This window comes from Pedobacter sp. PLR, from assembly GCF_026239675.1.
In the GTDB taxonomy this organism is placed as follows: Bacteria; Bacteroidota; Bacteroidia; order Sphingobacteriales; family Sphingobacteriaceae; genus Pedobacter.
Genome location: NZ_JAPIVQ010000002.1, coordinates 634,385 through 692,055, shown reverse-complemented (window position 1 = coordinate 692,055; position 57,671 = coordinate 634,385). Strand labels below are relative to the sequence as shown.

The following is a 57,671-nucleotide window of genomic DNA, read 5'->3' as shown; positions in this document are numbered from 1 at the left end:
TAGGTTAATTGTTTAGAAGTAATTTATAAGTTTGGATAATACAAACTAAACTAACCACCATTCAATGTTTGAAAAACTCTTCAGAAAGAAGTCTATATCCCGGATATTAGAAGATGCAGAAAAAGGCCATGGGGAGCATGGCGACTCCTTACAAAAAACATTAGGAGTAAGAGACCTTACTGCCTTTGGGATTGCCGCAATCATTGGCGCCGGTATCTTCAGTACCATTGGAAAAGCGAGTGCGGATGGAGGTCCGGCAGTAATATTTCTATTCATCTTTACTGCTATTGCCTGTAGTTTTGCCGCTTTCGCTTATGCGGAATTCGCTTCTATGGTGCCGGTTTCGGGTAGTGCTTATACGTATTCTTATGTCGCCTTTGGCGAATTAGTGGCCTGGATCATTGGCTGGTCGCTGATTATGGAGTACTCTATCGGGAACATTACCGTGGCCATTTCCTGGTCCGACTATTTTACTGGACTCCTCTCCTCCATAAACATTCCCGCCATAGGCCTCAAAGGGATTCATGTGCCTGATTGGGCCACCATGGACTACCTTTCTGCTTATAACGGTCATAAACACGCGGAAGCCCTGGTTAATGCCGGGAAAAGTTTCGCCAACCTTGATGAGGCTACTAAACTGGCCAATAATGCCTGGATTACCGCGCCGAAAATTGGCAATTTCCATATTGTAGCAGACATTCCGGCATTGGGGATTATTGTCCTCATTACCTGGCTGATCTACAGAGGGATGAAGGAATCCAGAAATGCAAGTAATGCGATGGTTGTGGTTAAACTGGCCGTAATTTTACTGGTACTGGCAGTAGGTGTTTTCTACGTAGATACAGCCAACTGGGACCCTTTTGCTCCTAATGGAGTATCGGGAGTACTTAAAGGAGTCTCCGCAGTATTCTTTGCCTATATCGGCTTTGATGCCATTTCTACAACAGCAGAAGAATGTAAAAACCCGCAACGTGACCTTCCAAGAGGTATGATGTGGGCGATTATCATCTGTACGATTTTATACGTTGCCATTGCCCTGGTGCTTACCGGTATTGTCAACTACAGCCTTTTAGCGGTTGGTGATCCACTTGCTTTTGTATTTGACCATATCAACCTCAAACTGATGAGCGGAATCATTGCCGTGAGTGCAGTATTTGCTATGGCCAGTGTGTTATTGGTTTTCCAAATGGGACAACCTAGAATCTGGATGAGCATGAGCCGTGATGGTTTATTGCCGAAAGCCTTTTCGAAGATACACCCTGTTTATAAAACACCTTCCTTTGCAACGATTGTAGTGGGCTTTGTTGTCGCCATTCCTTCTTTGTTCATGAACCTTACGATCGTAACAGATCTTTGCTCTATAGGTACGTTATTTGCGTTTGTGCTGGTTTGTGCAGGCGTATTGGTGCTCCAGAACAAGCCAAACATACAGCGTGGTAAATTTAAAACGCCTTATGTAAACTCTAAATACATTATCCCTGTTGTACTCATTGCTTCCTTAATTTATGGCTTTACAGCTTATAAGGATCAAACGAACGCGTTTATTTTCAATTCACCAAGGATTTATGAACCGGTTCATTTTATCACTTCTCTAAGCGGAACGGAACTGGAATCGGTAAAAGAAGAGATTAAAAATGGTCCTGTAAAAGTTGCTCCGGGAGAGACCCTGGATGCCGCAGCTTACCTGAGCGAATTATCTGAAGTACAATACCAACAGTTCATGGATCAATCGGCGGTGAGTGCAGAGAAGAAATATGAAGAAGGATGGTCGTTGTTTAAGCACAAGATCCCGATGTGGATTTTCTTTATCATTTGCCTGGTGATCACCTATTTCTGTATCACCAAAAACTTATCATTGATTCCTGTTTTAGGATTGATGAGCTGTTTATATATGATGTGTGAGCTTGGGATTTCCAACTGGATTGGTTTCGGAATCTGGCTGGCCATCGGTCTGGTCGTTTATTTCCTTTATGGTTACAGACATAGTAAACTGGGCAAAGAAAGCAAAGCGATTTCTTAATTCAGCTGATCAGTTTATTGAACAGGCTGCCTTTCCGGGCAGCCTGTTTTTTTTTGTGTTTTTTTTGCGTAACCGGCAGCATCATTAATTAATAGTTAACCGACAGTTAACCCCTGTTGTTCTCTTTTTTATCCCTGCTGCTCTTTTACTATCCTTTTGCTTTTGTTTTGCTTTCGCAATACCAGAGCAAAAGGATAGCAAAACAATAGCAAAACAATAGCAAAACAGATAGCGGATTTATCCCCCCTTTAAACAGTCGGAATCCGCGAGAAACCAGCCTGGATTTCTGGCCTCCAAAAAGAAAATCAGCAGAATTTCAACTGCGCTATTGTTGATTTCAACAAAACCTGCAAAGAAATAAATATTTCCTTTTATATTCTTTTATTTTTCTGTCAGGAGACTATGGACCAGACGTTTCAGCACCATACTATTTGGTTTACTCAATAATTGCGTGGTATTAGAAAATAATTCCCTACCTTAGTTATGGTATTAGTACCCAATAAATTGCCCTCCTATAATTATCCCTATAGTTGTTCGGTCGGAAGACCAACGCTAAAGGCTCCTCCCCGGAGCCTTTTTTTATTTCCCCTCTAGTCAACCGAAGATGAGCTATGCAAAGCATTTTAAATAAAAAAAGCTGCCCATAAATGAATATGAACAGCCTTTTCAGTATAAAAAAATCAGCTTATACCGGTAATCTCGTTAGTTCAATATCATCCGGCGTTACAAAGATCAAAGGAACTTTCTCCACATCTACATAACTGGAATCCAGTCCGAAACTTCGTTCTTCAGAAAGACTGAAGCGTTTCAGAATGAAGTAATAATCCATGACACTGCGCTCATAGAAGCTCAGTTTAGAGAATTTCGACAGGTGTTTTTCTAAAAGCACGAATCTAAAATCTCCTGCAATTTTATGTTTATTTAAAGAAGTGTACTGACTGGTAATGTCTACTTCGCCATTTTTCACCAGGTCTTCAATTACTTTTCTATAGAGTAGATTTACGCTTTGCTCTACCCTGAAACCGAGTTTAAAGTCGATACGGATCAGCTTCCCTGGAATCAGGAATTCTACTTTATATTCTCTTGTATACGGCTCATCCACCACATCTACGTGCACCAACCAATAGATATCGGCACGTTTTGGCTCTTTCTGAATGATCGAGTAAATGATTTTGGATTCAATTTCTGTTTTAAAGTTGGCACTGGTTAAATACACCAGCTGAGAAGAATATTTAGGAACAGATATATCTTCGCTCAGCTCAGAAATGATCTGGAAGTAATCTTCGATCTCGACATATTTAACGAATCTGTTTTTGATTTTTCTGGCTACATACCAGCTCCACATCACGGTAAACAAGGCAGAACCGATCAATACGGTCATCCAGCCACCATGGAAGAATTTGGCAAGGTTACCCACCAGGAAGGTAGATTCTAATACGCCATAAATCACTAAGAAGATCACAATCACGTAAACAGGCACTTTTTTACGCTTCATATAAGCGGCCACAAGAATGGTCGTGGATAAGAAGGTTAAGTTGATGGCAAGACCGTAAGCCCCCTCCATTGCTCCGGATTTCTTAAATATCAATACGATGGCCACACAACCCAGCCAAAGCAGCCAGTTGATGGAAGGCACATAGATTTGTCCTTTTTGATTACTTGGGTAATTGATCCTTACTTTAGGCCATAGGTTTAACCTTACAGCTTCAGAGATCAGTGTAAAGGAGCCGGTAATCATCGCCTGACTGGCAATCACCGCAGCTAAGGTAGCCAGGGCTACCATAAATAACAGGTATGCAGGAGGTACAATTTCAAAGAAAGGGTTTAGTTCCACCTCGTAATGAGGACGGTGTAATACCCATACCCCTTGTCCGAGGTAATTTAAGATCAACATTATTTTTACGAATACCCAACTGACCCTGATGTTGTTTTTTCCGCAATGCCCCATATCAGAATACAAAGCTTCTGCTCCGGTCGTACATAGGAAAACACCACCTAAAATGAGTAATGCTGCGGGGTTATCGATTAGCAAGACCACCGCATAATAAGGGTTCATAGCTTTTAGGATCGTAAAATCCTGAACTACAAAAAGCAGCCCCAATACACCTAATGCGCTGAACCACAAAAACATGACCGGTCCAAATAGTTTTCCAACGAGGTTTGTTCCAAATTGCTGGATGATAAAGAGTCCGGTAATAATCGCAATAACGATTGGGATGACAGGTACATTCGGGAATTTTAGTTGTAAACCCTCAATAGCGGTAGTTACCGTGATACTGGGGGTAATAATTCCATCGGCAAGCATCGCACAACCTCCGATTACGGCGGGTATGACGAGCCATTTGGCATTCTTCCGCACCAGGGAGTATAGCGAGAAAATTCCTCCCTCCCCTTTGTTATCTGCCTTAAGCGTGATCACAACATACTTAATCGTCGTTTGTAAGGTCAGTGTCCAAATGATACAGGATATCGCACCAAGCACCAACTCTGGAGTTACTGTCTGCCCTGCCCCTTTAACCGCTGTAAAAATCGCTTTTAAAGTATAGAGTGGCGAGGTTCCAATGTCTCCATATACAATACCTAAACTAATGAGTAACCCTCCGGCACTGAGCGCATTTAAATTTTTCTGATTCGACACCTTGTTATAATTATGCGGTAAAATTACAGTAAATAAACAAATTTACAATCCCATAATATTTAAGAAGCAGATTATGGTTAAAAAAGAGAAACACAAGAGAACGCCATTAGTTGTTAAATATTGTTAAATATTAAAATTTGAACAAAATCATTGATATTATTGTTTAATTATTTATATTTTTGGAACTATCCGAACATGAATATAAAACTACAAACTAAACTGCTCTTGAAGATTTCTTGCATTTTATGCCTGAGTGTTTTCTGCGGCTTAAATGTTTTAGCTCAGCGACCGGACAGTGCCATCTCCAATGTAAGGGCAAAAAAAATCTACAAGACCCCTCAAATTAAAGCCAGTGTCCCTACCTATAAGCCTAAATCTGCTTTCGGGTACATTCCGTATAATGATGTATTGGCGAATACGAAAGGTCCGACAGGTATCAAAGCCGATAAAATTCTTACTGTAGTTAAGGTTTATCCGAATCCGGTAACTGACCAGATCAACCTGATTTTGAAATTAGACCGCGAGTCTAACCTTTCTGTTAAAATCATGGACTTGTTAGGAAACGAAGTCGTTACCCTTGCTAATGAACGTGTTGCTGCCGGAGAACAAGTAAAAAGCTATACCATTCCCAACCGACTGAACAGTGGAATTTACTTCCTAAAGGTCGTTTCCGGATCTGAAACCATAGTAAAACGTATTTCCGTTTTATAATTCCCCCTATTCTTTAGTATTTTTGGGGAGGAAGAAACTTTCAGAGCCGAATCTTGTTAGTTCCATAATTATTAATCCCAAATCTGAAGATGAAGATCATTTGCATTGGCCGCAACTACGCTGCGCATGCCAAAGAATTAAACAACCCTATCCCGGGGATTCCGGTTATATTTCTAAAACCGGATACTGCTGCCTTAAGAGAAAATAAACCTTTTTACATTCCTGAGTTTTCTTCCGACATTCATTATGAACTGGAAGTGGTGTTGAAAATCTGTAGGGAAGGAAAGCATATCGCTGAAAAATTTGCAGGTAACTATTTCGAAGAAGTTAGTTTGGGAATTGATTTTACAGCAAGGGACATCCAGACGCTACATAAAGAAAAAGGCTTGCCATGGGAATTGGCCAAAGCATTTGACCATAGTGCTGCCGTAGGGACCTTTGTTCCAAAAGCGCAACTCAGCGACCTGCACAAACTTCCTTTTGAACTTCAGATCAATGGAAAGCCGCGTCAGCAAGGGAATACTCAGGATATGATCTTTTCATTTGAATACCTGATCTCTTTTATATCTCAATATTTTACCCTGAAAAAAGGAGACCTGATTTTCACAGGTACACCGGAAGGTGTGGGACAAGTACACGAGGGTGATAAACTGGAAGCCTGGATGGATGGTCAGCAATTGTTAAATTTTGAAATAAAATAGTTTAGATGATTAAAGCAAACTTCTTACTGCTGACTCTGGTACTTTGCAGTTTTATAGCCGATGCACAGCAGGTTTTTAGTAATCAGAAATATCCACTGGTAGATTTCAGGTCTCCCCTGGACATTGTACCTCCGGCATTGGCCGGTTCTTTTGGAGAACTCAGAGCTAATCATTTTCACTCAGGAATGGATTTTCGCACCAATCAGCGGGAAGGATATCCGGTATATGCTATTGCCGATGGCTACGTTTCCCGTTTAAGGGTACAAAACAGTGGCTTCGGACTGGCGGTTTACCTGACTCATCCTAACGGTTACACTTCAGTATACGGACACTTATCACGCTTTAATCCTAAAATCGGACAACAGGTAAAAACATTACAGTATCTAAGGAAATCTTATGAGATCGACGATTTCCCTGCGACCACGTTAATTCCTGTTCGCAAAGGGGATGTTATCGCTTATACGGGCAATACAGGCAGCTCTGGTGGCCCTCATTTACATTTTGAGATCAGGGATTCCAAAACAGAAGCCACCATTAACCCGCAATTATTTGGTTTTGAGATTCCGGACAATATTCCGCCAGTCATCTATTCAATGTATGTATACCGCTTAAATCAGAAACCTTTTAATGAACTGACGCCAAAGCAATACTTTCAGGTAATTGGTGGCGCAGGAAACTATAAGCTGAATCAGGTAAATACGATTAACTTAGGCGGAGAAGTTGGATTTGGCGTCATTAGTACAGATAAACACAATGGTGCTTCGGGTACAAACGGCGTTTATTCTATTGAACTGGAACTGGACGGCAAAGTAGTTTTCACTTCTTCCCTGGAGCGGTTCAAATTTGAAAACAGCAAAGCGATCAATTCTCATATCGATTACCCCTCTTTCATCAATACCAGAAAAAGTATTCAAAAGAGTTTTGTAGATCCCGGCAATCCATTGGGCATTTACAGTAATCTTGTCAATAACGGCCGGATAAATTTTAATGATGGCAAACTGCATCAGTTAAAGTACACCATCACCGATGGAAAAGGAAACAAAAGTGTATTGCCATTTAAAGTACAGGCAGACGAGAAAGCGGTGCTGAAAACACCTGAGCAAACGCCGGGGATCGCTTATGCATATGGCAATGTGAATGAATTTAACAATGCGGAAGTAAAGGTGATTTTACCTAAAGGGACTTTATATAACGACCTGAACTTTCAATATAAAACTTTCCCTAAACCTGCCGGCAATGCTTTTTCTGCCATTCATCAGATTCACAATACCCTGACGCCCCTACATCTGGGCTTTGAACTTTGGATTAAGGCTGACAGCAGTCTTGAAAAGTACAAAGAGAAGGCTTTGATCGTTAATAAAGGTGGCGGTAGTCAGGGTGGTGCTTTTGACAATGGCTATGTAAAGGCTAACCCAAGGAATTTTGGCAGCTTCTACATTGCCATAGATACCATTCCTCCTACCCTTACTCCACTAAACATCAGCGATGGCAAGAACATGGCAGGGATCAGTAAGATGTCCTTTAAATTAAGGGATAACCTTTCCGGCTTAAAAAGCTTTAACGGTTATGTGGATGGCAAATGGATTTTGATGGAATTCGACAGCAAAACCGCCAGTCTGTGGCATACTTTTGATGGTAGCATTGCACCCGGGAAACATATCCTGGAAGTGATTGTTACTGATATGAAAGGCAACAACAGAAATTATTCAATCACGTTTTATAAATAGCATTATGAGTGAATTAACAGCAGGTCAGAACGCACCTGATTTTACCGCAAACGATCAGGATGGAAATACAGTTTCCCTAAACCAGTTTAAAGGAAAAAAGGTAGTGCTTTATTTCTATCCAAAAGACAATACTCCGGGTTGTACTACGGAGGCCTGCGATTTCAGAGACAATTACCAGGGTTTGGTGGCTAAAGGGATTGTAGTATTGGGCGTAAGTGTTGATGATGAGCAATCTCACCAGAAATTTGCCAGTAAATACGATTTGCCTTTTACCCTGATTGCTGATACGGACAAAAAGATCGTGGAAGCTTATGGTGTTTGGGGAGAGAAAAATATGTACGGTAAAAAGTATATGGGTACCAACAGAAAAACATTCCTGATTGATGAGCATGGCGTAATTACGCATATCATTGCTAAGGTAGACACCAAAAATGCTACTTCCCAGGTATTGGAATTACTAAACGCATCAGCCTAAAATACGAAAAGCCAGATTTAGTGTTTGTTCAGGGTAACGATGCCGGATCTGGCTTTTTCAATGATAATCTCTATCTTTTGATACAATTCTGAAGCGTTGAAAGGTTTAGAAATGTAATCGTTCATTCCGATACTGACACATTTTTCCAGCTCTCCTTTTATGGTATGGGCAGTCATCGCTACAATTGGAATCTCCCCTCTTTCGCCTCCCATCTTTCTGATGATCCGCGTGGTTTCATAACCATCCAGCTCCGGCATTTGTAAGTCCATCAGAATAATATCAAATGACTGCTTTTCATAGGCTTCCAATGCAATACGGCCGTTGCCCGCTACTGTAATCTCATAGCCCTGATTTTCCAGTACTTTAATCACCAGTAACTGGTTGATCGGATTGTCTTCAACAATCAATACTTTAATCCCTTTACCATTTTGTATCACTGGCTGTTGAAGCCTGCACCTCGTTTTCAGCATTTCTGCTTTAACCTCATCCGTTACTTTCCCGAAATCCATGGTAAAATAAAAATCAGAACCTTCGCCCACAACACTCTCCAGGGCGACTTCTCCCCCCTGTAATTCTACCAGTCGCTTTGCAATACTCAGTCCCAGCCCTGTTCCGGCATACCTTCTGGAGGTATCACTAGTGACCTGTTCAAAGAAATCAAATACGGATTGCTGTTTGTTCATTGGTATCCCTATCCCGGTATCATGCACTTTAAAGGCGATAGAAATCTGGTCTTCCTGCTCAGTGATCAGTTTTAAGGAGATTTTCACTTTACCTTTCTCGGTAAATTTAATGGCATTGGAAGTCAGGTTTAACAAGATCTGGCCTAGGCGAAGGGCATCACCGCTCAATACTTCCGGCAAGGTATCCGGAATCTCATAGCTAAAATCAAGGTCTTTACATTTTGCCCCATGCTCCATCATCCTATATATGGAGTGTACAGTATCTTTTAAGGCGAAAGGAAGGTTCTGGAAATTGATATCTCCGGCTTCCAGTCTTGAAAAGTCAAGGATATCATTGAGGATGGCCATTAACTGATCGGCTGATTTAATGATCATCTGAAGGGATTCATGGTGGTCTTCATCAATCAGAGACTCTTCCAGCAACTTGGCGAACCCCATAATGCCATTCATCGGGGTACGAATTTCATGGCTGATATTGACCAGGAATATTTGCTTTGCTTTTTCGGAAGATTCCCGGATTTCCTGCTCTTTAATCAGCTCCTGCGCTAAACGGCTTAATTCTTTGTTTTTAAATTCCAGCATCTGATGGAGCTTATCAAGGCCCGGTGATTGTTCCTCAGTTTTACGAACTTTATTAGGTTTCAAGGCATTTTTTACCTGGCGGATCAGGACATAGCATAAGAGCAGGATGGTGATACCCGAAGCAATCGAAAACCAGGCACGGAATTGTTGGTTATCCGTGGAAAGGATCACCCAATAACTGATGGCCAGGCAAAACAAAATCAGGGACAATAAAAGATACAATGTCCTCAAAACAGGAAGACCATTCACCCTCTCTTTAAAGGTAGAAATATCCATACACAAAAATTAAGTTTAAGCCCCCCCGCCAAACTATAAGAACAAAAATACTGATTTACGCAGTATTACCTTTTCACATCAAGTATTCATTTTGTTCAGTATTAACAAGATACTAACCGAATTTGGAAAATCAAAGCAAAAAAAACAAGAAAGGAATTAATCGGGCTTCGTTTCAGGAAAACAGGTCCTTAAACAAAAAAGGAGAAACTTTCGCTTCTCCTTTTTTTGTTGCTGCTGTTTGCACAGCTATATTTTTGCTACTATCCTTTAGTACGAACTTTGTGACCCAACACGGCGAAATACCAGATGTATAGGTAACAAGGTAATACACTAATAAAGAATGCCAACTGGAAATCCATGTGCAAATAATCTTTCAGGTAACCGTAGATCAATGGCCAGATTGCACCACCCGCGATACCCATAACCATAATGGCTGATCCGGTTTTAGTGAATTTACCAAGGCCTTTAATACCCAGCGGGAAGATTGCCGGCCACATTAGTGAATTCGCCAATCCTAATAACCCTACGAAAATAACGGAAGTATAACCATGTGTTAAATAAGAAGCACATACAAAAATCACCCCTAATATCGCGCAGATTTTTAAAGCAAACTGTTGAGTGATATATTTAGGAATCACAATAATACCGATCACATAACCTACCAGCATACTTCCTAAAGTAAGGGTGGTAAAGTATTTCGTAATGTCAGCACTGATACCTAATGATTTTCCATATACGCCAATGATATCACCGGCCATTACCTCTGCAGCCACATAAACGAAGATACAGAAAGCACCAAGGAACAAGTGTGGGAATTGGAAAATTGAGGTTTTAGCCACTTTTACTTCTCCGGCATTTAACTCACCTGCTAATACTTCATCTTCCTTATCTACATCAACTTCCGGCAGGTTTGTAAATTTAATGAATACTGCAAAAAGCGTGAATAGGATCGCCAATACAATATAAGGTGTATGTACACGTCCCAATACTTCTTCTAATAACACTTCACGTTCTGCAAACGTGGTGGCTACATCATTGATTTTAGTCTCAATGGCACTTGCATTTTTAAGGAAGATCGTACCCATGATTATTGGTACAATCACTCCGGCAAATTTATTACATAATCCCATGATACTCATGCGTTTTGCCGCACTTTCTATTGGACCAATAATGCTGATATAAGGGTTAGAAGCCGTTTGCAATAGCGAAAGGGCTGCTCCCTGAATAAAAATACCGGTTAAAAACAGACCAAAACTTCTGGAATCTGCTGCAGGAATAAAAATTAGAGATCCGAATGCTAAAATAAGCAAGCCGATGATGATTCCGTTTTTAAATCCTAATTTCTTTAAGATCCATGAAGAAGGCAGTGCCAGGAAGAAATAAGCAATGTAAGATGCGAAGGTTACCAAAAAGGCTTCAAAGTCTGTTTTAAGTCCGCAGGCTATTTTTAGAAAGGGGATTAAAGTACTATTGGCCCAGGTTACAAAGCCAAAAATGAAGAATAAAGCCCCGATGGTTACAATGGGAGAAATTACTGATTTTTGTGTTTGGTTTGTCATGATTTAATTTGAGTATTTTTTGTTGTCAACTTTTTGAAGTTTGGTTAGTATTTTTATCAAAATCGAATATAAAAGTTCCTAAAAATATAGAATTCTACGGAATATCAAGCTTATATTGAAAAATCGACAGAAAAATAAAGCAAAAATGAGGTAATAGTTGATTTTTCTACCTTTCTACTGAACTTTAGCTTAAGATGTTACGTCCAAAGTATTTTTAATTACATTTGTCATATTAATCAACAACCCCAATTAATGAAACATACAATCAATGAATTAGAAGATATCGCTTCTCAAGTAAGAAGAGATATTGTTAGAATGGTGCACGGTTGCCAATCAGGCCACCCCGGAGGATCATTAGGATGTGCAGACTTTATGACTGCATTGTATTTTGAGGTCATGAACCACACTACTGATTTTAAAATGGATGGAATAGGAGAAGATATATTCTTCCTTTCTAACGGACATATTTCACCGGTTTTCTATAGTGCCCTTGCAAGATCAGGATACTTTGAAGTGAGTGAACTGGCTACTTTCAGAAAATTAAATTCAAGATTACAAGGACACCCAACTACGCATGAGCACCTTCCAGGTATCAGAATTGCTTCCGGATCTTTGGGTCAGGGCATGTCTGTTGCAATTGGGGCTGCACAAGCAAAGAAATTAAACAAAGATAACTCCACTGTTTACGTGTTACTTGGGGATGGAGAATTACAGGAAGGCCAGAATTGGGAAGCCATCATGTATGCACCTCACAATAAGGTTGACAATTTGATCGCTTCCATTGATTATAATGGACAACAAATTGACGGTCCTACAGAAAAAGTACTTTCATTAGAGAGTTTACAGGCTAAATTCGAAGCTTTCGGATGGCATGTCATTACTTCTAACGGTAATGATATGACTGATATCGTTAAAGCTTTACATTACGCTAAAACGTTAACTGGTAAAGGCAAACCGATTTTAAACTTAATGAGTACCATCATGGGTAATGGTGTAGATTTCATGATGGGATCACACAAATGGCATGGTATTGCTCCGAATGATGAGCAACTTGCCGCAGCATTAGCACAATTACCTTCTACCCTAAAAGACTATTAAGCATGAAAAAGTATACATATACTGAAAAGAAAGATACCCGTTCTGGTTTCGGAGCAGGATTACTTGAAGCAGGACAGAAAAACCCGGAAGTAGTTGCACTTTGTGCGGATTTGGTAGGTTCTTTGAAAATGGATGCCTTTATTAAGGAATTTCCAGAGCGCTTTTTCCAGATTGGTATTGCCGAAGCAAATATGATCGGTATTGCTGCTGGTTTAACCATCGGTGGAAAGGTTCCTTTCACAGGAACTTTCGCTAACTTCTCTACAGGAAGGGTTTATGACCAGATCAGACAGTCTGTTGCTTATTCTAATAAAAACGTAAAAATCTGTGCTTCTCATGCTGGTTTAACACTAGGTGAAGATGGGGCTACCCACCAGATTTTAGAAGATATAGGTTTGATGAAAATGCTTCCGGGCATGACCGTTATCAATACTTGTGATTATAACCAGACTAAAGCAGCAACCATCGCCATTGCAGAATTTGAAGGCCCTGTTTACCTACGTTTCGGCAGACCGGTAATCCCTGTATTTACTGATCCTGATCAGAAATTTGAAATTGGTAAAGCATGGATGGTAAACGAAGGTACTGATGTGACTATCGTTGCTACCGGACACATGGTTTGGAAAGCGATTGAAGCTGGTGAGCAATTGGCAGAAATGGGAATTGATGCAGAAATCATCAATATTCACACCATTAAACCTTTAGATGAAGCAGCAATTCTAAAATCGTTGAAGAAAACAGGTTGTGTTGTTACTTGTGAAGAACACAATAAATTTGGTGGTCTGGGAGAAAGTGTAGCGAGATTATTGTCTACAGAACTTCCTTTACCTCAGGAATTTGTAGCTGTAAACGATAGCTTCGGTGAAAGCGGTACTCCTGATCAGTTGATGACGAAGTACGGTCTGGATACGATCAATATCGTTGAAGCTGTTCAAAAAGTTATGAAAAGAGCCAATAAATAAGCCGCTAACGGCGTTTTAATATATCTGTCCATATTTAACAGATTAAATATAATAAATGAAGCAGGTTGAAGATTCAGAAATTTTAGAGAAATTCTCCAGCAAGGAGACTCGCCATGAAGCCTTTAACCTGCTTCTTCAAAAATACCAGCAAAAGATCTACTGGCATATCCGCCGGCTGGTGATCGACCATGATGACACGGACGACCTCGTTCAGGAAGTTTTCGTGAAAGTCTGGAAAAATCTGGAGAAGTTCCGCAGCGATTCCAAATTGTACACCTGGATTTATCGCATCGCCACTAATGAGTCTATTACTTTCCTGAATAAAAAGAAACAGCGTAACAATACGCCATTGGATGAAGTTTCTGAAGAGCTTGCCGAAAGTCTGGTCGCCTCCTCTTATTTCAACGGGGATAAAATCCAGATGAAGCTGCAACAGGCTTTGCTGACTTTACCGGAGAAACAACGCCTGATTTTTAACATGAAGTATTTTGACGACCTTAAATATGAGGAGATTTCGGAGATTACAGGAACCAGTGTAGGTGCCTTAAAAGCCTCTTTTCATATCGCCGTAAAAAAAGTTGAAACTTTTATGCTAAATGAGGACATTACCTTTTAAACCTTTTGCCCTGAAATGTATCAATATAAGTACAATGGAAAATGATTTAGAAAATAGCGAATGGATGAACGAAGCCCCCCACCTGGCAGGGCTGAGCGTGAAACATCCTTTTTCTATTCCAGAAGGGTATTTTGAAGGATTACCAGGCGATATTAAGGAAGCGATATTTTTGGATGACTTGAAAACAAGCAGTCCGGAATCGGGTTTTAATATGCCGGAAGGTTACTTCGAATCACTTTCTGCAAAGATCCGGGCGGAAGTGGTCGGTTATACCGTACCACAAGATTATTTCCAGCAATTACAGGATAAGATTACAGCAAAGACCAGTAATGAAAAAGCTGCAAAAATCTTCCGTTTATGGCATTCCAAAGCATTAAAATATGCTTCCGCAGCATGTTTTGTTTTGGTGAGTGCATTGGGTGTGTATTTTTATCAAAATACGGCGTCGCCACAAGCACTTTCTGCTGATGCAGCAACCGAGCAAATGCTTTTTGATATTGATGAAAACACCATTATAGAACATATTCAAGCCAATAGTCTAACCCAGGAAAATCCTTTGGTGGCAGAAGCTGATTTAGAAAACTATATCCTCAGCAACTACAGCCAAAATGAAATTGCCTCAGATTTATAATTCTTGTCTTTGTTGATTGCTTGTTAAAAAATAAAAAAACACCCCGATGAAAAATATAGTTGTTGCCGCATTTCTTTTTATGTTACCATTCCTTGCTTCCGCACAAAAAACGGCAGAAAGGTCTGCTGAAATTGAGTCATTAAGGATTAGCTATTTAACACAGAAGCTTGATCTTTCCGAAGATGAGGCGAAGATTTTCTGGCCGATATACAATGAGTTCCAGAAAGAACAGGCTGCGCTGCGTAAGGAAAGATCACAAAATATGATCAGCTTTAAAAAGATTCCGGAAATCGATAACCTATCTGATACGGAGATTCAAGCCCTGATTGTGAACGAACTGAACTTCAAACAAAGGGACTTGTCAATTGAGAAAAAGTATTACTACAAATTGAAATCCAGTCTGCCAATCAAAACTGTTGGAAAATATTACCGCGCTCAGGAGAGTTTTAAAAGAGAACTCCTGTCGAGATACAGAAATGGAAGGCCTGAGCGGAATTAATTTGTATTTTTGTGTATGCTTACACAACGTCAATTATTCCTTCAACATAACGCCCAAACTACACAAGAGCCACTTCTTTTAGAATTCACTAAAGCCAGCGGTATGTATCTTTATGATACTACAGGCAAGAAATTCCTGGATTTAATTGCCGGGATTGGTGTGAGTAATGTTGGCCATTGTCACCCTGCCGTAGTTAATGCGGTAAAGGAACAAGTGGAAAACTACATGCACATTATGGTGTATGGTGAATTTGTTCAGAGTCCGCAGGTAAACTTTGCTAAAGCCTTAGCAGATGTGCTTCCAGCTCATTTGAACTGTACTTATTTCGTTAACTCCGGTGCGGAAGCAGTAGAAGGTGCCATGAAACTGGCCAAAAGATTTACCGGTCGCTCTGAAATTATTGCCTGCTATAATTCTTACCATGGCAGTACTCAGGGCGCCTTAAGCCTGATGGGCAATGAAGAATTTAAACAAGCCTACAGACCACTTCTTCCCGATATCAACTTTATCAATTATAATGTTTTACCAGATCTGGACCTGATTACGGAGCGCACTGCGGCTGTATTTATGGAAACCGTACAAGGTGAAGCGGGTATCAGAATTGCGGATAAAGCCTATTTTGAGGCCTTAAGAGCTAAATGTACCGCTACAGGTACCTTATTGGTACTGGATGAGATCCAATGCGGCTTCGGACGTACCGGAAAGATGTTTGGTTTTGAACATTTTGGGATTACTCCTGATATTCTTTTATTAGCTAAAGGTATAGGTGGCGGTATGCCAATCGGTGCGTTTATCAGTTCTACAGAGATCATGAGGTCTTTGACAACAAATCCTATCTTAGGACACATCACTACCTTCGGCGGTCACCCGGTGAGCTGTGCAGCAGGTTTAGCTACGCTACAAACCATCCAAAAGGAGAACATCGTGGATGGTGTTGAAGAAAAAGGTGAGTTGTTTAAAAAACTATTGGTTCACCCTGCCATTAAAGAGGTGCGTGGAAAAGGTTTGATGATGGCTATTGAATTTGAAAGTTTTGAGATCAATAAGAAAATCATTGACGCCTGTATCGTGGATGGTGTGATCAGCGATTGGTTCCTGCATTGCAGCAATTCTATGCGCGTTGCCCCACCGTTAATTATTACGGAGGCGGAAATTGAATACGCCTGCGAAGTAATTCTAAAAAATGTAACTGCGGTACTTGCTTCAGCTTAACTCATTTTTTGTCTTTTAATCAGCCAGGCCTCCAATACAGGTTGAAATCCAGCAGCAATATCGACATCGATCATGTCGATTTTGTATTGGCTGCATTTTAACTGGATGGCCTGCCTGTATTCACTCATTCTGGCTAAATAATCTGTTTTCAGGTTCGCCGTATGCGCCTTAATGCTAACTCCCGTTTCCATATCGACAAACTCATAAGGACGGTTTTCAAACTCAAAATCTACTTCCCTTGATTTGTCCGTTACATTGAAAATCACGACCTCATGTTTATTGAATTTCAGGTGTTGAAGTGCAGAGAACAAAGTTTCCAGGTGGTCTCCCCCTTGATCGTTGTTCAGCATATCACTAAAAATCACTACCAATGAGCGCTTATGAATAAGTTCTGCTATCTGATGTAAGGCTTGCGCCACATTGGTCTGCACATTCATCGCTGCTGTATTTAAGGCCTGGTCCAAATGACTAAACAGGTATTTTTGATGTGCAGTGGTCGATTTGGCAGGTGTATTTAAGATCAGATGGTCGGAAAACAAGCTGAGTCCAAAAGCATCTCTTTGTCTTTTCAATAAATAGATCAGAGCCGCAGTGGCTTGTATAGAAAAGTTAAGTTTATTATACTCCCCGGAAGGGAAATACATGGAGGAAGAAACATCTACAATAAATTGACACCTCAGGTTGGTTTCTTCTTCGAAGCGTTTGCTGAATAGCTTATCTGTTTTTGCAAAGAGCTTCCAGTCGATATTTTTTACGCTATCCCCTACATTATACAAGCGGTGTTCTGCAAATTCCACAGAAAAACCGTGAAAAGGGCTTTTGTGGAGACCAGTTATAAAGCCTTCTACGACTTGTTTGGCTAATAATTCAAGATTGCCATGGAAAGAGATTGCTTGCTCATCGATTGGATACTGCATAGGGTAAATATAAAAAAAGCGTTCATAAATTTATGAACGCTTTTCTAACTAGTATATGTTGAGTTAATTACAACTGTGCATCTAATTTTTGTGCCAATACTGATTTTGGAACAGCACCAACTTGTTTATCTACTACTTCACCGTTTTTGAAAAACAATAACGCAGGAATGTTACGGATACCGAACTGAGTAGAGATTTGAGGGTTGTTGTCCACATTAACTTTACCTACGATCGCTTTTCCTTCGTATTCTTTCGAGATTTCGTCTACCACTGGTCCTACCATGCGACATGGACCACACCATTCTGCCCAAAAATCAACCAAAACGGGTTTATCTGATTTTAATACAACTTCCTCGAAGTTTGCATCTGTAATTTCCAAAGCCATAATTCTTATTTTTAATTAGTTTTTTATTGTATCGTCTATTTGTTTGAATCGGCAAATTTAACCTTTAAATCCAAACTCCATGCAAAGATATAATCAATTGTAGTGCCATCACCTTACCAGTGCCAAAATGACATTAGTTCAACTTAGGATTTACGTTTAACGCAGTTAATTGTTCTAAAAAATCATTATTAGGATTAATCTTCAATGATTTGGAAGGCAGTTTTACATTCACATTCTGCTCTCTATCGTAAACATCGAATAATAACTGACAGTTCTGGTGGTCCGTACTTGCTTTATTCTCTTCAAGAATGGCATTGATCTTTAACATAAAATCATCTGTAATCTTTTCAATAGGCACTTGAATGGTCACGCTCTTCGCCAGTTTATCCCGTAATTCGGAAAGTAAATGGATGGAAGTAATCTTGAACTCCCAGTCTCCTTCTTTCCGGAAACGCTCTCCTACCCTTCCTCGTATTTGTAAGAAGTATCCATCGGTAAGGAACTGTTTAAATTTGATGAAGTCATCACCAAACAGGGCAAGTTCACAGGTATCTTCATAATCTTCGAATACGATGGTACCGAAAGGCTTCCCGGTTTTGGTCATCCTTTGCGCAGAGATCACCACTAATCCACCCACTACGAGCTCTTTATTTTTGATGCCTTCAAACTCCGCCAGTACTTCTTCCGTGGAATCACCTGTTCTGATTTTATTCACTACAGAAAGATGTCTGACCTTATGCTGACAAAATTCTTTGAGTTCTAGTTTGTAGTTATCGAGCGGGTGACCACTTAAAAAGATTCCGATGGCGTCTTTTTCGAATTTTAACCTGTCGATCAGCGTCCATTCCGGAGATACCGGTAAACTAGGTTCGTAGACCATTTCGGAGGCCGATCCACCAAATAAAGAAGATTGTGCAGAAGATTCGTTGTTCTGAAAATCATTGGCAAACTTGATCATCTTCTCTATACCGTTCATCTTGTCGTTAATACCGACAAAGAAATACTGCGCTCTATGGTAGCCGAAACCATCAAAAGCACCACTATAGACAAAACTTTCGTAGGCTTTTTTGTTTACGGTACGGGTATTGGAACGCTTGGCAAAGTCGTACACGCTTTTGTACTGACCACTTTCATTGCGTTCTATAATAATACTTTCTACCGCTTTCTCTCCTACTCCTTTAATCCCTGAAAGGCCGAAACGTACCTGTCCGCTGGTATTTACCGAAAATTTAGTACCCGACTCGTTCACATCCGGTCCCAGTACAGAAACACCCATCTGCTTACATTCTTCCATAAAGAAGGCCACTTGCTTGATGTCACTCATGTTGTTGGAAAGTACCGCAGCCATATATTCTGCCGGGTAATGTGCTTTTAAATAAGCAGTCTGATAAGCAATCCAGGCATAACAGGTAGAGTGAGATTTGTTGAAGGCGTAAGAAGCAAATGCTTCCCAATCTTTCCATATCTTCTCTAATACTGTAGGATCATGTCCTTTTTCTGCGGCCTGAGCCACAAACTTAGGCTTCATTTTATCCAGTACATCTTTTTGTTTCTTACCCATCGCCTTACGTAAAACGTCGGCCTCACCTTTGGTAAATCCGGCAAGTTTCTGGGAAAGTAGCATCACCTGCTCCTGGTACACGGTAATTCCGTAAGTTTCTTTTAAATATTCTTCACAGGCATCAAGGTCGTATTTGATTTCTTCCTCTCCGTTTTTCCTGCGTACAAAGCTTGGAATATATTCCAGAGGTCCCGGACGATAAAGCGCGTTCATGGCAATTAAATCTCCGAAAACGGTTGGCTTTAACTCTTTCATGTACTTCTGCATCCCGTTAGACTCGTACTGGAAAATTCCGATGGTTTCCCCGCGTTGGAACAGCTCATAAGTTTTCGCATCATCAATCGGGAAACTATCCGGATCAAGGTCTATCTTATGTCTGAATTTAACCAATTTCACGGTATCCTTAATCAGGGTCAATGTTTTTAACCCTAAGAAGTCCATTTTCAACAAACCAGCACTTTCTACTACGGAGTTGTCGAATTGGGTCACATACAGATCCGAATCTTTGGCGGTGGCTACCGGTACAAAGTTGGTAATGTCGCTTGGTGTGATGATGACCCCGCAGGCATGGATACCTGTATTTCTTAAGGAACCTTCAAGAATTTGCGCCTGTTCCAGCGTTTTTGCACCTAAATCATTGGCTCCTGCCAAAGACTTCAGCTCTAAAACTTTTTCATATTCATCTGCGCGAAGTGCCCCTTTAAGGGCCTTCTCATCCAGCGTAAATATTTTAGCCAGCTTCATATTAGGAATCAGCTTCGCGATTTTCTCTGCCTCATAAAGTGGCAAATCCAATACCCTTGCCGTATCCTTAACGGAAGATTTAGCCGCCATGGTACCATAGGTGATGATCTGTGCCACCTGGTTGGAACCATATTTATTGATTACATAATCCATTACCCTTCCACGGCCCTCGTCATCAAAATCGATGTCGATATCGGGCATGGAAACACGATCCGGATTCAGGAAACGCTCAAATAGTAAGTCGTATTTAATGGGGTCAATATTGGTAATCCACAAACAGTAGGCTACTGCTGATCCTGCCGCAGACCCCCTTCCAGGGCCTACAGATACATCTAGTTCTCTGGCCCTGGCAATAAAATCCTGAACAATCAGGAAGTATCCCGGATAACCGGTTTTTTCAATCGTCTGTAATTCAAAGTCCAGACGTTCGGCAATGTCGTCCGTAATTATTCCGTAACGTTTTTTCGCCCCTTCATAGGTCAGGTGGCGTAAATATTTGTTTTCCCCTCTTTTACCACCATCTTCTTCATCCTCTTTGACCAGGAATTCTTCCGAAATATCGAACTTAGGTAAAAGGACTTCACGGGCAAGTTTGTAGATTTCAATTTTATCTACAATTTCCTGTATGTTGATAATCGCCTCTGGCAAATCGGCGAAAAGGTTTTTCATTTCTTCAGGAGTTTTGAAATAATACTCCTGATTTGGTAAGCCAAAACGGTATCCCCTACCACGCCCGATAGGTGTAGCCTGTTTCTCCCCGTCTTTTACACATAATAAAATATCGTGGGCATTGGCATCTCTTTTATTAATATAATAGGTATTGTTGGTGGCAATCAGCTTTACTTCGTGTTTTTTAGCCAGGGCAATTAAAGAGACATTGACAATGTCTTCATCTTCCTGGTTATGACGCATCACTTCAATATAGAAATCTTCACCAAATTGCGATTTCCACCATAACAATGCTTCTTCTGCTTGTTTTTCACCTAGATTCAGCAACTTGCTGGAAATCTCTCCATATAAGTTACCCGACAAGACGATGATGTCTTCTTTATATTGTTCTATAACCGCCTTATCGATACGAGGGATATAGTAAAATCCTTTAGTATAAGCGATGGAAGACATTTTTGCCAGGTTATGGTAACCCTTTTTGTTCTTCGCCAACAAGACTACCTGGTATCCGTCGTCTTTTCTTTTCTTATCTAAATGGTCATCGCAGACAAAGAATTCGCAACCTACAATTGGCTTTATGATCACCTCATCAGGTGTTTCTCCTTTTTCTATAGCTTCATTGTTCCTGGCTTCCACACCTTTATTGTGGTTCAGGATCTGCGCCACAAAATGGAAAGCACCCATCATATTCGCATGATCGGTCATCGCTACTGCCGGCATTTTATGTGCTGCTGTAGCTTTAATCAAGGAAGGAATATTGATCGTGGACTGAAGTACCGAAAACTGCGTATGGTTATGTAAATGCGCAAAGGAAATACTGGCCAGCTCCTGTTTGTTCTCTTCCAGTGTCTTTTTAGATACTTTTGGAGCTTCAGTTTTTTGCAGACGTTTCCTGATTTCCTCAGAAGCTGATTTTAGGTTGACATGGTTTAAACCTATTCTTTCTACTGTCCCTGGATTTTTCTCTTTAAAAGCTGGTATATAGTTGGCATCCGCATGCAATTGCTCCAGCGAAAACACCTCCATCTTGATCAGCTGCAAAAAGCAACGCGTGGTTGCTTCCACATCTGCCGTGGCATTGTGGGCTTCTGAGAAAGGAGTACCGAAAAGGTACTGGTGTAATTCTGTAAGTGTTGGCAGTTTAAATTTACCTCCACGACCACCAGGAATGCGCAATAACTCTGCGGTTACCTCGGTACAGGTATCCAGCACCGGCATGGTACTCATTGGACTTTCTACGCCTGAACGGTGAAACTCACAGCCCATGATGTTGACATCAAAGCCTACATTTTGTCCGACAACAAATTTGGATTTTGACAGGGCTATATTAAATTTCTCTAATACTTCTGCCAGAGGAATGCCTTGTTCGGCCGCCAGTTCTGTCGAAATACCGTGGATTCGCTCTGCATCATAAGGGATATTGAAACCTTCCGGTTTTACCAGGTAATCCTGATGCTCGATCAGATTTCCAAGCGCATCATGTAACTGCCATGCTATCTGGATACATCTAGGCCAATTATCCGTATCGGTAATCGGCGCATTCCAATTGCGTGGCAATCCCGTTGTTTCGGTATCAAAAATCAAATACATAGCTGGGTAATTAGAAAATCGTCTTTTTAGAAATCAATATGATTGATCAAAAATACGGAAATTTCCATTCTTCCAGTAATTGAAGGACTGAATTTTTACACAGAAGGGCGGTAATCTTTACACAGATTGGACTGCGGGAATCGGGCCGGAAGATTTGTGTTCCTGAGAAACCAGCTTACTGGTATCGTAACCCTTTTTCTGACAGCGGTCTATAATTTCTGCGAGCAACGTGTCGGGAATATTAGGCTTTCTCGCCATAATAAAGAGGTATTTGAATTTCGGATGGCCAACCACCACATAGGAGTAATCCTCAGCCAGTTCGATCACCCAGTAATCTACTTTTACCGGCCAGATAAATTCTGCTTTAAACCGGGCATTTCTACTGCCACGAACTACAAAAAGTTTAGATCTGAAATACTTTTGTTTATCCTCGCCCTGTACTTTATAACCGGTAAAAACAGCATAATAACCATCCGGATGGATCACGTACGTCTCCACAATCTGGCGCCAGTGCTTGTCAATGAAAGTGGGTATCGAATATAATGAGTACCACTTCCCTGCATACGACATGATATCAACTTTTTCTACGGGCACATTATCCATAATAGGGTTCATTAGTTTAGGACTATTAAGCAAATGTAAATTCTTTATCATAAAACCAGCAAGGTTGAAGAAAGTTTTAAAAAGCGTTTTTAAAACTGCCCAAAATTTATAACTTCGGCAGGAAGGCTAGCCTTATCTGGTTTGCTTTAATAAATAATTATATTGTAAATTACTTTATCAATGCGCTTTTAAAAACAATAGATTTAACCCCTGTAAACAGGCTGCAAGCTTGTTACTCTTAAAATAAAATTAGATTCATTATGAAAATAACGGTTGTAGGTGCCGGCGCTGTAGGCGCCACTTGTGCAGATAATATTGCCAGAAAAGAATTAGCAGAAGAGCTTGTTTTATTAGACATCAAAGAAGGTTTTGCCGAAGGTAAGGCAATTGATATGATGCAAACGGCCACTCTATTGGGCTTTGATACAAAAATAAAAGGGGTTACCAATGATTATAGTCAGACCGCAGGTTCTGCTGTAGCAGTGATTACTTCCGGATTGCCACGTAAACCAGGGATGACCCGGGAGGAACTTATCGGAATCAATGCCGGCATCGTTAAAGGGGTTGCAGAAAATATTCTTAAGTATTCTCCGGACGCGATCATTATCGTGATCAGCAATCCAATGGATACCATGACTTATCTGGCCTTAAAATCTCTGGGATTACCTAAAAACAGAATTATCGGTATGGGGGGAACTTTAGATAGCGCCCGCTTCAAATATTATTTAAGTGTAGCCCTAAACTGCAATTCCAATGACCTTCAAGGCTTTGTAATTGGAGGCCATGGAGATACCACCATGATTCCATTAACGCGTTATGCTACTTACCAGAGTTTACCGGTAACTGAGTTGCTGGATAAAGCTACATTAGATAAGGTTGCCGCAGATACGATGGTTGGTGGTGCTACTTTAACTGGTCTGCTGGGTACTTCTGCCTGGTATGCTCCGGGAGCAGCAGGTGCTGCTTTGGTAGAAAGCATTGTGCGTGATGAAAAGAAATTATTTACCTGCTGTGTAGCACTTGATGGCGAATACGGACAAAAGGACATCTGTTTAGGTGTTCCGGTAATTGTTGGCCGCAATGGCTGGGAAAAGGTAATCGATTATAAATTGAATGAAGAGGAACAAGCTTCCTTTAATAAAAGTGCTGATGCCGTTCGCGCCATGAACAGCGTTTTACACGATATGCAACTAGTATAAAATTAATGAGAACGATTACTGTTCCTTTAACCTTAATAAATCTACAAGACGACGGTTTCCACCTTTTGGTGGAAATTGTTGTTTTTGGGAAGAAATCTTTTGTAGTTTTAGATACCGGAGCCTCCCGGTCCGTGTTTGACATGACCCTGATCAAAAACAATATTTCAGAATTGGAATATGGTGAGGAAACTCATGCTACTACCTTGTTTGCAACTTCAAGCACCATTCAGGCCACCATACCTAAAATTAAGATGGGCAGATTAGTCATTCATGATTATGAAACCGTAGCATTGGATCTGGAAAGTGTAAACCAGGCTTACGATCAAATGGGACATCCTATGATTGCCGGTATTATTGGCAGCGATATCCTCTTAAAATATGAGGCCGTCATCAATTACAAAAAACTTAAGCTATTCTTATATAGCAACTAAGCATTGAAATATACTCCTAAATAACGGTTATGTATTGAAATACTACCCTAAACAGTGGGAATGTATTCAGTTTAGTAAACAGCAAAGGAGGTACCTTGTGGGCACCTCCTTTGCTGTTTAATTGTTATTTTGATCCGCTAATTAAGCGTCAATCTTAGCATATTTTGCATTTCTTTCAATGAAATCTCTTCTTGGACCAACTTCATCACCCATTAACATGGAGAAGGTATGGTCACATTCAGCAGCATTTTCAATAGTTGCCTGTAGCAAAGTACGTGTAGCAGGATTTAAGGTTGTATCCCATAATTGCTCTGCGTTCATCTCTCCAAGACCTTTATAGCGTTGGATATGTACACTTTCTTCTTTACCTGCACCTTTTAAGCGCTGTACTGCCTGATCACGTTGTTGGTCATTCCAGCAATATTCATGCTCTTTCCCTTTTTTAACCTGGTACAATGGTGGCGCTGCGATGTACACATAACCGGCTTCAATCAATGCTTTCATGTATCTGAAGAAGAAAGTAAGGATCAGGGTCGTAATGTGTGATCCATCGATGTCCGCATCCGTCATAATCACGACCTTATGGTAACGAAGCTTAGTCAGGTTAAGCGCTTTATCATCTTCCGGAGTTCCAATGCTTACACCTAATGCTGTAAACATATTCTTGATCTCGTCGTTTTCGTAGATTTTGTGCTCCATTGCTTTCTCTACGTTCAGGATTTTACCTTTCAATGGAAGAATAGCCTGGAAATTACGGTCCCTACCTTGTTTGGCAGTTCCACCCGCGGAATCTCCCTCGACAAGGTAGATCTCACATTTTTCCGGATCACTATCTGAACAATCGGCTAGCTTACCAGGTAAACCTGAACCGCCCATTACGCTCTTACGTTGTACCATCTCACGCGCTTTACGTGCTGCTGCACGTGCCGTAGCGGCAAGAATTACTTTATTTACGATCAGTCTTGCTTCTCTTGGATATTCTTCCAGATAATTGTTCAGTGCTTCACCAACGGCGATATCAACCGCACCCATTACCTCAGAGTTACCTAGTTTTGTTTTTGTCTGACCTTCAAACTGCGGCTCCTGTACTTTCACAGAAATAACAGCCGTTAATCCTTCTCTAAAGTCATCACCAGTGATCTCAAACTTAACATTTTTAAGCAATCCAGATTTATCTGCATACGCTTTTAATGTTCTGGTTAAACCTCTTCTGAAACCTGCAATGTGTGTACCTCCTTCGTGAGTGTTGATATTGTTCACATAAGAATGTACGTTTTCTGCATAGCTATCATTGTATTGTAAAGCAAGCTCTACCGGAATACCATTTTTGATACCTTCTACATAAATCGGCTCTGCAATTAGTGAAGGGCGACCTCCGTCTAAGAACTGAACGAATTCTTTTAAGCCTCCCTGAGAGTGGAAAAGTTCCGATATCGGGTTTCCTTCCTCATCCAGTTCACGCTCATCAGTAAGTGTTAGTTTAATTCCTTTATTCAGGAAAGAAAGCTCTCTTAACCTGCTGGCTAAAGTGTCATAACGATACTCTAAAGTCTGGGTAAAGATTTCAGGATCCGGAGTAAACGTGATTACCGTTCCTCTTTTATCTGTTTCGCCAACCACTTTAACATCGTATTGTGGCTTTCCTTTTTGGTATTCCTGCTCCCAAACTTTTCCTTCGCGGTGAACTTCTGCTTTTAAATGCGTTGATAATGCGTTCACGCAACTTACCCCCACACCATGCAGACCACCGGAAACTTTATAGGTATCCTTATCAAATTTACCCCCGGCATGTAATACCGTCATTACGATTTCCAGAGCTGATTTCTGCTCTTTCTGCATAATTCCGGTAGGAATACCACGACCGTTATCTTCAACCCTGATCGAGTTGTCTTTAAGAATATTTACATATATCGTGTCAGCATGACCTGCCAACGCCTCATCAATAGAGTTATCTACTACCTCGTAAACTAAATGGTGTAATCCTTTTACTCCGGTGTCTCCTATATACATCGAAGGGCGCTTACGCACCGCTTCTAAACCTTCTAAAACCTGTATATTATCTGCCGAATAATTTGACTTTGGATCCTTTTCTTCGCTCATAATTTTTAAAAAAACAATTAGATTCAAAAATAACCATTTTAGCCCAATTAACCGCAAATGTGGATAACTATTTGACCAAAAAAGCACTAAAAATGAGCTAAAAACCGTAGTTTTTTAGGATACTAAATTTGAAATTTTATATTTGTTGAAATTTATCATTCCAGAGGGATGGAAATGTCCGGAAAAACCAGTTTTAAATTAGCTGGAAGGGCGATAGGTTCAAAAAATTAAAACAAAAAATCAATTATAATCATTAGATGAAAAGATCAACATTAAAACTTGGCAGCATTGCTACTGCAGTTGCATTAGTTTCCGTTATGGCTTCTTGCCAGAACAAAGAAAACGCAGGTACCACTGCTCCAAAATCTGAGTCGGCTACAGTAACAAGCGCAGAGAAAATCGTCTATGTAAATTCTGATTCCCTGTTAACAAAATATCAGTATTTCAAAGACTTAAAAACTAAGCTTGATGCAAAGTCGAAAACTGCACAAACGGATCTTGCTTCTAAACAACAAGCTTTCCAACGTGAAGTAGCTCAATACCAACAACAACAAAACACGTTGCCTGCTGATCAAAGAGCTTCTACAGAAGAAAGATTAGCACGTAAACAACAAGAATTACAGGCTTATTCTCAAAATGCAGGTGCTGCACTTCAAAATGAGCAAGCCACTGAGAATGAAAAATTATATGATAAAGTTGCTGAATACCTGAAAGTTTATGCAAAAGGTAAAGGCTTCAAAATGGTGTTAACTTATTCAAAAGGTAACAGCGCAATCTTATTCGCTGATGAATCTTTAGACGTAACCAGTGAAGTGATCGTAGGATTGAACGCAGCTTACAAAAAGTAATCATCTATTGATGAAATTAAATGCTCCGTATAATCGGGGCATTTTTTTTGTGCTGATTTTTTGGCGGCAGCCCTGAAATCAGGACGCAATCCTTCTCAAATTAAATACAAAAAATCAATACAATGGAAAATACAACGCAGCAACAACACGAGAAATTTATGCGTATAGCCATCGGCCTTTCCGAGAAAAATGTAACCGATGAACTTGGTGGTCCATTTGGTGCAGTAGTCGTTAAAGACGGTAAAGTGATCGCAAAAAGTGGCAACAAAGTAACCAGCACAAATGATCCAACGGCGCATGCAGAGGTATCAGCCATTCGAATCGCCTGTAAAAAATTGAAAACATTTGACCTGACCGGCTGTGTGATTTACACCAGTTGTGAGCCTTGTCCGATGTGTCTGAGCGCTATTTACTGGTCCAGAATAAACACGATCTATTATGCCAATACGAAGGTGGATGCAGCAAATATCGGCTTCGATGACCAATTCATTTATGAAGAACTGGAAAAGCCGATGTCGGAGCGCAGTTTGCCTATACAGCAATTGCTAAGAGACGAAGCTATCCAGGCTTTTAAACTCTGGGAGCATTCTCCAATGAGGGTAACCTATTAGTTTCAAAAAAATCCTGAAGGGAATGTTTCATTTAGCACATGACTACGCAGTTAACATTCCTTTCAGGATGGCTTTATATATTTTTATATTTCTTCTTAATTTGATTTGGCCAGGCTGATCATTTGATCCAGCTCCTCTACTACGGCATCAGCTGTTCCTGAAAATCCCACGGCTTTAAACTTGATATTTCCATCAGGGCCAATAATAAATTTAGTAGGGATGCCGGGAACATTGTAAGCAGTAATCACATCAAAAACTTCCGGATCCACCTTATTTTTCGTATCAAAAAGCACATTAAAATCATACTTTTTCTCTCTTAAAAAGTCTCTCACGAGCTTGTCTCTGTTCTCTTCCCGCTGCAAGCTATTCACAAACAAAAACACCACATCTTTATCAGCAGCATATTTGGCCTGAGCTTTCTGCATTCCCGGAAAAGAAGCTATACATGGCCCACACCAGGTGGCCCAGTAATCCACAATTACAACTTTTCCTTTGAGACTCGCTAAACTCACATATTCTCCTTTTAAGTTCCTCAGATTAAATGCAGGCGCTGGAACATTCATCATCTTTTTAACCCAGGCTGTGCGTGTAGTTGAAGCTGCAGCTTTATCAACATCCAGCATATAAGTGTTGAAAGGCATAGTTAGATTCTGCTTTTCATAAAGCTTTTGAAACCTTGTTCTCATCTCTTCGTTTCCTTTTCCTACTTTCAAAAAAGCATCAGCAACTTTGAAAGCCTTTTCCTGATCACCAGCCAATTCCAGATACATGACATACCGGGCATTTCCGTCAGAATTTGTGTCAGAACCTACTTTAGCCTGATAAATTGCGGCCTCTTTATCATTTCCTTTATGGTGCAAAATCAGCGCATAGGTATCCGAATTTCCCCGGTATGCACTTTCAATACTCTGAATATATTCTTCCTTTGAAGCATAATCATCCGGCACTTCCCCTTGCTTTGCCTCCTCCAGTATGCTCAGTGATTTCTTTGATAACAATTCTGCAAAGTCTATGTTCTGATTTTTCTCTGCAAGACCCCAGGCCACATTATTAGCTGTGGAAGCTGCCGCTATTCTATTGATAATCTTTGCTGAATACAAATTGAACATCTCCATATTCCCTTTACTGGCAAACATATGAGCGAGCGGGCCATATAGACTATTGATACTCAAAGCATCCTTTTCTTTTTTCGGATCCAAACCAAAGTCCTTCACTAGCGCATCAAATTTCTTCCCTCTCTCCTCAAGATCTTTTATGTCATATAGTGGCTTTCTCGCCGCATTATAAGCCAGGTTTCCTTTAGGAAATTTGGCTATAATGACTGGTCTTAAAGCGTCTGCAGCAGCTTTATCTTTGAGTAGCAGGTGTAATGACATTAAAGTCATCAAATCAACTTCTGAAGGGTTCTTTTGCAACTGATAACTTTTAATTTTACTATCGATCGATGCTTTTCCTTTCACTTTGTCCAGGCCATACATTGTAGTTAGGTAATTGCCTGTAAACGCAGTTTTTAAGTCCGGTTTTGCTGCAAATGCCTTTTCATAAGATTTCACTGCTTTAGCCGGATCGGCCTTTAAGCTCCCCAGTCTGCTCAAGACTGTGAGTAACTGCGCTTCTGCCAGATAAGCATTTGGCTTTACTACCCCTTTATTATAGAACAGCGTATAATACCCCTCCGGACTAAGTTCTGTAGGTGCTTTCGCAGAAAAAATGAGACTAACGAGGTCTGTACTATCCGCAGGATGGAATGTTCCTTTGAAAACATTTCCTTCTTTTTTGAGGGTAACCATAGCAATTGACCGCTTAAGGTTCACAAAAGATCGTGCCCTACAGGTAAGTTCCTTTTCATTAGCGAAAATACCACCAGCTGGATCGTAAGTAAAACTAAGTGGCTCGCCCCCCTTGGGGGCTTTACTGCTGAACACCACCTGCTGAGCTCCGGCAGAAGCTGAGCTAAACAGCAGGAGCGAAAAAATAATTTTTTTTGAGATGAACATAATCAAGAATTTAGGTTTATTTAGGAATAACTAAATGTATAGTTTTCAGAGCTGATAAGCAAATACTTAAACTTTAATCTTTCAGGAATAATTATTGTAATATGCGATCGTGAATTACGAAGAAAAAATAACCATAGAGCTGGAATTCTGGAAGCGGAAAATGAGACTTAAACCCTCATTTTTCAATAAAATGACCAATAATATTCAGAAGAAAATCAATAGTTATATCCCTGAAAAAGTTCATGCTGCGATAACGGCTACCATCAAAAACATGATCAAAGGAGTACTTTATGGTTCTACCTATACCACTTCTAATGCGCCTGCATTGGAAATGAGCCTGGTCCACAGAGAAGCTTTGGTGAAGTCGAAAATTGACAATTATTGTAAAACCGGAGCCGCAGAAGGGGGAATTACCGGTGCCGGCGGTTTTCTAATGAGCATGGCTGATTTTCCAATCCTCATTGGCATAAAAATGAAACTGTTATTTGAAATTGCCGCCCTATATGGCTTTGACGTAAAAGATTACAGAGAGCGCCTGTATTTGCTGTATATTTTTCAGCTTGCTTTTTCCAGTCAGCAGGGACGCACCAAAGTTTTCATGCACATGGAAAACTGGGAAGATAAGTTACATATACTCCCTGAAAACGTGGACAGCTTTGACTGGAAAACCTTTCAACAGGAATACCGGGATTACATCGATCTGGCCAAACTGGCCCAGCTTCTACCAATAGTTGGTGCTGCTGTAGGCGCAGTTGCCAATTATCAATTGATTAAATCATTGGGTACCACAGCAATGCAAGCCTATAGAATGAGGCTATTAAAATAGCAAACCTACTCTTTCTTTCCTTCTTCTTCTTCAAAAAGACCACCGGTCAGGTCATCAATCTCTCTACGGTCTTTCTTTGTCGGCCTACCTGCGCCACGGTCCCTTGTCAATACCGGTGCATGATACATCGTTTTGTAACCGTAAGTCTCCTCCACAGGGGTGATGTCTTTATATTTAGTCACCGCAATTTTCGCCTCTACCCTATTGTATAAAAGATCCACCACTTCAATCACCTTCTTCTCTATTCCTTTGGATACCTGATACACATCTCCAGGTTTTACTATTGCAGAAGCTTTAAGATTATTACCATTAAATTTAACCCGACCAGCCTTACAAGCCTCTGTCGCCAAACTCCTGGTCTTAAATAATCTTATTGCCCATAAGTACTTATCTATCCGTAATTTTTCTTGCTCTGCCATAAAAAATCAAAAATACATTATAGAAAACAATGGTCTATACATAAAATTGATTTATTTTGTCAAAAAATAACTTAAAACATGATAGCACAATTAAAAAAGTTAGTAGAAGCCGCTTGGGAAGACAGAACTTTATTAGGATATAGTGAATATTGCGAGGCAATAGAAACGGTAATTATGCAACTTGATAAAGGTGAATTGCGCGTTGCTGAACCAGTACTGAACTCGTGGGCTGTGAATGAGTGGATCAAAAAGGCAGTAATCCTTTATTTTCCAATCAGAGAAATGAAAGAAATTGAAGTTGGTCCTTTTGTATTTCATGATAAAATGAAATTGAAAACCAATTATAAAGAATTAGGAGTAAGAGTTGTACCTCATGGTATCGCACGTTATGGCGCTTATTTAGCCAAAGGTGTGATCTTGATGCCTTCTTATGTAAACATCGGTGCTTACGTTGACGAAGGCACAATGGTGGATACATGGGCTACTGTAGGTTCATGTGCACAGATTGGTAAACATGTTCACTTAAGTGGCGGTGTTGGTATTGGTGGTGTTTTAGAGCCAATTCAAGCTGCTCCGGTAATCATTGAAGACAACTGTTTCCTTGGTTCAAGAGCAATCGTTGTTGAAGGTGTACGTGTAGAAAGAGAAGCCGTTTTAGGTGCAAACGTGGTTTTAACAGCCTCTACAAAAATCATCGACGTAACAGGAAAAACGCCAATTGAATATAAAGGTATTGTTCCTGCACGTTCAGTAGTTATTCCAGGTAGCTATGCGAAGAAATTCCCTGCTGGTGAATTCCAGGTTCCTTGTGCATTGATCATCGGTCAGCGTAAAGAATCTACAGATAAAAAGACTTCTCTAAATGATGCATTGAGAGAAAATAATGTAGCAGTATAATATAATGAAGATTGGTTTTGACGGAAAGAGGGCAGCGAATAACTTAACAGGACTGGGAAATTACAGCAGGTCTTTGATCACCCACCTGGCAGAATTTTTCCCTCAAAACCAATACTTTGTCTACACGCCCAAAGTAAAGGAACATGCGCAGATCTCCCGTTTTTTGCAGATTAAAGGGATTCAGATCGAGCTTCCAGACCGTCCCGGATGGTTCTGGAGAACTTCGGGAATAAAAAAACAATTGCGAAAAGATCAGATAGATCTGTTTCATGGCCTTAGTCATGAAATCCCCCTGGGAATTCAACACTCCGGAATTCGAAGTATAGTCACGATACATGACCTTATTTTCCTCAGGTTTCCTCAATATTACGGAAGGATAGATCGCTTTATTTACGAGGTGAAATTCCGCTATGCCTGCAAATATACAGACAAAATAGTGGCCATCAGTGAATGTACAAAAAGAGACCTTATTCATTTTTTCAATACAGACCCTGATAAAATTGAGGTCGTTTATCAGAGCTGCGATGATAGTTTCAAATCTGCTGCCGATGAAAAGAAAAAGCAGGAGGTCAGGGCTAAACACCAGCTTCCCGAAAAATACATTCTTAATGTAGGAACGATTGAAACCCGGAAAAATCTGATGACGCTGATTAAAGCATTACCGGAAATCCATCCGGACTATCAGCTCGTTGTGGTCGGAAAAAAAACTGCCTATACCGACCTCGTCAACAAAGAAATTGACTTACTTGGTTTGAGATCCAGAGTGACCTTTTTGCAAAATGTGCCCTTTGATGAACTGCCTTCCGTATATCAGCTGGCCAGCGCCTTCGTTTACCCTTCTTTATATGAAGGATTTGGCATTCCAATTATAGAGGCCATGTACTCCGGTGTTCCGGTAATTGCAGCAACAGGCTCTTGTCTGGAAGAAGCCGGAGGCGAACATAGCCTATATGTTTCCCCATTTGATCATCAGGCGCTCTCCCTTTCTATAAATAAAGTATTGAACACACCTGCCCTTGCCACAGAAATGAAAGTGAAAGGGCTGGAATATGTTGAAAAATTTGACACACGGGTCCTCACTGAAAAAATGATTGAAATTTATACCCGGGTACTCTCCAATCACCAGAAATAACAGGTTATGCTTAGAACAGAAATTGAAAAGACCCTTCAGGTATTAAAAGACGGTGGGGTGATTCTTTATCCCACAGATACGGTTTGGGGATTAGGATGCGATGCTACAAATGAAGCAGCGGTAGCAAAAATAAATGAAATCAAAATGCGTAGTTCGGATAAGAGTTTTATCGTCCTGCTGGACAATGATTCAAAACTCCAAAGTTATGTAACAGAGATCCCTGACGTGGCTTACGATTTAATCGAGTACGCAGAAAACCCACTGACCATTATCTTCTCAGGCGCAAAAAACCTGGCTAAGAATGTGATCAATGAAGATGGTAGTGTAGGCATTAGAATTGTGAAGCATGACTTTTGTCAGCAGCTCATTCAACGCTTCCGTAAACCAATTACTTCTACTTCTGCCAATAAATCCGGTGAACCTTCCCCCCTCATCTTTGATGAGATTTCAGAAGAAATTAAAGCCGCAGTAGATTACGTAGTCGATTGGGAACAAGAACTACAGGCCCCGAAGAAACCATCTACCATCATGAAATTAGCTCCCGGAGGTCAATTTTCCTTTATTAGAAAGTAAGTTTTATTACTTTTGTAACTCATTAATGGAAAAACATTTACAAAATCCAATATTTAAAGTCCTTGCCGATATTGCTCAAACACATCAGATTGAAGCATACGTAATAGGTGGGTATGTGCGCGATATTTTCTTAAAAAGACCCTCTAAAGACATCGATATTGTGGTATTAGGGAATGGGATTGACTTTGCCGAATTAGTAGGTAAACAACTCAAAACCAAGGTAGCGGTATTTAAAAACTTCGGCACAGCCATGATAAAAACCCGCGATCTGGAAATAGAATTTGTAGGCGCCCGAAAAGAGTCCTACCGTTCAGATTCCCGCAAACCTATCGTAGAAAACGGCACTATCAAAGATGATCAGCTGAGACGGGATTTCACGATCAACGCCCTGGCCATCTCCCTGAATAAAGACAATTATGCTCAGCTGGTTGATCCCTTTAACGGAATTAACGACCTGGAGCAAAAACTCATCAGAACTCCACTTGATCCTGAGCTTACTTTTTCAGATGATCCATTGAGGATGATGAGGGCCATTCGTTTTGCCACTCAGTTAGAGTTTAGCATAGACGAAAGTGCCATCAACGCGATAAAAACACAGAAAGAAAGAATCAGTATTGTTTCCAAAGAGCGCATCACCGATGAGCTCAATAAAATCATTCTCTCTAAAACACCTTCTATAGGTTTCAAATACCTGTTTGATACGGGGCTTTTGCACCTGGTATTTCCACAAATGGCCAACCTTTACGGAGTAGACATCATTAACGGAAAAGGACATAAAGACAATTTTTATCATACCTTGCAGGTTCTCGATAATATTTGTGAGGCTACTGACGACCTTTGGCTCCGCTGGGCAGCTATTCTTCATGATATTGCCAAACCGGCAACCAAGCGTTTTGAAGAAGGACATGGCTGGACTTTTCATGGCCATGAAGACAAAGGCGCCAGAATGGTACCTCAGATTTTCAATCAATTGAAACTTCCATTAAATGAGAAGATGAAATTGGTGCAGAAACTCGTACAACTACACTTAAGGCCTATTGTACTGGCACAGGAAGTGGTTACGGATTCGGCAGTCAGAAGGTTGTTATTTGATGCCGGTGAAGATATAGAGAGCTTAATGATGCTCTGCAATGCCGATGTCACCACAAAAAACGAGTACAAAGTGAAAAAGTACCGTAATAACTTTGAGCTCGTTAAACAGAAGCTGAAAGATGTGGAAGAACGTGACAAAGTAAGAAACTGGCAGCCACCAATTACCGGTACCCATATCATGGAGGTATTCGGTTTAGGCGCAGGAAAAGAAGTTGGGCTGATCAAAAATTCCATTCGGGAAGCAATCCTGGAAGGCGAAATAAAAAACAGTTACGAGGAAGCTTTACAGTTCATGCTGGAAAAGGCCAAAGAATTCGGCCTGCAGCCCGTAAAGCGCTAATACAAAGTACAATAATATTTTATAATTTTATAGCTAGAAAAAAAGCTCAGATGGCAATTTATAGATTTAGAATAAGTTTCGAGGATTTCGATGAGGTAGTTAGGGAAATCGATATCAAACCAAACCAGACATTTGAAGATTTACATCGTGCGATACATCGCTCAACAGGATATTCTGCTGAAAAATCCTCGTCTTTCTATGTGAGTACCGATCATTGGATCAAAGGAGACGAAATTGCTTACCTGCCGAATCAACGTAAAGCAGATAGAGGTGTAACTTTAATGGAAAATGCTAAACTGAGCAGTTTTATTGAAGATCCTCATCAGAAATTCTATTATATCTACAACTTCGATCGTCCGTTTGACTTTCATGTAGAATTGATCAAGATCATTCTGGAAACTGATCCTAACCTTGAGTACCCTGTACTGGTTAAAAGTCAGGGAGAAGCGCCTAAAATCATCGATAAAGATAATTTTAATGCCGTTGCAGTATCTGCTAACGAAGTGTCTTCTGAATTTGATTTTCTGAATGAACTGGACTTTGTTCCGGGAGATACAGAAGAACTGGCAGCAATGGACGGAAGAGGCATCAATACGGAAGAAAAAACGATTGATGACGATTCGGAAGAAGATTCAGCTGACGTAGATGAGTATGGTAGCGATGACGACGGCTACGAAGATGATGAGTATGGTGGTAAAGACGACGATTACTAATATCCGATCATGTTACTGGATAAAACCTTAATTGTAATTGTCGGCCCTACCGGAATAGGAAAGACTTCGCTGGCTATTGAACTGGCCAGACACTTTTCTACAGAAATTATTTCGGCTGATTCCCGTCAATTCTTTAAGGAAATGGAAATCGGGACTGCAAAACCTTCTGCGGAAGAGTTAAATGCAGCTCCTCATCATTTCATTAATTCCCATAGTGTAGAAACCCTGTTCAGCACCGGCGACTTTGAAATACAAGCGCTACAGCTAATGGAGGAACTTTTTAAAAAACAGGATCTGCTGATTATGGTCGGCGGATCCGGTTTATACATTGATGCCGTTTGTAATGGCCTCGATGACCTTCCGGATACAGACCTCAACATCCGCGAACAATTAAAACAACAGTTGGAAGATGAAGGTATTGAAGCCATCAAACAGCAACTAAAAATTCACGATCCTGAGTATTATGAAAAGGTAGACCAGGCTAATCCACAACGGATGGTCAGAGGGCTGGAATTCTTTCTTTCTACCGGCGAGAAGCTTTCCTCCTACCAAACCAACAGCAAAAAACAAAGACCTTTCAATATTGTCAAAATAGGGCTTAATATGGATCGCGCTGTGCTCTATCAGCGCATCAACCATAGAGTTGATCAAATGATGGATGCAGGCTTGCTGGAGGAAGTAAAAGGGCTACAAGCTTATAGAAAATATAATGCTTTAAATACCGTAGGGTATGCTGAATTATTCGATTATCTGGATGGTCATATCCCGCTGGAGACTGCGGTAGACAAGATCAAGCAAAACACACGTCGCTTTGCAAAGCGACAGCTGACCTGGTTTAGAAGGGATGACAACACTGCCTGGTTTGAACCCAATGATAGCAAAGCTGTCATCCTTCATATCAATAACGTATTAAAATCTTAAGCCTGAGCTGTTGGTCCGCCAAAGTTCATTGGAAATCCAGGAGGCTCATCCTGTGTTTTAATTTTGCCATAAGCAGCCTCATATTTCTCCAGATTATCTTGCATTGCCACCATGAGCCTTTTAGCGTGTTCTGGTGTCAGGATAATTCTTGATTTCACTCTTGCCTTAGGCACCCCCGGCATCACTCTGATAAAGTCCAGCACAAATTCCGTATTGGAATGCGTGATGATGGCCAGGTTTGAAAAAATCCCCTCTGCAACTTCTTCAGAAAGTTCAATGTTTAATTGGTTTTCGTTTTGCTGTTCTTCCATAACACAAAACTATTACTTTAATCCATACCCGCGTAATGGATGTCTAATTATTTTCCAAACCTAAGGGCATAAAAAAGTCCCCCGACTTTAACAGAAGGGGGACTTTTCAAAAGATATTTAAATATTAAGCATCTACTTCTTCTTGTTTCGAAGCTAATAATTTATCGTATTCTTCCTGAGAACCTACAATGATACGCTCATATCCACGTACACCTGTACCTGAAGGAATTAAGTGTCCAACAATAACGTTTTCTTTTAATCCAAGCATGTTATCACGTTTACCAGCGATTGCTGCTTCGTTTAACACTTTTGTAGTTTCCTGGAAGGATGCTGCAGAGATGAACGATTTCGTTCCTAATGAAGCACGTGTGATACCTTGTAACATTGAACTCGCAGTTGCAGGTCTTGCATCACGAACTTCAATTTGTTTCAGATCTTTACGTTTCAATTGAGAATTTTCGTCTCTTAATTTACGTAGAGAAAGGATTTGTCCTGGTTTCACTGTGTTTGAATCACCAGCTTCTACAACAACTTTTTTGTCATAGATCTCGTCATTCTCAATCATGAAGTCCCAACGATCTGCTAGATTATTCTCTAAGAAAGTGGTATCTCCCGGATCTTCAATGTGAACTTTTTGCATCATCTGGTGTACAATCACCTCAAAGTGTTTATCATTGATTTTCACACCTTGTAAACGGTAAACTTCCTGGATACCATTTACTAAGTATTCTTGTACAGCCGCAGGGCCTTTAATCGCTAAGATATCCGCTGGAGAGATTGAACCGTCAGATAGAGGCATACCAGCTTTCACAAAGTCATTATCCTGAACCAGGATGTGTTTAGACAATGGAACAAGGTATTTTTTAACTTCTCCGTCTTTAGATTCGATCGTCATTTCGCGGTTACCACGTTTAACGCCACCTAAGGTTACCACACCATCAATCTCCGTTACTACAGCAGGGTTTGAAGGGTTACGTGCTTCGAAAAGCTCAGTTACACGTGGTAAACCACCCGTGATATCTCTGGTTTTACCAGTTGCACGAGGAATCTTAACAAGGATCTGACCAGTTTTAACTGCGTCACCTTCATCGATAGCGATGTGGGCTCCAACAGGGATGTTATATCCTCTGATCAATTCACCTTTTTTATCCACAACCCGTACAGAAGGGTTTTTAGTTTTATCACGTGTATCGATAATTACTTTCTCACGGTGACCAGTTTGCTCATCAGACTCCTCACGGAAGGTTACACCTTCAACGATTGCATCAAATTCGATTTTACCGGCGAACTCAGAGATAATTACCGCATTGTATGGATCCCATGAACAAATCTTATCACCTTTAGTGATTTTAGCGCCATCCTCAACATATAAGAATGAACCATAAGGAATGTTATTGGTCATGATCACTTTGTTTGTACCAGGCTCAACAATTTTGAACTCACCTGAACGACCTAAAACAATTTGTTTTACGCCTTCTTCAGTATCATTCTCAACTGTACGAACATTTTCAAACTCGATGATACCATCAAATTTAGCATTGATTTGAGATTCTGCAGCGATGTTCGATGCAGTACCCCCAACGTGGAACGTACGAAGTGTTAACTGTGTACCCGGCTCACCGATTGACTGTGCAGCAATTACACCGACAGCTTCACCTTTTTGAACACGTTTACCAGTTGCTAAGTTACGACCGTAACAAAGCGCACAAACTCCGCGTTTGTTTTCGCAGGTTAATACCGAACGAATTTCAACACCTTCTAATGGTGATTCTTCAATTGCTTTCGCAATATCTTCATCAATATCAAGGCCAGCTCCAACTAATAATTCACCATTCAAAGGATTGAATACATCATGTAGAGAGATACGACCTAATAATCTGTCGTATAATGGCTCAACGATGTCTTCATTATCTTTCAATGCAGTAGTATACATACCTCTTAAAGTACCACAATCTTCTGCATTAACGATCATATCCTGTGCTACATCATGTAAACGACGCGTAAGGTAACCCGCATCCGCCGTTTTTAACGCCGTATCCGCAAGACCTTTACGTGCACCGTGAGTAGAGATAAAGTATTCTAATACCGATAGACCTTCCTTAAAGTTAGACAGAATCGGATTTTCAATAATCTCACCACCTGAACCTGATTTCTGAGGCTTAGCCATCAAACCACGCATACCGCATAGCTGACGAATCTGCTCTTTCGAACCACGGGCTCCAGAGTCCAACATCATATAAACAGAGTTGAAACCCTGGTTATCGCCTGATAACTGAGTCATCACGAATGATGTTAAACGGTTATTGATACGAGTCCAGATATCGATAATCTGGTTGTAACGCTCGTTGTTGGTAATGAATCCCATGTTATAGTTATTCCTTACTTCTTCAACTTCAGCAGATGCTTGCTCTAATAGCGCTTGTTTTTCAACAGGAATGTTTACATCTTGTAAATTAAATGATAAACCTCCTCTGAACGCCATTTGGAAACCTAATTCTTTGATATCATCTAAGAATCTTGCTGCACGTGACATACCGGTAATTTTTACCACATGACCAATGATATCTCTAAGAGATTTCTTAGTCAGTAGCTCATTGATGTAACCAACTTCTGCCGGAACCATTTGATTAAATAGTACACGACCTACAGTAGTTTCCACCAACTTATTAACGATTGTTCCATCTTCTAATTTCACATTTACCTTAACTTTGATAAACGCGTGAAGATCAATCATTTTCTCATTATAAGCGATGATTACTTCCTCAGGAGAGTAGAAAGAGAAATCTTGTCCTTTAACTACACGTCCTTCGTCTGTTCTACGGCCTTTAGTAATATAGTAAAGACCCAAAACCATATCCTGTGAAGGTACAGTAATTGGAGTACCGTTTGCAGGGTTTAGAATGTTGTGTGCAGCAAGCATTAATACTTGTGCTTCTAAGATTGCGGCGTGTCCTAATGGTAAGTGTACTGCCATTTGGTCACCGTCAAAATCCGCGTTAAATGCGGTACATACTAATGGGTGTAATTGGATCGCTTTACCTTCCACCAATTTAGGTTGGAAAGACTGGATACCCAATCTGTGTAGTGTTGGTGCACGATTCAGTAATACCGGGTGACCTTTTAAAACATTCTCCAGAATATCCCAAACTAATGGATCTTTTCTGTCTACAATTTTCTTTGCAGATTTTACTGTTTTAACGATACCTCTTTCTATCATCTTGCGAATGATAAACGGTTTGAATAGCTCAGCAGCCATATCCTTAGGTAAACCGCATTCATGTAATTTAAGGTTTGGACCTACAACAATTACCGAACGAGCAGAATAATCCACACGTTTACCTAATAAATTCTGACGGAAACGACCTTGTTTACCTTTCAGGATATCTGAAAGAGATTTTAAAGCACGGTTACCTTCAGTTTTAACTGCATTTACTTTACGTGAGTTATCAAATAACGAATCTACCGCTTCCTGTAACATACGTTTTTCGTTACGTAAAATTACTTCCGGCGCTTTGATCTCGATCAAACGTTTCAAACGATTGTTACGGATAATCACACGACGATATAGATCATTTAAATCTGAAGTCGCAAAACGACCACCTTCAAGAGGTACTAACGGACGCAATTCCGGTGGAATAACAGGAACAATCTTGATGATCATCCACTCCGGGTTATTCTCAATTCGGGTTCTTGCACCACGGAAAGCTTCCACTACCTGTAAACGTTTCAAAGCTTCGTTTTTACGTTGCTGAGAAGTTTCGTTTGCAGCCTGGTGGCGTAAGTTATAAGATAAAGTATCTAAATCAATACGTTTCAATAAATCTTCTAATGCTTCAGCACCCATTTTGGCGATGAATTTATTAGGATCTTTATCGTCTAAATATTGGTTTTCTTTTGGCAACTTATCAAGAATATCAAGATATTCCTCTTCAGTTAAGAAATCCATGTATTGAATACCTTCTTCTGCCATGAAACCAGCTTGAATTACTACATAACGCTCGTAGTAAATAATCAAATCTAATCTCTTTGTAGGCAATCCTAACAGGTATCCAATTTTGTTTGGTAAAGAGCGGAAATACCAGATATGCGCAACAGGAACCACCAAATTGATGTGTCCCATACGCTCTCTACGTACTTTCTTTTCCGTAACCTCAACACCACAACGGTCACACACAATACCCTTATAACGGATACGTTTGTATTTACCGCAATGACATTCGTAATCTTTTACCGGACCGAAAATACGCTCGCAGAACAAACCATCACGCTCAGGTTTGTAAGTACGGTAATTTATCGTCTCAGGTTTTAACACCTCCCCACTAGAGCGCTCTAAAATAGCCTCCGGCGATGCCAAACTAATGGTGATCGAGGTGAAATTGCTTTTTAATTTATTATCCTTTTTGTAAGACATAGCTCTTTTGTTTGAATTTGAAAATTTAAAAAGCCGGAACGGACACCAGCTTAACTGCGGTCCGTTCCAGCATTAAAAAATTCAACATTAGTCTAACGTAATATCTAAACCTAATCCGCGTAACTCATGTACCAATACATTGAATGATTCTGGTACACCTGGCGTAGGAAGGTTTTCGCCTTTTACAATCGCCTCATAAGTTTTGGCCCTACCGATCACATCATCTGACTTAACAGTTAAGATCTCCTGCAGGATATTAGCCGCACCGAATGCCTCTAATGCCCAAACCTCCATCTCACCAAAACGCTGACCACCGAATTGAGCTTTACCACCCAATGGTTGTTGTGTAATTAATGAATATGGTCCGATTGAACGAGCGTGCATCTTATCATCAACCATGTGTCCTAATTTCAACATGTAGATAATACCTACAGTTGTTGGCTGGTCAAATTTCTCACCCGTTAAACCGTTATGTAAGTAAGTTCTACCTGAAGCAGGTACACCAGCTTTAGCGATCCAGTCTTCTACCTCGTCATGTTTAGCACCATCAAAGATTGGAGTTGCAAATTTCACACCCAATTCTTTACCGGCCCATGCCAATACAGTTTCATAGATCTGGCCAAGGTTCATACGTGAAGGTACACCCAGTGGGTTCAACACGATATCAACAGGTGTTCCATCTTCTAAGAACGGCATATCTTCATCACGAACGATACGGGCTACAATACCCTTATTACCGTGACGACCAGCCATCTTATCACCTACTTTTAATTTACGCTTTTTAGCTACATAAACCTTAGCCATTTGTACAATACCTGATGGTAATTCATCACCAACACTGATGGCAAATTTATCACGTTTGTAAGCACCTAATTCTTCGTTCACACGAATACCATAGTTGTGCAACAGCAATTTAATCTGGTCATTTTTCTCTTCATCAGTAGTCCATTTGTATGGATTGATGTGAGCATATTCCAGATCAGCAAGACTTTTCTGCGTAAACTTAGCGCCTTTAGGGAATAATAATTCCTTGTAAACATTGAATACACCCTGAGATGTTTTACCGTTTACAATCTGGAACAATTTATCTACAAGCTCATTTTTCAGATTAGTAGTTGCAAGGTCATATCTCTTATCTAATTTCTCTATCGCTGCTTTTTCTTCAGCTTTAGTAGTTTTCTTAGCTCTTGAGAATAACTTAGTATCAATTACCACACCTTTGATCGAAGGAGGAGTTTTCAAGGATGCATCTTTCACATCACCTGCTTTATCACCAAAGATCGCACGTAGTAATTTCTCTTCCGGCGAAGGATCAGATTCTCCTTTAGGAGTGATCTTACCAATCAGGATGTCTCCTTCTTTAACTTCAGCACCTACACGGATAATACCGTTTTCATCTAAATCTTTAGTTGCTTCTTCTGAAACGTTAGGGATATCTGGTGTTAATTCCTCTTCTCCACGTTTCGTGTCACGCACTTCTAATTCAAACTCTTCAATGTGTAATGAAGTAAAGATATCTTCACGAACAATACGCTCGCTAATTACGATCGCATCCTCAAAGTTGTATCCTTGCCAAGGCATGAAAGCAACTTTTAAGTTTCTTCCTAATGCCAATTCACCATTTTCAGTAGCATAACCTTCACAAAGTACTTGTCCTTTTACTACTTTCTGACCTTTCTTAACGATTGGTTTCAAGTTGATACAAGTATTCTGATTGGTTTTCTTGAATTTGATTAATTTATATGTTTTGCTATCACCTTCGAATGAAACCAAACGATCTGCATCGTTTCTAACATACTTAATAGTGATCTCATTTGAATCCACATATTCTACTACACCTTCACCTTCAGCATTGATCAGTGTTCTTGAATCGCGGGCTACGCGACCTTCTAAACCTGTACCAACGATTGGTGCTTCAGGACGTAACAATGGTACGGCCTGACGTTGCATGTTGGATCCCATCAAGGCCCTGTTCGCATCATCATGCTCAAGGAAAGGAATCAACGAAGCAGCGATCGATGTAATCTGATTAGGTGCCACGTCCATTAAGTCTAATTTCTCAGGCTCAATAACCGGGAAGTCACCCTCGTAACGTGCTTTAACACGTGCAGTGGTGAAATTACCTTGATCATCATAAGCAGCATTCGCTTGTGCAATAGTTTTACCATCTTCATCTTCTGCAGACAGGTAAATCACATCCTCATCTACCTGAACAATTCCGTCTTTAACTTTTTTGTATGGAGTTTCAATGAAACCTAAGTTATTAATCTTCGCGTGAACGCAAAGAGAAGAGATCAAACCAATGTTTGGACCCTCCGGAGTTTCAATCGTACAAAGACGACCGTAGTGAGTATAGTGAACGTCACGTACCTCGAAACCGGCACGTTCACGTGAAAGACCACCAGGGCCTAAGGCTGAAAGACGACGTTTGTGCGTAATCTCTGCCAGAGGATTTGTCTGGTCCATGAACTGCGATAACTGGTTGGTACCAAAGAATGAATTAATTACCGACGATAAAGTACGGGCATTAATTAAGTCTGTTGGGGTAAACACCTCGTTATCACGAATGTTCATACGCTCACGAATGGTACGGGCCATACGCGCTAAACCAACACCAAATTGAGCGTATAATTGCTCACCTACTGTACGAACACGACGATTCGACAAGTGATCAATATCATCCACTTCTTCTTTAGAGTTGATCAGTTTGATCAGGTATTTAACAATCGCAATAATATCTGCTTTTGTCAATACTTTAACGTGATCAGGAGTATCCATTTTCAACTTACGGTTGATGCGGTATCTACCAACATCTCCTAAGTCATAACGTTTATCCGAGAAGAACAAACGCTCAATGATACCTCTTGCAGTTTCCTCATCAGGTGGTTCTGCGTTACGCAAAGCACGGTAGATGTTTTCAACAGCCTCTTTTTCGGAGTTTGAAGTATCTTTTTGTAAAGTATTATAGATAATGGTATAATCAGCTTGACTGGCACCATCATCTTTAGATAAGATGATCGTTTTAACACCTGCATCAATGATCATATCAATGTGCTCATCTTCTAAAACAGTATCTCTGTCTAAGATTACTTCGTTACGATCAATGGAAACTACCTCACCGGTATCTTCATCCACAAAATCTTCAACCCATTTTCTTAGAACTCTTGCAGCAAGTTTACGTCCGATGTATTTCTTTAAACCTGATTTGCTAACTTTTACTTCATCAGCAAGATCAAACAATTCAAGGATATCTTTATCAGAATCATAACCGATTGCACGCAATAGTGTAGTTACCGGGAATTTTTTCTTACGGTCGATATAAGCATACATCACGTTATTTACGTCAGTAGCAAACTCGATCCATGAACCTTTGAAAGGAATCACACGCGCAGAATAAAGCTTAGTACCATTTGTGTGACGGCTTTGACCGAAGAACACACCTGGCGACCTGTGTAATTGAGAAACAATTACGCGCTCTGCACCGTTGATTACGAAGGTACCTTTAGGGGTCATATATGGAATAGTTCCCAGGTACACATCTTGAATGATGGTTTCAAAATCTTCGTGTTCTGCATCATTACAAGAAAGTTTCAGCTTCGCTTTTAATGGAACACTATACGTTAACCCACGGTCAATACACTCAGGTATATCATAACGCGGTGGATCAATAAAATAATCTAGGAATTCTAAAACAAATATATTTCTAGAATCTGTGATTGGGAAGTTTTCAGCAAACACCTTAAATAAACCTTCTGTATGACGGTTATCTGAAGTGGTCTCGATCTGAAAAAATTCTCTGAATGATTGCAACTGTACATCTAGAAAATCCGGGTAATCTATGATGTGCTTACTACGTGCAAAATTTACTCTTTGGTCGACTTTATTTGCCAATGGACTAAAGTTAATTTAGTTTAAGAATAAACTATTTGTTTGGTTTGCCGTTAAACGTTTTCACCAGCCAAACAAGATGAAATGTTTATAAACAGGTATAGACTCCGACTATACAGTCGGAGTCTATGTTTAAAGTTATATTAAAATTAAGTGATTACTTAATTTCAACTACAGCTCCAGCTTCTTCTAATTGTTTTTTCAAAGCTTCAGCTTCGTCTTTAGAAACACCAGCTTTTAATTCTTTTGGTGCGCCATCAACTAAATCTTTAGCTTCTTTCAAACCTAGACCAGTAAGATCTTTTACCAATTTAACAACTGCTAATTTAGAACCACCAGCTTCTTTTAAGATTACATCAAAAGTTGATTTTTCTTCAGCTGCAGGAGCAGCATCACCAGCAGGACCTGCAACAGCAACTGCAGCAGCAGCTGGTTCGATACCATACTCGTCTTTTAAGATTTGAGCTAATTCGTTAACTTCTTTAACTGTTAAGTTTACCAATTGCTCAGCAAACGCTTTTAAATCTGCCATATTTATAGATTTTAAAAATTTACGTAAAATAATAATTTATAATTTGAACTTATGAGGTGTTCCTTAACCTTCTCTCTCTTGAAGAGTTTTAACAATTCCTGCAATTTTGTTACCGCTTGACTGTAAAGCTGAAACCACATTCTTAGCTGGTGATTGTAATAATCCAATGATGTCTCCAATAAGCTCTTCTCTTGATTTCAAGCTCACTAAAGTATCTAATTGGTTATCACCAACGAATACTGTTGAATCGATATAAGCTGCTTTAAGTTGTGGTTTATCAGATCCTTTTCTCAAGGCTTTGATCAGCTTAGCTGGACCGTTACCTACTGTAGAGAATAATAATGCTGATTGACCTTTAAGCGCTACAAAGATTTCTGATGCGTCGCCGTCTAATCCTTCGATCGCTTTTCTGATCAAAGTATTTTTAGCTACCTGCATTTCAATCCCGCTTTCAAAACATTTGCGACGGATGATGTTTACTTTCTCAACAGATAAGCTTGATGTATCGGCAATGTAAAAATTACCGAATTCCTGCATCTTCTCTAGAAGTGCTGAAACGAGTACGTGTTTTTCTTCTCTGTTCATAATTAAATCCCCGCTACTGATTTAGTTTCGATTGCAATTCCAAGACTCATAGTAGAAGAAACATGAATGCTCTTAAAATAAGTTCCTTTTGCAGCAGATGGTTTTAGCTTAGAAATTACCTGAAGTACTTCTAATGCGTTTTCATATATTTTTTCTGCTGGGAATGATACTTTTCCTATTGAAGCGTGTATGATACCACTTTTGTCAACTTTAAAATCAATCTTTCCGCCTTTTACATCAGTTACTGCTTTACCAACTTCGTTAGTTACAGTACCTGACTTAGGGTTTGGCATAAGGTTACGTGGACCTAAAACGCGGCCCAGTTTACCTACTTTTGCCATACAAGCAGGAGTAGTGATAATAATGTCAACATCAGTCCATCCACCTTCAATCTTGGCTACATATTCGTCTAAACCTACAAAATCTGCACCTGCCGCTTTAGCCTCTTCTTCCTTATCAGGAGTACAAAGAACTAATACACGTACAGTTTTACCTGTACCGTGTGGTAAAGTTGCAATACCACGAACCATTTGATTGGCTTTACGTGGATCTACTCCTAATGCTACGTCGATATCAACCGATGCATCAAATTTAGTAGTAGTTATTGCTTTTACCAAAGCAGCCGCATCCTGTAAAGAATACGTTTTACCAGATTCTAGTTTAGCATGTGCCTTTTTTTGATTTTTTGTTAATTTAGCCACTGTTGTAAACTGTTTTTTGTTAATTAATTTGTCCAAGGTGCATCACCGCTAACGGTGATTCCCATACTGCGTGCTGTACCGGCAACCATACTCATTGCCGATTCGATAGTGAAAGCATTTAAATCAGTCATTTTATCTTCAGCAATTGACTTAACCTGATCCCAAGTCACCGAACCAACTTTCTTACGGTTGGGCTCAGCAGAACCACTCGTTAATTTAGTAGCATCCTTTAACTGGATAGCAACCGGAGGGGTTTTGATGATAAATTCGAAAGACTTGTCAGCATAAACAGTGATTACAACTGGTAATACTTTACCTGGCTTATCTTGGGTACGAGCATTGAATTGCTTGCAAAACTCCATAATGTTCACCCCCTTAGCACCTAAAGCAGGTCCTACTGGTGGTGATGGATTTGCAGCTCCACCCTTGATTTGTAACTTAACAAGTGCACTGACTTCTTTTGCCATTTTCTGTTTTGTTAATTTTAATACTCAATGTTATAATGTTGGAAGCAAGTAACATTTAAGATCTTATATAATATTTCTATTCTTTTTCTACCTGCATATAGTTAAGCTCCAGTGGAGTTTTTCTTCCGAAAATCTTAACCATTACTTTCAGTTTTTTCTTCTCTTCGTTCACCTCTTCGATCACGCCGGTAAAACCATTAAATGGTCCATCCATTACTTTTACGTTCTCTCCAACATAGTAAGTTACGTTCATGGTTTCACCTTGCTGGCTCATCTCATCAACTTTACCTAAAATGCGATTAACCTCTGCTTGACGCATAGGTACCGGGTTTCCGCCTTTATCTCCCAGAAAACCAATTACACTATTAACATTCTTAATAATGTGCTCCAGCTCTCCGTCCAAATTCGCTTCAATCAAAACATATCCGGGATAGAAGTTACGTTCTTTCGCAATCTTTTTTCCTTCTTTCATTTGATAGTATTTCTCCATTGGGATTAATACCTGAGGAACAAGGTGAGAAAAACCTAAACGGCTAATTTCAGAATCGATATACTGTTTTACCTTCTTCTCTTTACCGCTTACCGCCCTAACTACATACCATTTCAACTGATCGTCCATTTAGCTATATTAATTAGAAAGTGATTTATAAAAAGTATCTAAAACAAAAGTAGATCCCTTATCCATTGCAAAAACGACTAATGCAATGATAAACGAAGCTACCAGAACCAGCACTGCAGAATTTTGCAATTCTCCCCATGTAGGCCAAGTAACCTTCTGGGTCATTTCTTCATACGATTCTTTAATAAATTGAACTACTTTAGCCATAATCTTTTATTAGCACGGGAACAAGGATTCGAACCCTGATCAAAGGTTTTGGAGACCTCTATTCTACCGTTGAACTATTCCCGTGTATATTATGCTTTATCCCTTCAACCAGGATTTAGCAGCTTTATTAGAAACAAAGTACCGGGCGGTTAAAGCCCGGATACTTTGCTTTATTTGGTTATTTAATGCCTGTTGGCTTTAAATTATTTTACAATTTCAGTTACCTGACCAGCACCTACTGTTCTACCACCCTCACGGATTGCGAAACGTAGACCTTTTTCCATTGCGATTGCGTTGATCAATTTAACATTGATAGTAACGTTATCACCTGGCATTACCATTTCAGTTCCTTCAACTAAGGTGATTTCACCTGTAACGTCTGTGGTACGGAAATAGAATTGTGGACGGTATTTGTTAAAGAATGGAGTGTGACGTCCACCTTCTGCTTTTGATAATACATAGATCTCAGCTTTGAAATCTGTGTGAGGAGTTACTGAACCTGGTTTACAGATTACCATACCACGACGGATATCAGTTTTCTCAATACCACGTAACAATAGACCTACGTTATCACCAGCTTCACCATAATCAAGGATCTTACGGAACATCTCAACACCTGTTACAGTTGATTTAAGATTTTCAGCACCCATACCCAGGATCTCAACAGGATCACCAGAGTTGATTACACCACGCTCAATACGACCAGTTGCAACAGTACCACGACCAGTGATCGAGAATACATCTTCAACAGGCATTAAGAATGGAAGTTCAGTTAAACGTGGAGGGATTGGAATGTAGCTATCTACAGCATCCATTAATTCCATGATTTTAGCAACCCAAGTAGGATCTCCGTTCAAGCCACCAAGAGCTGAACCTTGAATTACAGGGATATCATCACCAGGGAATTCATAGAAAGATAATAATTCACGAACTTCCATCTCTACTAATTCTAGTAATTCAGGATCGTCAACCATATCCACTTTATTCATGAATACTACCAATGAAGGAACACCAACCTGACGAGCCAATAGAATGTGCTCACGAGTTTGTGGCATTGGACCATCTGTAGCAGCTACAACGATGATAGCTCCATCCATTTGTGCAGCACCAGTAACCATGTTCTTTACATAATCCGCGTGACCTGGACAGTCAACGTGTGCATAGTGACGGTTAGCTGTTGAATACTCAACGTGTGCTGTATTGATAGTGATACCTCTTTCTTTTTCCTCTGGAGCAGAGTCAATAGAATCAAATGAACGCGCCTCAGATAAACCAGCATCAGATAACACTTTAGTGATAGCTGCTGTTAAGGTTGTTTTACCGTGGTCAACGTGACCGATTGTGCCGATGTTTAAGTGCGGCTTGCTGCGGTCAAACTTTTCTTTTGCCATGTTTTTATACTTATTAGTAGGTTATAACTTTTTATTAATTAATTGTTTTGATACAAATTCAACACAAAAAACCTTGTTCAACTGCTATAAACGACAGATTCAACAAAGCTTGTTTTTATCTTGAGCCAAAGATGGGACTTGAACCCACGACCTCTTCCTTACCAAGGAAGTGCTCTACCGCTGAGCTACTTCGGCTTTTAATCTCAGCTTCAATCTAAATTAAATTAAGTAGTTCAATTTTGATATTCGGATTGAACTACTCAATTCCTTGCCGATTCTCCAGCTTTTCCAATTTTGAGCGAAAGACGAGGTTCGAACTCGCGACCTATAGCTTGGAAGGCTATCGCTCTACCAACTGAGCTACTTTCGCTTTTTTATTGTGGGGGGAGAAGGATTCGAACCTTCGAAGTCTTGCGACAACAGAGTTACAGTCTGTCCCATTTGGCCACTCTGGTATCCCCCCCTACCTTTAACCTGCCAATACTTTGCAGTATCGAAGTTAAAAGAGCCTCCTATCGGGATCGAACCAATGACCTACTGATTACAAGTCAGTTGCTCTACCAGCTGAGCTAAGGAGGCTAATATGATCATTGCAATGGTATGCACAATGATTTTTTCAAATTTTAATCTTTCACAGAACTAATCCGAATCTTTTAAGAGAAACGCCCTCTCTGATTGGGATTGCAAATGTACACCAATTTTAATATGATCCAAAATTATTTTAAAAAAAAAATGGCAGGACTTGATCCTGCCACCCTTTTTCTTAAAAACCTTCAAAATATCAGCCTAATAATCAGATACTTCGTTGGCATTTAAAATTGCTTTATGTTCACTTAATTTTTCTCGTGTTTTATCTTTGTGTTTAGTGATTTGCTTTCTTAATGACTCAATTGCTAAATCTGTGGCCTCCTCAAAAGTTTTACATTGTTCCTTTGCGAACATCGTTACGCCGGGAACGATCAGTTTGATCTCACTTATTTTGTTTGCTTCATCCTCTACATTTTCTAATTTCAAATAAACCTCCCCACTAATTATCTGGTCGAAGTACTGGTCTAACTTATCTGTTTTCTTTTGAATAAACTCCAACAATTTCTGGTCTGCATTGAAATGGATCGATTGAACTGTAATTTTCATTGTTTCCTCCTTTTTTATGCCTTTGGATGGGCTTGTTTATATATTGATTTTAATCTCTCTATTGAGTTATGCGTATATACCTGTGTAGCCGCAAGGCTGGCATGACCTAATAACTCTTTAATTGCATTCAAATCTGCCCCCCTGTTTAAAAGGCTCGTCGCATAAGAATGACGCAACACATGGGGGCTTTTTTTATCCTGTGTGGATATATATGTCAAATAACTGGTCACAATCCTATAAATTAGTTTAGGATAAGCTGGTGTTCCTTTATCTGTAACGATTAAGGGACCCATTTTGTTATGAAAATTTTGTAATGTTTTTATATCAAGGTAAGCTTTCAGCTGATCAGTAAGGAGTTTACTGACGGGAATAATTCTTTCCTTATTTCTTTTTCCCGTCACACGGATCGTAGCGCCATAAAAATCAATGCTTTCCGCGCTGAGCGAAAGTAATTCTGCCAAACGCATACCGGTTCCAAACAAAGTTTCAATCACCAGTTTATCACGAACAGAAGGAAAAGTATCATTGAAGAATTCGCCCGAGTCCAGTAAAATATCCAGTTTCTGGTCTTCTATAAATACAGGAAGTCTTTGGGGGATTTTTGGCGCCCTGACCAGCGTCATCGGACTCACGCTGATCAAACCTTCACGCAACAGATATTTATAGAAGCTGCGAAGCGTAGAGAGCTTCCTACCTATAGAACGCTCAGAAACCTCCTCTTCCATTAAGGCAACCATATAACTTCTAACCTGGGGATGACCAGCTTCCATCACCGGCAGCTCAAAGGTCTGCTGCAGGTAATCACTAAATTGCAGCAAGTCCGTTTGATAAGACTTCAGGGTATGTGGAGAATAACGTTTCTCGTGCTGGAGATAAAGGAGGAATTGCGCAATAACCATAGGCATACTATTTGTAAAACACGATAAGTGAATATACAAAAGATCCTTCGGGAAACAGCCAGAAATTTCAGATTAAAAATAAAAAAGCGCTACCGGGTTCACCAATAGCGCTTTAATATCATAGAAACTTTTTAGAAACTATACAGTTCCTTCAAGTTGCATGTTCTGCTTGTAAATAGCATGTTTAACTAACGTACGACGAGCTACAGATTTTTTCTCATAAGCTTGGCGGCTACGCAATTCTCTTAACACACCTGTTTTTTCAAATTTCTTTTTGAAACGTTTCAAGGCTTTATCTAGTGATTCGCCGTCTTTAATATTAATGATAATCATAACGTAATATACCCCCTCTCGTTGTTTTTAGGATTGCAAAGATAGAGCTTTGTTTTGGTAATCAAAACAATAAGTGTATTTTTATTTAAAACAATGCCCAAGTAATTTTGTCTATGTTTTAACACTTACTCAAAAACCTATGAAATCAAAAAAAACGATTTTCATCATTCTCGGGATCGTCCTGCTCGTCCTGGCCAGCTTTGTCTACTTCCGCTTCTACTTTGTACTTGGAGAAGGCGTAAAGGCCGGAGAGCTCAACTATGTAGTCAAAAAAGGTTATCTGTTTAAAACCTACGAAGGTAAACTGATCCAGACCGGAATAAGGTCCAAACAAACCGGGAATATTCAATCCAATGAATTTGAGTTTTCTGTAGAAAATGCTGAAATAGCAGAGAAAATGATGCTGAACAGCGGGAAAGTATTTGAATTGCGCTACAAAGAGTATATGGGTGCCTTACCATGGAGAGGCTATAGCAACTATGTGGTTTATGAAATCATTTCCATCCAGTAAAAATAAAAAAATACGGCGACCCTTAAAGTCGCCGTATCCGTTTCTGGTTATATTTGGTTAGAATATGCTTTATACAATAGGTAATATACCTATTTAATCTTTTAAAATTTCCCTTGCGATCACAATTTTTTGTATTTCGGAAGTCCCCTCCCCAATCGTACACAATTTACTATCCCTGTAAAACTTCTCTACCGGAAAATCTTTCGTATATCCGTATCCGCCGAAAATCTGTACAGACTCTGTGGCACAACGGACCGATACTTCAGAAGCAAAATATTTGGCCATGGCCGATTCCTTGGTCATCGGTAATCCACGGTTCTTTAAATCAGCAGCCTGTCTGATCAATAACTCTGCAGCCTCAATCTCTGTGGCCATATCTGCCAGTTTAAAGCTAATGCCCTGAAAGCTGGCGATCGGTTGTCCAAACTGATGACGTTCTTTTGCATAAGCTACAGCGGCTTCATATGCGCCTTTGGCAATTCCCAAAGATAAGGCGGCAATAGAAATCCTGCCACCGTCCAACACCTTCATGGCCTGCTTAAATCCTTCGCCTACCTTGCCCAACAGGTTTTCTTTAGGCACACGACAGTTGTCGAAAATCATCTCCGTCGTTTCCGAGGCACGCATACCCAGTTTATTCTCCTTTTTACCAGCAGAGAAGCCTGGCGTACCACGTTCTACAACGATTGCCGAAATCCCTTTTGAATCCCCTTTATCACCAGTACGAACCATCACTACTGCCACATCACCACTTTTACCGTGGGTGATCCAGTTTTTAGCCCCATTGATCACATACTCGTCACCTTCTAATCTTGCAGTAGTCATCATACCCAAAGCATCAGAACCGGTATTCGCTTCTGTAAGACCCCAGGCACCAATCCATTCTGCAGTCGCCAGCTTAGGCAACCATCTATGTTTTTGTTCTTCTGTACCAAAAGCTAAAATATGTCCTGTACATAAAGAATTGTGTGCTGCTACAGATAAGCCGATAGAGCCGCAAACCTTCGCTACTTCCACAATCACATCAACATATTCCTGATAGCCAAAACCAGAACCTCCATAAATTTCCGGAACCAGCACGCCCATCAATCCCAATCCGCCGAGTTTTTTAAAAACCTCAACCGGAAAGTGTTGCGCTTCATCCCATTCCATTACGTGAGGACGAATATTTTTTTCAGCAAAATCCTTTACCATCTTCCTGATCATCTCCTGATTTTCTGAAATACTAAAGTTGTATCCTACAGAACTATCCATCGTTTCTAACATATCTTATTGTTTGAATTTGAGCAATTATAAGGAATAAAAACTACAGCAACCACAGTTGAAAATTCGCCTCCTGATAGAACGAAACGGTATTTAGTTCATTAACCGTACCCCTTCATTTTTAAGGAAAGCAATAGCGCCACATTTTGTTTATATTTTTTTTAATTTAGTTTTGAAAAAACTAAAAATTAAGCGCAATCATGAGATTTATTACCCGAAAAGACATATTTCAACAGTTAAAAAATGACCTGATTGGGAAAGATGCTTACCGTGGAGTGACCCTCACCTACTCATGGATGGCCAATCAGTTTGGACATTTTTCCCTCGGCTTTATTCCAACCTTTATACTTTACACCTTTCTCAGCTCCCGAACGGAACTATCCAGACCTGAAATATGGGCACCTGTCATCATCTGGGGATGCTGGATTCTATTTGAACTGTACAACTTCCTTGGCCCGCTGCTTTTTAATGTCAACGCAAAAAAAAAGAACCTTCAGCAACAGGGCTATATCTTTCACCCGGAATGGGGGAATATCACTTTTGATACCCTGACCGATTTATGCTTTTTTGGACTTGGTGCATTTGCCTGCAGCTTACTTTGTGCGTATAGCCTACCTGCAATGGTGACTTTTCTGATGCTTTGTGTGATGGCTATTTACCCCTCATACTACTGGTATTCCACAAAAATGCACCTTCAAAATGCAGGATATCCTTTCCAGCTGCGTTTAAGCCAATGGAAATTCAAGATCGGGGAAGATCACAAAGCGGTGATTACAGATTTCGTAAAAACCCCACAAAGCGGAAAACACCTGTTATTATTCGGATCTAAAGGAAGCGGTAAAACCTCGCTCTCTGTAGCCATTGCCACAGAATTATCGATTAAGAACAACCGATGCAGTTATGTAACCGCCACAAAATTATTGTCTATGTTTTTTGAGAGAGCAGAAAGGGTAGCCATTTCTCCGGGATCATGGGCATGGCACGACTCTTCGCTGTTGATCATAGATGACATTAATCCCGGCGGACTTATCAAAAAAGACATCCTTCGGGCGCCCTTGTTCTATGAATTACTGGATAATCCGGAATACGGACCTTTCAATAAAGAATATCTAAAAAAAATGAATACCATTTGGGTAATGGGTAATGAAGAAAGTACCGGGCAGCAGGAGGAACGCTGGGAGCACTTATTTAAACAGATTGGCATTGCCGATTCAAACGTACTCCGTGTTAATCTGGACCACTCCTTAAGGTAAAATAGAATTGTCGTAAGCGAAGCTCACCAGATGGGTAAGGCTTTTTACATTGAAACGCTTATACAAAGGAATGATCCGCTTTTCTATTGCAGAATGTGAAACCTTAAGGTCACGGGCAATCTCCTTAAAGGAATAACCTTTTGCCACCAGCTCTAAAGCTTCCCTTTCCTTATTAGAAATGGCCAGGTAGCTGAATAAAATCTTATTCAGCTCCTCTTCAAACTTCTCCTTTTCCGGCCCATAAGCCGCATAGCGCATGACTTTACCAAAAATCAGGCTCCTGTTGACTTGAAAACGACCAATAATTGCGGTGATCTTTCCATTTTCAGAACTGTATACCCCTACCCTTGCAGAAATAGGAACTGCTGTCCCATCCTTGTGAATTTTCTTCAATTCTATACTGAAGCTATACTTTTCGAGGTCTTTGCTCTTCTGATGAATAAACTGAAGGGCCTTATCATTGAGCTCATGAGAAAATGGGGCAAATTCTGGTGCCGACATATTTACAAGAGCCAGCATATTAATTTCGTCGTCTTTATAACCTAAGATCTCTTCCCAACCACCGGCATAAATCATGCGGTTTTCTTTAAAAGAGTAAATGTAAATCGCTTCATCCGGAAATCTGGGTAAAGTCCGGGCGAAAAAAATGGCCGTCTCACTTTCCAAATCCGTAGGGACATCCGTGATAAATGTTTTAGAATAATCCCCAAAGTTCTTTCCCGACTGCATTTTCATTGTAATATGGTTGCTTTTTATAGAATAAAAATGAATAACTGCGTATTTTCTCAGTTGACAAGCCTCTTATCCAATAGTAATTTTACGGCAAAATAAATACATAAACAAAAATCTACCCCAACAATATAGAAAACAGATCAATTATCTATATAAACATTACACTATGTATACCAAAAACATCAACAAATCTTATGTTACCCGATACACGATCGTTCTGCTAAAGGTAATTGCCATCGTGTTATTCATTTTTTGCTTTTACCAGGCCTGCAAAATTACCAACTAGTATATAACTCCCCCCTTTTATATTTATGAGTGCGCAATCCTAACCAGTTTAGGATTGCATTCATACCCGCTTCCCAAAAAGCTTAATAACCAGCCAGGGAATGTACATTAACGCCATAAGGTGTTAAGCGGTCTTTCCCATTTAAAAAATCAAGGCTAATGATAAAGGAATAGGCTGCAACAGAAGCACCCAATTGCATCATCAGCTTTGAAGCAGCAACAACTGTACCGCCGGTAGCCAGTAAATCATCATGAATCAAAACCCTTTGTCCCGGCAATAAAGCATCTTCATGAACTTCAATTGTTGCCGTTCCATATTCTAACGCATAAGACTCCTTTATTGTTTTATAAGGCAGTTTCCCAGCCTTACGGATAGGAACAAAAGGCACATTTAACAATTGTGCCAATCCCGGACCAAATAAAAAGCCCCTGCTTTCAATCCCTGCCACCACATCAATTTTCTCGTTGGCCAGCTGTGCAGCTAAAAATTCCAGGATCTCCTGACATAACTCAGGATCCTTTAAAATCGGGGTAATGTCTTTAAATACAATTCCGGGTTTTGGGAAATCAATTACGTCCCGAACTGTCTTTTTAATTTTCTCTGCTATCATTTTTCAAAAAATAAGATAAGGCGCTATTTTTTCAATCAATTCAGGTGTCATAATAACCACCTTATTTAAGTCCGCAATATTACTATAATTTCCGTGTTGTTTTCTATAGGCAATCAAAGCGTTAATATGTTGGTAACGCAGATAAGGATGACGCTTGAAATCAGCGGAGCTTGCCGTATTGATATTGATTTTCCTCAGGACACCAGGGTCCACAGATACCTGCCCTTTGATTTCCTGAAACTTCAGACTGTCGATACCAAACACCTCCATCAGTTGTTCCTTCTTATGAAACCCACCAATCTGCTCCCGGTAGGCCACAATCCTTCTGGCAAACACCTTGCCTATCCCGGAGATGCGGTCCAGCTCCAGGGTATCTGCTGTATTCAATGCAACCCTAATCATTTCTTTTGGCCGGAAGATTTGCGCAGGGCGATCCGGACGATAGACTGACGCCTTTCCCACAGACTGAATCTGAACATAGGGTTCGAGCAACCGGTACAATTCCGGACGAATTGTATACATCTTCTTCAAATCCGATGGCGTACGGAATACCCCACCTTTAGACCGGTAGTTTAAAATC

The 57,671-nt window shown here is 40.1% G+C and carries 52 protein-coding genes and 5 tRNA genes (2 of these 57 running past the window's edge); 25 read left to right on the top strand and 32 right to left on the bottom strand.

Going from position 1 to position 57,671, the window contains the following annotated elements:
- Both OQX61_RS06635 and OQX61_RS06630 read left to right on the top strand, forming a co-directional pair.
- Positions 1-8, top strand: the end of a protein-coding gene (locus tag OQX61_RS06635) for a M3 family oligoendopeptidase (RefSeq protein ID WP_265840853.1). It extends 1,708 nt beyond the left edge of the window; the window shows 8 of its 1,716 coding nt (coding positions 1,709-1,716); its start codon lies beyond the left edge, outside the window; it ends in the stop codon at positions 6-8.
- A gap of 56 nt (positions 9-64) precedes the next feature.
- Positions 65-2,020 (top strand): amino acid permease, encoded by a 1,956-nt coding sequence (locus tag OQX61_RS06630; protein ID WP_265840852.1) that lies wholly within the window; start codon positions 65-67, stop codon positions 2,018-2,020.
- 685 nt (positions 2,021-2,705) lie between these two features.
- Here the strand turns inward: OQX61_RS06630 and OQX61_RS06625 are convergent.
- Positions 2,706-4,658 carry a KUP/HAK/KT family potassium transporter gene (locus OQX61_RS06625; RefSeq protein ID WP_265840851.1) on the bottom strand — a complete coding sequence of 651 codons (1,953 nt, stop codon included), beginning with the start codon at positions 4,656-4,658 and terminating at the stop codon, positions 2,706-2,708.
- A gap of 195 nt (positions 4,659-4,853) precedes the next feature.
- On the opposite strand from OQX61_RS06625, the gene OQX61_RS06620 reads away from it, so the two are divergent.
- The 4 genes from OQX61_RS06620 (at position 4,854) to bcp (ending at position 8,272) form a co-directional block, all read left to right on the top strand.
- The gene (locus OQX61_RS06620; protein ID WP_265840850.1) at positions 4,854-5,369 is read left to right on the top strand and encodes a T9SS type A sorting domain-containing protein; all 516 of its coding nucleotides are present in this window, start codon (positions 4,854-4,856) and stop codon (positions 5,367-5,369) included.
- An 89-nt stretch (positions 5,370-5,458) separates the two neighbouring features.
- Positions 5,459-6,070, top strand: coding sequence for a fumarylacetoacetate hydrolase family protein (locus tag OQX61_RS06615; protein WP_265840849.1), 612 nt, complete (start codon positions 5,459-5,461; stop codon positions 6,068-6,070).
- A 5-nt stretch (positions 6,071-6,075) separates the two neighbouring features.
- Positions 6,076-7,797: a M23 family metallopeptidase gene (locus OQX61_RS06610; RefSeq protein ID WP_265840848.1), complete on the top strand. Its 1,722-nt coding sequence runs from the start codon at positions 6,076-6,078 to the stop codon at positions 7,795-7,797.
- 4 nt (positions 7,798-7,801) lie between these two features.
- Complete coding sequence (bcp, locus tag OQX61_RS06605; RefSeq protein ID WP_265840847.1) at positions 7,802-8,272, top strand: thioredoxin-dependent thiol peroxidase; 471 nt, start codon at positions 7,802-7,804, stop codon at positions 8,270-8,272.
- 17 nt (positions 8,273-8,289) lie between these two features.
- On the opposite strand, the gene OQX61_RS06600 is transcribed toward bcp, so the two are convergent.
- A complete protein-coding gene (locus OQX61_RS06600) occupies positions 8,290-9,813 on the bottom strand; it encodes a response regulator (protein ID WP_265840846.1) in 1,524 nt (507 codons plus the stop codon).
- A 260-nt stretch (positions 9,814-10,073) separates the two neighbouring features.
- Entirely contained in the window at positions 10,074-11,372 is a 1,299-nt protein-coding gene (locus OQX61_RS06595) for a sugar MFS transporter (protein ID WP_265840845.1), read from the bottom strand.
- 231 nt (positions 11,373-11,603) lie between these two features.
- On the opposite strand from OQX61_RS06595, the gene OQX61_RS06590 reads away from it, so the two are divergent.
- The 6 genes from OQX61_RS06590 to OQX61_RS06565 are packed head-to-tail and all read left to right on the top strand — an operon-like array spanning position 11,604 to position 16,390.
- On the top strand, positions 11,604-12,470 hold the full coding sequence (locus tag OQX61_RS06590) for a transketolase (protein ID WP_265840963.1): 867 nt from the start codon (positions 11,604-11,606) through the stop codon (positions 12,468-12,470).
- A gap of 2 nt (positions 12,471-12,472) precedes the next feature.
- Positions 12,473-13,432 (top strand): transketolase family protein, encoded by a 960-nt coding sequence (locus OQX61_RS06585; RefSeq protein ID WP_265840844.1) that lies wholly within the window; start codon positions 12,473-12,475, stop codon positions 13,430-13,432.
- A 55-nt stretch (positions 13,433-13,487) separates the two neighbouring features.
- A complete protein-coding gene (locus tag OQX61_RS06580; RefSeq protein WP_265840843.1) occupies positions 13,488-14,048 on the top strand; it encodes a sigma-70 family RNA polymerase sigma factor in 561 nt (186 codons plus the stop codon).
- A gap of 34 nt (positions 14,049-14,082) precedes the next feature.
- Positions 14,083-14,679, top strand: a complete 597-nt coding sequence (locus tag OQX61_RS06575) for a hypothetical protein (RefSeq protein ID WP_265840842.1) — start codon at positions 14,083-14,085, stop codon at positions 14,677-14,679.
- A 46-nt stretch (positions 14,680-14,725) separates the two neighbouring features.
- Complete coding sequence (locus tag OQX61_RS06570) at positions 14,726-15,178, top strand: hypothetical protein (protein ID WP_265840841.1); 453 nt, start codon at positions 14,726-14,728, stop codon at positions 15,176-15,178.
- 15 nt (positions 15,179-15,193) lie between these two features.
- Positions 15,194-16,390, top strand: coding sequence for an aspartate aminotransferase family protein (locus OQX61_RS06565; protein ID WP_265840840.1), 1,197 nt, complete (start codon positions 15,194-15,196; stop codon positions 16,388-16,390).
- On the opposite strand, the gene OQX61_RS06560 is transcribed toward OQX61_RS06565, so the two are convergent.
- From OQX61_RS06560 to OQX61_RS06545, 4 genes are all read right to left on the bottom strand, one after another.
- A complete protein-coding gene (locus tag OQX61_RS06560) occupies positions 16,387-17,307 on the bottom strand; it encodes a DUF58 domain-containing protein (RefSeq protein ID WP_265840839.1) in 921 nt (306 codons plus the stop codon). The genes OQX61_RS06565 and OQX61_RS06560 overlap by 4 nt on opposite strands.
- A gap of 67 nt (positions 17,308-17,374) precedes the next feature.
- A complete protein-coding gene (gene trxA, locus OQX61_RS06555; protein ID WP_062550270.1) occupies positions 17,375-17,692 on the bottom strand; it encodes a thioredoxin in 318 nt (105 codons plus the stop codon).
- 133 nt (positions 17,693-17,825) lie between these two features.
- A complete protein-coding gene (gene dnaE, locus OQX61_RS06550; protein ID WP_265840838.1) occupies positions 17,826-22,256 on the bottom strand; it encodes a DNA polymerase III subunit alpha in 4,431 nt (1,476 codons plus the stop codon).
- A 117-nt stretch (positions 22,257-22,373) separates the two neighbouring features.
- Positions 22,374-22,910, bottom strand: a complete 537-nt coding sequence (locus OQX61_RS06545; protein ID WP_265840837.1) for a lipocalin family protein — start codon at positions 22,908-22,910, stop codon at positions 22,374-22,376.
- A 209-nt stretch (positions 22,911-23,119) separates the two neighbouring features.
- On the opposite strand from OQX61_RS06545, the gene mdh reads away from it, so the two are divergent.
- Positions 23,120-24,058, top strand: a complete 939-nt coding sequence (mdh, locus tag OQX61_RS06540) for a malate dehydrogenase (protein WP_265840836.1) — start codon at positions 23,120-23,122, stop codon at positions 24,056-24,058.
- 5 nt (positions 24,059-24,063) lie between these two features.
- The gene (locus OQX61_RS06535; protein ID WP_265840835.1) at positions 24,064-24,489 is read left to right on the top strand and encodes an aspartyl protease family protein; all 426 of its coding nucleotides are present in this window, start codon (positions 24,064-24,066) and stop codon (positions 24,487-24,489) included.
- Between the two features lie 141 nt (positions 24,490-24,630).
- Here the strand turns inward: OQX61_RS06535 and gyrB are convergent, their stop codons facing one another.
- Positions 24,631-26,589: a DNA topoisomerase (ATP-hydrolyzing) subunit B gene (gene gyrB, locus OQX61_RS06530; RefSeq protein WP_265840834.1), complete on the bottom strand. Its 1,959-nt coding sequence runs from the start codon at positions 26,587-26,589 to the stop codon at positions 24,631-24,633.
- Positions 26,590-26,846: 257 nt separating this feature from the next.
- On the opposite strand from gyrB, the gene OQX61_RS06525 reads away from it, so the two are divergent.
- Complete coding sequence (locus tag OQX61_RS06525; RefSeq protein WP_265840833.1) at positions 26,847-27,437, top strand: OmpH family outer membrane protein; 591 nt, start codon at positions 26,847-26,849, stop codon at positions 27,435-27,437.
- A gap of 122 nt (positions 27,438-27,559) precedes the next feature.
- Positions 27,560-28,048, top strand: coding sequence for a nucleoside deaminase (locus OQX61_RS06520; protein ID WP_265840832.1), 489 nt, complete (start codon positions 27,560-27,562; stop codon positions 28,046-28,048).
- Positions 28,049-28,143: 95 nt separating this feature from the next.
- Here OQX61_RS06520 and OQX61_RS06515 read toward each other — a convergent pair whose 3' ends face one another.
- Positions 28,144-30,045, bottom strand: coding sequence for a TlpA disulfide reductase family protein (locus OQX61_RS06515; RefSeq protein ID WP_265840831.1), 1,902 nt, complete (start codon positions 30,043-30,045; stop codon positions 28,144-28,146).
- 109 nt (positions 30,046-30,154) lie between these two features.
- Here OQX61_RS06515 and OQX61_RS06510 point away from each other — a divergent pair, with 109 nt between their 5' ends.
- Positions 30,155-30,871, top strand: coding sequence for an EcsC family protein (locus OQX61_RS06510; RefSeq protein WP_265840830.1), 717 nt, complete (start codon positions 30,155-30,157; stop codon positions 30,869-30,871).
- 5 nt (positions 30,872-30,876) lie between these two features.
- Here the strand turns inward: OQX61_RS06510 and OQX61_RS06505 are convergent, their stop codons facing one another.
- The gene (locus OQX61_RS06505; RefSeq protein WP_265840829.1) at positions 30,877-31,290 is read right to left on the bottom strand and encodes a S4 domain-containing protein; all 414 of its coding nucleotides are present in this window, start codon (positions 31,288-31,290) and stop codon (positions 30,877-30,879) included.
- 78 nt (positions 31,291-31,368) lie between these two features.
- Here OQX61_RS06505 and OQX61_RS06500 point away from each other — a divergent pair, with 78 nt between their 5' ends.
- From OQX61_RS06500 to miaA, 6 genes are read left to right on the top strand one after another with little or no spacing between them, the layout of a single operon-like run.
- Entirely contained in the window at positions 31,369-32,187 is an 819-nt protein-coding gene (locus OQX61_RS06500; protein ID WP_265840828.1) for a 2,3,4,5-tetrahydropyridine-2,6-dicarboxylate N-succinyltransferase, read from the top strand.
- Positions 32,188-32,191: 4 nt separating this feature from the next.
- Complete coding sequence (locus OQX61_RS06495; RefSeq protein WP_265840827.1) at positions 32,192-33,319, top strand: glycosyltransferase family 1 protein; 1,128 nt, start codon at positions 32,192-32,194, stop codon at positions 33,317-33,319.
- A 6-nt stretch (positions 33,320-33,325) separates the two neighbouring features.
- Positions 33,326-33,892 (top strand): L-threonylcarbamoyladenylate synthase, encoded by a 567-nt coding sequence (locus OQX61_RS06490; protein WP_265840826.1) that lies wholly within the window; start codon positions 33,326-33,328, stop codon positions 33,890-33,892.
- Between the two features lie 25 nt (positions 33,893-33,917).
- Positions 33,918-35,324: an HD domain-containing protein gene (locus tag OQX61_RS06485; RefSeq protein WP_265840825.1), complete on the top strand. Its 1,407-nt coding sequence runs from the start codon at positions 33,918-33,920 to the stop codon at positions 35,322-35,324.
- Between the two features lie 50 nt (positions 35,325-35,374).
- On the top strand, positions 35,375-36,037 hold the full coding sequence (locus tag OQX61_RS06480) for a hypothetical protein (protein WP_265840824.1): 663 nt from the start codon (positions 35,375-35,377) through the stop codon (positions 36,035-36,037).
- A 9-nt stretch (positions 36,038-36,046) separates the two neighbouring features.
- Positions 36,047-36,958, top strand: coding sequence for a tRNA (adenosine(37)-N6)-dimethylallyltransferase MiaA (miaA, locus tag OQX61_RS06475; RefSeq protein ID WP_265840823.1), 912 nt, complete (start codon positions 36,047-36,049; stop codon positions 36,956-36,958).
- Here miaA and OQX61_RS06470 read toward each other — a convergent pair.
- The 18 genes from OQX61_RS06470 to rpsU all read right to left on the bottom strand — a co-directional run bounded on the left by OQX61_RS06470 (position 36,955) and on the right by rpsU (position 52,436).
- A complete protein-coding gene (locus OQX61_RS06470; protein WP_265840822.1) occupies positions 36,955-37,269 on the bottom strand; it encodes a DUF3467 domain-containing protein in 315 nt (104 codons plus the stop codon). The genes miaA and OQX61_RS06470 overlap by 4 nt on opposite strands.
- Positions 37,270-37,393: 124 nt before the next feature.
- Entirely contained in the window at positions 37,394-41,680 is a 4,287-nt protein-coding gene (gene rpoC, locus OQX61_RS06465; protein ID WP_265840821.1) for a DNA-directed RNA polymerase subunit beta', read from the bottom strand.
- Positions 41,681-41,767: 87 nt separating this feature from the next.
- Entirely contained in the window at positions 41,768-45,571 is a 3,804-nt protein-coding gene (rpoB, locus tag OQX61_RS06460; protein ID WP_062550288.1) for a DNA-directed RNA polymerase subunit beta, read from the bottom strand.
- A gap of 154 nt (positions 45,572-45,725) precedes the next feature.
- Complete coding sequence (gene rplL, locus OQX61_RS06455; RefSeq protein WP_183865812.1) at positions 45,726-46,100, bottom strand: 50S ribosomal protein L7/L12; 375 nt, start codon at positions 46,098-46,100, stop codon at positions 45,726-45,728.
- A 63-nt stretch (positions 46,101-46,163) separates the two neighbouring features.
- Positions 46,164-46,685, bottom strand: a complete 522-nt coding sequence (gene rplJ, locus OQX61_RS06450; RefSeq protein ID WP_265840820.1) for a 50S ribosomal protein L10 — start codon at positions 46,683-46,685, stop codon at positions 46,164-46,166.
- 2 nt (positions 46,686-46,687) lie between these two features.
- Complete coding sequence (rplA, locus tag OQX61_RS06445) at positions 46,688-47,386, bottom strand: 50S ribosomal protein L1 (protein ID WP_265840961.1); 699 nt, start codon at positions 47,384-47,386, stop codon at positions 46,688-46,690.
- Positions 47,387-47,409: 23 nt separating this feature from the next.
- A complete protein-coding gene (gene rplK, locus OQX61_RS06440; protein WP_073232496.1) occupies positions 47,410-47,853 on the bottom strand; it encodes a 50S ribosomal protein L11 in 444 nt (147 codons plus the stop codon).
- Positions 47,854-47,929: 76 nt separating this feature from the next.
- Entirely contained in the window at positions 47,930-48,472 is a 543-nt protein-coding gene (nusG, locus tag OQX61_RS06435; protein ID WP_062550291.1) for a transcription termination/antitermination protein NusG, read from the bottom strand.
- A gap of 9 nt (positions 48,473-48,481) precedes the next feature.
- A complete protein-coding gene (gene secE, locus OQX61_RS06430; protein WP_062550292.1) occupies positions 48,482-48,679 on the bottom strand; it encodes a preprotein translocase subunit SecE in 198 nt (65 codons plus the stop codon).
- Positions 48,680-48,692: 13 nt separating this feature from the next.
- A tRNA-Trp gene (locus OQX61_RS06425) sits at positions 48,693-48,763 on the bottom strand.
- A gap of 119 nt (positions 48,764-48,882) precedes the next feature.
- Positions 48,883-50,070 (bottom strand): elongation factor Tu, encoded by a 1,188-nt coding sequence (tuf, locus tag OQX61_RS06420; protein ID WP_062550293.1) that lies wholly within the window; start codon positions 50,068-50,070, stop codon positions 48,883-48,885.
- A 123-nt stretch (positions 50,071-50,193) separates the two neighbouring features.
- Positions 50,194-50,265 (bottom strand) — tRNA-Thr (locus tag OQX61_RS06415).
- Positions 50,266-50,367: 102 nt separating this feature from the next.
- A tRNA-Gly gene (locus tag OQX61_RS06410) sits at positions 50,368-50,440 on the bottom strand.
- A 10-nt stretch (positions 50,441-50,450) separates the two neighbouring features.
- Positions 50,451-50,533, bottom strand: a tRNA-Tyr gene (locus OQX61_RS06405).
- A gap of 43 nt (positions 50,534-50,576) precedes the next feature.
- A tRNA-Thr gene (locus OQX61_RS06400) sits at positions 50,577-50,649 on the bottom strand.
- 207 nt (positions 50,650-50,856) lie between these two features.
- A complete protein-coding gene (gene raiA / locus OQX61_RS06395; RefSeq protein ID WP_265840819.1) occupies positions 50,857-51,204 on the bottom strand; it encodes a ribosome-associated translation inhibitor RaiA in 348 nt (115 codons plus the stop codon).
- 14 nt (positions 51,205-51,218) lie between these two features.
- Positions 51,219-52,103 (bottom strand): tyrosine-type recombinase/integrase, encoded by an 885-nt coding sequence (locus OQX61_RS06390; protein WP_265840960.1) that lies wholly within the window; start codon positions 52,101-52,103, stop codon positions 51,219-51,221.
- Between the two features lie 138 nt (positions 52,104-52,241).
- On the bottom strand, positions 52,242-52,436 hold the full coding sequence (gene rpsU / locus OQX61_RS06385; protein ID WP_062551169.1) for a 30S ribosomal protein S21: 195 nt from the start codon (positions 52,434-52,436) through the stop codon (positions 52,242-52,244).
- A 139-nt stretch (positions 52,437-52,575) separates the two neighbouring features.
- On the opposite strand from rpsU, the gene OQX61_RS06380 reads away from it, so the two are divergent.
- Positions 52,576-52,947 (top strand): hypothetical protein, encoded by a 372-nt coding sequence (locus tag OQX61_RS06380; protein ID WP_265840818.1) that lies wholly within the window; start codon positions 52,576-52,578, stop codon positions 52,945-52,947.
- A gap of 93 nt (positions 52,948-53,040) precedes the next feature.
- On the opposite strand, the gene OQX61_RS06375 is transcribed toward OQX61_RS06380, so the two are convergent.
- On the bottom strand, positions 53,041-54,213 hold the full coding sequence (locus OQX61_RS06375; RefSeq protein WP_265840817.1) for an acyl-CoA dehydrogenase family protein: 1,173 nt from the start codon (positions 54,211-54,213) through the stop codon (positions 53,041-53,043).
- 197 nt (positions 54,214-54,410) lie between these two features.
- Here OQX61_RS06375 and OQX61_RS06370 point away from each other — a divergent pair, with 197 nt between their 5' ends.
- Complete coding sequence (locus OQX61_RS06370; protein ID WP_265840816.1) at positions 54,411-55,463, top strand: RuvB-like domain-containing protein; 1,053 nt, start codon at positions 54,411-54,413, stop codon at positions 55,461-55,463.
- Here OQX61_RS06370 and OQX61_RS06365 read toward each other — a convergent pair.
- The 3 genes from OQX61_RS06365 to OQX61_RS06355 all read right to left on the bottom strand — a co-directional run.
- Complete coding sequence (locus OQX61_RS06365) at positions 55,455-56,198, bottom strand: LuxR C-terminal-related transcriptional regulator (protein ID WP_265840815.1); 744 nt, start codon at positions 56,196-56,198, stop codon at positions 55,455-55,457. The two genes, OQX61_RS06370 and OQX61_RS06365, sit on opposite strands and share 9 nt — an antisense overlap.
- Positions 56,199-56,563: 365 nt before the next feature.
- Positions 56,564-57,091 carry an adenine phosphoribosyltransferase gene (locus OQX61_RS06360; RefSeq protein WP_265840814.1) on the bottom strand — a complete coding sequence of 176 codons (528 nt, stop codon included), beginning with the start codon at positions 57,089-57,091 and terminating at the stop codon, positions 56,564-56,566.
- Positions 57,092-57,094: 3 nt separating this feature from the next.
- On the bottom strand, positions 57,095-57,671 hold the 3' portion of the coding sequence (locus OQX61_RS06355) for a helix-hairpin-helix domain-containing protein (RefSeq protein ID WP_265840813.1). 419 nt of this gene lie beyond the right edge of the window; the window shows 577 of its 996 coding nt (coding positions 420-996); its start codon lies beyond the right edge, outside the window — the gene reads right to left on this strand; it ends in the stop codon at positions 57,095-57,097.

Excerpts from the sequence above, each read along its gene's own strand:
- OQX61_RS06490 (WP_265840826.1), top strand. The coding sequence starts at position 33,326 with ATGCTTAGAACAGAAATTGAAAAGACCCTTCAGGTATTAAAAGACGGT.
- mdh (WP_265840836.1), top strand. The coding sequence starts at position 23,120 with ATGAAAATAACGGTTGTAGGTGCCGGCGCTGTAGGCGCCACTTGTGCA.
- OQX61_RS06480 (WP_265840824.1), top strand. The coding sequence starts at position 35,375 with ATGGCAATTTATAGATTTAGAATAAGTTTCGAGGATTTCGATGAGGTA.
- rpoC (WP_265840821.1), bottom strand. The coding sequence starts at position 41,680 with ATGTCTTACAAAAAGGATAATAAATTAAAAAGCAATTTCACCTCGATC.
- rplJ (WP_265840820.1), bottom strand. The coding sequence starts at position 46,685 with ATGAACAGAGAAGAAAAACACGTACTCGTTTCAGCACTTCTAGAGAAG.
- OQX61_RS06630 (WP_265840852.1), top strand. The coding sequence starts at position 65 with ATGTTTGAAAAACTCTTCAGAAAGAAGTCTATATCCCGGATATTAGAA.
- OQX61_RS06535 (WP_265840835.1), top strand. The coding sequence starts at position 24,064 with ATGAGAACGATTACTGTTCCTTTAACCTTAATAAATCTACAAGACGAC.
- rpsU (WP_062551169.1), bottom strand. The coding sequence starts at position 52,436 with ATGATTATCATTAATATTAAAGACGGCGAATCACTAGATAAAGCCTTG.
- OQX61_RS06585 (WP_265840844.1), top strand. The coding sequence starts at position 12,473 with ATGAAAAAGTATACATATACTGAAAAGAAAGATACCCGTTCTGGTTTC.
- rplK (WP_073232496.1), bottom strand. The coding sequence starts at position 47,853 with ATGGCAAAAGAAGTCAGTGCACTTGTTAAGTTACAAATCAAGGGTGGA.
- OQX61_RS06375 (WP_265840817.1), bottom strand. The coding sequence starts at position 54,213 with ATGTTAGAAACGATGGATAGTTCTGTAGGATACAACTTTAGTATTTCA.
- OQX61_RS06560 (WP_265840839.1), bottom strand. The coding sequence starts at position 17,307 with ATGCAGTATCCAATCGATGAGCAAGCAATCTCTTTCCATGGCAATCTT.
- OQX61_RS06365 (WP_265840815.1), bottom strand. The coding sequence starts at position 56,198 with ATGAAAATGCAGTCGGGAAAGAACTTTGGGGATTATTCTAAAACATTT.
- OQX61_RS06595 (WP_265840845.1), bottom strand. The coding sequence starts at position 11,372 with ATGACAAACCAAACACAAAAATCAGTAATTTCTCCCATTGTAACCATC.
- OQX61_RS06610 (WP_265840848.1), top strand. The coding sequence starts at position 6,076 with ATGATTAAAGCAAACTTCTTACTGCTGACTCTGGTACTTTGCAGTTTT.
- OQX61_RS06380 (WP_265840818.1), top strand. The coding sequence starts at position 52,576 with ATGAAATCAAAAAAAACGATTTTCATCATTCTCGGGATCGTCCTGCTC.
- OQX61_RS06505 (WP_265840829.1), bottom strand. The coding sequence starts at position 31,290 with ATGGCAGAGCAAGAAAAATTACGGATAGATAAGTACTTATGGGCAATA.
- OQX61_RS06470 (WP_265840822.1), bottom strand. The coding sequence starts at position 37,269 with ATGGAAGAACAGCAAAACGAAAACCAATTAAACATTGAACTTTCTGAA.
- miaA (WP_265840823.1), top strand. The coding sequence starts at position 36,047 with ATGTTACTGGATAAAACCTTAATTGTAATTGTCGGCCCTACCGGAATA.
- OQX61_RS06515 (WP_265840831.1), bottom strand. The coding sequence starts at position 30,045 with ATGTTCATCTCAAAAAAAATTATTTTTTCGCTCCTGCTGTTTAGCTCA.
- OQX61_RS06620 (WP_265840850.1), top strand. The coding sequence starts at position 4,854 with ATGAATATAAAACTACAAACTAAACTGCTCTTGAAGATTTCTTGCATT.
- OQX61_RS06545 (WP_265840837.1), bottom strand. The coding sequence starts at position 22,910 with ATGATAAAGAATTTACATTTGCTTAATAGTCCTAAACTAATGAACCCT.
- bcp (WP_265840847.1), top strand. The coding sequence starts at position 7,802 with ATGAGTGAATTAACAGCAGGTCAGAACGCACCTGATTTTACCGCAAAC.
- OQX61_RS06575 (WP_265840842.1), top strand. The coding sequence starts at position 14,083 with ATGGAAAATGATTTAGAAAATAGCGAATGGATGAACGAAGCCCCCCAC.
- trxA (WP_062550270.1), bottom strand. The coding sequence starts at position 17,692 with ATGGCTTTGGAAATTACAGATGCAAACTTCGAGGAAGTTGTATTAAAA.
- OQX61_RS06520 (WP_265840832.1), top strand. The coding sequence starts at position 27,560 with ATGGAAAATACAACGCAGCAACAACACGAGAAATTTATGCGTATAGCC.
- dnaE (WP_265840838.1), bottom strand. The coding sequence starts at position 22,256 with ATGTATTTGATTTTTGATACCGAAACAACGGGATTGCCACGCAATTGG.
- OQX61_RS06600 (WP_265840846.1), bottom strand. The coding sequence starts at position 9,813 with ATGGATATTTCTACCTTTAAAGAGAGGGTGAATGGTCTTCCTGTTTTG.
- OQX61_RS06390 (WP_265840960.1), bottom strand. The coding sequence starts at position 52,103 with ATGGTTATTGCGCAATTCCTCCTTTATCTCCAGCACGAGAAACGTTAT.
- OQX61_RS06615 (WP_265840849.1), top strand. The coding sequence starts at position 5,459 with ATGAAGATCATTTGCATTGGCCGCAACTACGCTGCGCATGCCAAAGAA.
- OQX61_RS06580 (WP_265840843.1), top strand. The coding sequence starts at position 13,488 with ATGAAGCAGGTTGAAGATTCAGAAATTTTAGAGAAATTCTCCAGCAAG.
- nusG (WP_062550291.1), bottom strand. The coding sequence starts at position 48,472 with ATGGACGATCAGTTGAAATGGTATGTAGTTAGGGCGGTAAGCGGTAAA.
- tuf (WP_062550293.1), bottom strand. The coding sequence starts at position 50,070 with ATGGCAAAAGAAAAGTTTGACCGCAGCAAGCCGCACTTAAACATCGGC.
- rplL (WP_183865812.1), bottom strand. The coding sequence starts at position 46,100 with ATGGCAGATTTAAAAGCGTTTGCTGAGCAATTGGTAAACTTAACAGTT.
- OQX61_RS06495 (WP_265840827.1), top strand. The coding sequence starts at position 32,192 with ATGAAGATTGGTTTTGACGGAAAGAGGGCAGCGAATAACTTAACAGGA.
- gyrB (WP_265840834.1), bottom strand. The coding sequence starts at position 26,589 with ATGAGCGAAGAAAAGGATCCAAAGTCAAATTATTCGGCAGATAATATA.
- secE (WP_062550292.1), bottom strand. The coding sequence starts at position 48,679 with ATGGCTAAAGTAGTTCAATTTATTAAAGAATCGTATGAAGAAATGACC.
- OQX61_RS06370 (WP_265840816.1), top strand. The coding sequence starts at position 54,411 with ATGAGATTTATTACCCGAAAAGACATATTTCAACAGTTAAAAAATGAC.
- OQX61_RS06525 (WP_265840833.1), top strand. The coding sequence starts at position 26,847 with ATGAAAAGATCAACATTAAAACTTGGCAGCATTGCTACTGCAGTTGCA.
- OQX61_RS06500 (WP_265840828.1), top strand. The coding sequence starts at position 31,369 with ATGATAGCACAATTAAAAAAGTTAGTAGAAGCCGCTTGGGAAGACAGA.
- raiA (WP_265840819.1), bottom strand. The coding sequence starts at position 51,204 with ATGAAAATTACAGTTCAATCGATCCATTTCAATGCAGACCAGAAATTG.
- OQX61_RS06565 (WP_265840840.1), top strand. The coding sequence starts at position 15,194 with ATGCTTACACAACGTCAATTATTCCTTCAACATAACGCCCAAACTACA.
- OQX61_RS06570 (WP_265840841.1), top strand. The coding sequence starts at position 14,726 with ATGAAAAATATAGTTGTTGCCGCATTTCTTTTTATGTTACCATTCCTT.
- OQX61_RS06485 (WP_265840825.1), top strand. The coding sequence starts at position 33,918 with ATGGAAAAACATTTACAAAATCCAATATTTAAAGTCCTTGCCGATATT.
- OQX61_RS06360 (WP_265840814.1), bottom strand. The coding sequence starts at position 57,091 with ATGATAGCAGAGAAAATTAAAAAGACAGTTCGGGACGTAATTGATTTC.